The organism is Rhodococcus sp. p52 (assembly GCF_000763325.2).
GTDB lineage: Bacteria > Actinomycetota > Actinomycetes > Mycobacteriales > Mycobacteriaceae > Rhodococcus > Rhodococcus pyridinivorans.
Genome location: NZ_CP016819.1, coordinates 57,672 through 115,342, shown reverse-complemented (window position 1 = coordinate 115,342; position 57,671 = coordinate 57,672). Strand labels below are relative to the sequence as shown.

Sequence of the window (57,671 nt, the reverse complement as noted above, 5' to 3'; positions counted from 1 at the left end):
ATCGCCACCCCCGACGGGCACCGTGATCCCGCCTACCTGTCGGAGGTCATCGCCCGCGAGAAGGTCACCATCACGGACTTCGTTCCGTCGATGCTCACCGTCTTCGCGGCACACGCCGACGCGGACGAGTGCCGCACACTGCGCGACATCTTCGTCATCGGTGAGGCCCTACCGCCGGAGACGATCGACGGGGTGCGCCGGATCAGCTCCGCGGACATCGACAACCTGTACGGGCCGACCGAGGCCGCGGTCTCCGCGACCTACTGGCAGGCGCCGGCGACCGGAGCGGTCGACGTGGTGCCGATCGGTGTGCCCGAGTGGAACGTGCGTGCCTACGTGCTCGACGGGCGTCTGCGGCCGGTTCCGGTGGGTGTCCCGGGTGAGCTGTATCTCGCGGGCGTCCAGCTCGCACGCGGCTACGTCCGTCGCCCCGATCTCACCTCCGACCGGTTCGTCGCGAACCCGTTCGGCGAGGCCGGCGACCGCATGTACCGCACCGGAGACCTGGTCACCTGGAACTCCTCCGGAGAACTCGAATACATCGGACGCACCGACTTCCAGGTCAAGTTCCGTGGCCAGCGCATCGAACTCGGTGAGATCGAAACGGCGCTGCTGGCACACGAATCCGTGAACCAGGCCGCCGTTCTCGTTGCGCAGACCCCGACCGGCGATCAGCTCGCCGGGTATGTGGTCCCGGTGCCGGGACGAGATGTCGACACCGGCGAACTCGTCGAATTCGTCTCGGGGGCGCTGCCGTCGTACATGGTGCCCGCTGCCGTGGTCGTCCTCGACGAGTTCCCTCTCAACACCTCGGGCAAGCTCGACCGCAGGGCACTGCCCACTCCCACCTTCGAGGTACGTGAGTTCCGGGCGCCGAGAACTCCGATCGAGGAGATCGTGGCGTCGACGTTCGCCGACGTCCTCGGCGTCGAGCGGGTGGGTCTCGACGACGACTTCTTCGCACTCGGCGGCAATTCGCTGATCGCGACGCAGCTCGTCTCGCGGCTGGGTTCCGCGCTCGATACCCAGATTCCGGTGCGAGCGCTCTTCGAGGATTCCGGTGTCGAGGCACTGGCCGCGCACGTGGAGCAGCACGCCGGTTCCGGTGGGGCCGTCCCGTTGGTGAAGGTGGAGCGTCCCGGCCGGGTGCCGTTGTCGCTGGCGCAGCAGCGCATGTGGTTCCTGAACCGTTTCGATCCTGAATCGGCCGCCTACAACCTGCCGATGGCGCTGCGGTTGTCGGGCACCCTCGACATCCCGGCATTGCAGGCCGCGATTCGCGACGTCCTCGAACGGCACGAGGTGCTGCGCACCGCGTACCCGGAGACGGAGGACGGTGCCGTTCAGATCGTGCTCCCCACCGCCACTGTGGTGCCCGATCTCGATCCGGTCGTTACTACCTGGGATCGCGTCCCGGACCTCGTGCGCGAACTCGCGTACACGTCGTTCGACGTCACCTCCGAGGCTCCCGTCCGCGTCAGGTTGCTGAGCGTGGGAGACGACGAACTGATCCTCGCGTTCGTGGTGCACCACATCTCGGCGGACGGATCGTCGATGGGGCCGCTCACCCGCGACCTCGTCACCGCCTATGCCGCCCGATCCACGGGACGAGCGCCGGACTGGGCTCCGCTCCCCGTGCAGTACGCCGACTACGCGATCTGGCAGCGCAGGTACCTCGGCGACGAGAACGACCCGGAATCGCTCGCCGCCAAGCAGATCGAGTTCTGGAAGCACACCCTCAGCGGCCTGCCGGACCAGCTCGACCTGCCGAGCGACCGGCCGCGGCCGGCCGTGCAGTCCTACGCGGGCGGCAAGGTCGACTTCAGGATCGACGCAGAGCTGCACCGCGAGCTGGTCGCACTCGCGCGAGGCAGAGGCGCGACGTTGTTCATGGCTGTGCACGCAGCGTTCGCCGTCCTCCTCGCCAGGTTGTCGGGAACGGACGACATCGCCATCGGCACGCCGATCGCCGGGCGAGGTCGTCGCGAACTCGACGACCTCGTCGGCATGTTCGTCAACACGCTGGTGTTCCGCTCGACCGTGGACGGAGACCTGCCCTTCACCGCCCTCGTCGATCAGGCGCGGGAGCGCGACCTGCAGGCGTTCGCGAACGCCGACGTCCCGTTCGAACGGCTCGTCGATGTTCTCGAACCCGAGCGCTCCACGGCGCGGCATCCGCTGTTCCAGGTCGGCCTGTCGTTCCAGAACCTCGCGGCGACCAGCCTGGAACTGCCGGGTCTGACCGTCGCGGGAGTCGATGCAGACCTGCAGACCTCGCAGTTCGATCTGCATCTCGTCGCCACCGACCGGTACGACGAGAGCGGCGCCCCGGCCGGCATCGACAACGTGCTGACCTATGCCACCGATCTGTTCGACGAGGCCACCGTGCAGGGCATCGCACGACGCTTCGTCGGTCTGCTCGAGGCGATCGTCGCCGAGCCTTCACTGCCGGTCGGTGATCTCGAGATCCTGGACGACGCCGAACGGCTCCGGATCGTCGAGGAGTGGAACGACACCCTGCATCCGACGGATACGGCACTCACCCTCGTCGATCTGTTCGACGAACAGGTTCGCCGGGACCCGGCGGCGCCGGCGCTCGTGTCCGAATCCTCGTCGTTGTCCTACGGAGAATTCGACGGACGCGTCAATCGCCTTGCGCGGCACCTCGTTTCGCTGGGCGTCGGCCCCGAGACCACGGTTGCGCTGGCAATGCGCCGATCGGTCGAGTTGCTCATCGGTATGTACGCGGTGGCGAAGGCCGGTGGTGCCTACGTCCCGCTGGACCCGGACCAGCCGGCAGAACGCACCGGGTACATCCTGTCGGTGGCGAAACCGGTCGCGGTACTCGCCACCTCCCGCGACGACGTCGGCTCGGCGTTCGCCCCGTCCTCGACGATCGTCGAGATCGATACCGTCGATCTCGACGGACATGCCGACGCCCCGGTCACGGATGCGGATCGGCTCGCCCCGCTGCGTCCGGAGCACACCGCCTACGTCATCTTCACGTCCGGCTCGACGGGCCGTCCGAAGGGCGTTGCGGTCCCGCACCGGGCGATCGTGAACCAGATGCTCTGGAAGCGGACGGAATACGACCTCGGGCCGGACGACGCGCTGTTGCTGAAGACCGCTGCGACGTTCGACCTGTCGGTGTGGGAATTCTGGTCCGCGCTCGTCTCCGGCGGCCGCGTGGTGATCGCGTCTGCCGACGGTCACCGCGACCCCGAGTACCTGCATCGCCTGATGGTGTCCGAGTCGGTCACCACACTGCATGTGGTGCCGTCGATGCTGGACGCGCTCATGGCCTCGGTCGGAGGTCCTCTGACGGGATCGCTGCGCCGGGTGCTCGCCATCGGTGAAGCGCTGCCGGCCACGACCGCCGCGCGGTTCGCGACGGAGAATCCGGCGCGCCTCGACAACCTGTACGGCCCGACCGAGGCGGCGGTGTCGGTGACCAACCACACCGTCGACGGGGACGACGTCGTGAGCGTGCCCATCGGGTCCCCGCAATGGAACACGCGCGTGTACGTCCTCGACGACCGGTTGCGTGTGGTGCCGGTCGGTGTGCCGGGTGAGCTGTACCTCGCGGGTGAGCAGCTCGCACGGGGCTACCACGAGCGTCCCGATCTGAGCGCCGAGCGGTTCGTCGCCTCCCCGTGGGGCCGGGGCGAACGCCTGTACCGGACCGGTGACCTCGTGAAGTGGTCGGCGGACGGTGAATTGGAGTACCTGGGTCGCACCGACTTCCAGGTGAAGGTGCGCGGGTTCCGCATCGAACTCGGCGAGATCGAAGCGGCCGTGCGACGCCTGAGCGCGGTGCGCGACGCGGCGGTCCTCGTCCGCGAGGATGCGCTCGTCGGTCCGCGCGTGGTCGCGTACGTCGTCGGGCACAAGGATGCCGACGTCGACACCGACGCGATGATCGTCGAACTCGGCCGGACACTTCCGTCGTACATGGTGCCGTCCGCGTTCGTGGTGCTCGACGCGTTGCCGCTCAACGCCAACGGCAAGCTCGATCGCAGGGCTCTGCCCGAACCGGTCTTCGAGGCGACGGAGTTCCGGGCCCCCACCGGTGAGATCGAGCAGATCGTCGCCGACGTGTTCGCGGATGTCCTCGGAGCCGACAAGATCGGTGCCGACGACGACTTCTTCGCGCTCGGTGGTGACAGCATCGTCTCGATCCAGTTGGTGTCGCGGGCGAAGGCCCGGGGCGTCGCGTTCACTCCGCGTGACGTGTTCGAACGCCGCACGGTGGCCGGACTCGCCGAGGTGGCGACGAGGGTCGAGAGCGGTGTGCTGCGGCCTACCGAACTTCCGGGCGGTGGTGTCGGCGAACTCCCGCCGACACCGGTCGTACGGGACGTTCTCGAGCGGTCCGAACCTGCCGAACGTCTCGTGCAGGCCGTCGCCGTGACATTGCCGCGCGACGTCGAACGCGCGGGGCTCGAGCGAGCCGTCGGTGCTGTGATCGACCATCACGACGCGCTACGCATGGTCCTCGACCTCGGTATGGCCGGAGAACCCGTCCTGCGGGTCCGGGCAGCGGGCACCGTCGACCCGGCCGCGATCCTGGAGCGGGTGGAGGTCGCCGGTGAGCTCGCCGAGCCGGAGCAGGCGCGCGTCGTGAAGGACGCCGTCGATGCCGCCCTCGACCGGGTGGACGTGTCGAAGGGCTGCGCGGTCCGGTTCGTCTGGCTCGACTTCGGTACGGCCCGACCGGGTGTGCTCGCGATCCTGGCCCATCGTTTCGCGGTCGACGAGGAATCGTGGCGCATCCTGCTCACCGACCTCGCGCGGGCCTGGAAGCAGATTTCCGCCGGGGAGGCGCCGAGCCTCGAGCCGGTCGGCACGTCGTTGCGGCGGTGGACGCACGGACTCGTCGAGGCCGCTTCCGCGCGGCGCGACGAGCTGCCGATGTGGGAGCGGATGCTCGACGACGCGCTCGCCGAGCCGGCCGTTCTCCCGGCGGAGTCCGTCGTGGGCCCGGCGAGCGCGCGTGACCACGTCCGCATCTCCCTGTCCGCGAATCACACCGACGCGGTACTGAATTCGGTGCCGGCGCTGTTCCGCGGTGAGGTCGAGGACGGTTTGGTCGCCACCCTCGGTCTGGCGCTGGTGCGGTGGCGGCGGGACCGCGGTGTGCAGTCGTCGTCGGCGCTGGTGAGGATCGAGGATCACGGTCGTGAGGAGTCCGTGCTCCCGGGCGCGGATCTGTCACGCACCGTCGGTTGCTTCACCAGTGCCTATCCGGTGCGGCTGGATCTTGCCGGGATCGACGTCGACGAGGCGTTCGCCGGCGGTACTGCGATGGCACGTGCCGTCAAGGCCGTGAAGGAGCAGTTGCTGGCGCTGCCGGACAGCGGCGTGGGCTTCGGTCTGTTGCGTCATCTGGATCCGGAGTCGTCGGTGCGCCTGGGCTCGACGGGGCGAGCGCCGCAGGTCGGCTTCGGCTACCTGGGCCGGACGCCGTCGGATGTTCTCGAAGGTGAAACCGGCTGGACGCCGACCGACGAACTCGGTGACCTCCTTCCGGTAACGGGCTCGCTCACCGGGGCCGATCTCGACCTCCGCGCGTCCGTGTCCGGAGGCGACGATGCAAGGCTGGAGGTGCGCATCGAATTCGCGGCGGACCTGATCGAGCGTGCGGACGCCGACGAATTCGGCCGGCACTGGACCGAGGCTCTCGAGGCGCTCGCGCAGCATGCGGGGTCGTCGGATGCCGGGGGTCTCACCCCGTCCGATCTGCCGCTCGTCGATCTCACCCAGAACGAGATCGAGTCGTGGGAGCAGCGCTATCCGTCGTTGACGGACGTGTGGTCCCTGTCGCCGCTGCAGTCGGGGCTGTTGTTCCACGCGTCGCTGACGATCGACGAGCGGATGGATGTCTACACCATGCAGGCCGTGCTCGACCTCAAAGGCGAGGTCGACCCCGAGCGGTTGCAGGTGGCGGGGCAGGCACTGCTCGACCGGTATCCGAACCTGCGCGCCGCCTTCGTCACCGACGAGGACGGAGATTCGCTCCAGCTCGTCGTCGGCCGGATCGAGCTTCCGTGGCGGACGCTGGATCTGAGCGACGTCGCGGAAGAGCGCAGGGAACGCGAACTCGCCTCGGCGTTCGCCGACGAGCAGTCCCGGCGGTTCGACATGGCCACGGCACCGTTGATGCGGTTCCTGCTGGTGAAGTCGGCGCCGAGCCGGTACCACCTCGCGGTCACCGCGCACCACATCCTGCTGGACGGCTGGTCGATGCCACTGCTCATGCAGGACCTCATGGCCCTGTACGTGCTCCGGGGAGACTTCGCTGCGCTGCCGCCGGTGCGTTCCTACCGGGACTTCCTCGGATGGCTCGCCGAGCAGGACCAGGAACGGTCGCTCGACGTCTGGGCCGGGGCCCTCGAAGGAGTGGGAGATCCGACCGTCGTCGCGCCGACGGTCCGGGATCCGGAGAACGACACGATCTCCAAGGTCTCGGTCCTCGTCGACGCCGATCTCACCGCTCGCCTGAGTGCGCTCGCGGCGCAACTCGGGATCACGGTGAACACCCTCGTCCAGGCGGCGTGGGGCGTTCTCCTCGGGCGGACCGTCGGCAACGACGACGTGGTGTTCGGTGCGACCGTGTCGGGACGTCCGGCCGACCTGGCCGAAGTCGAGTCGATGGTCGGTCTGTTCATCAACACGCTGCCCGTTCGCGTGAAGGTCGATCCGGACGAGCAGGTTTCGGCGCTGCTGCGACGACTGCAGAGCGAGCAGGCAGAACTGCTCGATCACCACTACGTCGGGCTGTCCGACATCGAACGGCGGCTCGGGACCTCGGTCGCATTCGACTCGTTGGTGGTCTTCGAGTCGTACCCCGTCGACCGGGAATCCCTGGCCGAGGCGGCCGGATCGATCGACGGGATGACGATCACCGGAGTGGCAGTGAAGGACGCCACTCACTACCCGATCACCCTCATGACGGTCGCCGACACGCAGATCGACCTGACCTTCAAGTACCTGGAGCGGTTCTTCGCCGAGCCGGAGGTCAGGAACATCTCGGAGCGGCTGGGGCGCGTGCTCGACGCGTTCGCCGCCGATCCGGAGTCGGCGGTCGGCGACATCGACCTCGTCGATGCAGAGGAACTCGCCCGTATCGTCGCCGAGTCCGGACCGTCCACCGCGGCGGTGGACACCGGCGCGCGGACGCTGGCCACTGTCTTCGCCGAGGTGGTCGAGGAGGATCCGGCGGCGCCGGCGCTCTCGCTCCCGGCCGATCCGGAGATCGGCGGTGAGGGGACGGAGATCGCCTACCGGGAACTCGACGCACGGTCGTCCCGCCTGGCTCGGCTGCTCATCGGCCGCGGCCTCGGCACCGGCGATGTGGTCGCGGTCGCGATCCCACGCTCGGTGGAGTCCGTGGTCGCCCAGTGGGCGGTGGTCAAGACCGGTGCCGCGATCGCACCGGTCGATCCCACCCGCGTCGACGGGCAGCTGCCCGCCGGAGCCGCTCTGGGACTGACGGTCGCCGGTACCGCGGCGAACGGTACGGACGGCTGGCTGGTCGTCGACGAGCCCGGTGTGCGGGACGAGCTGGCTGCGCAGACGGCGGATCCGGTGACCTACGCCGACCGGTTGCGTCCGGTCGGCTCGGCGGACCCGGCGCTCGTGCTGCCCTCGCGTACGTTCACGAACGTCGAACTGGTCGAGAGGATCGGCACGCTGCGGGATCGGTACGAACTGACCTACGAGTCGCGCAGCCTCGCGGTGGGCGGTGTCGAGATCGAGGCGGTGGCGCTCGAACCGCTGGTCGTCACGGCGACCGGTGCCGTCGTGGTGGTCGTGCCCGAGGGCGCGTCGTCGGGTACGGCACTGGACAGCGTGCTCTACAACGAGTGGGTCACCCACGTGCACCTGCCCGAGGCGTCGCTGAGCACGCTCGAACCCGGGTCGCTCGAGGACCTCGCGGCCGTCGTCGTGGTGGACGACGCCCCCGACGGGTTGCTCGAGGAGTGGGGCGCGGCACACCGCCTGTACCGGCTCGCTGACCTGGACTGACGACGTGGTGGGGCCGCTTCGGGTGGCCCCACCACCTCGGCGGACGAGTCCCCGCGGGATGCGCCGGTAACGTCGGGAGTGGTCGGAGAGATGAACCCCATGGGGTTACTACCGAGTAAGTTCGCCCGTCTCCGGCGGGTGACTATGCTTGCTCGGTTCGCAGACGCGGCCGTTGGGATCGAAAGCGAAGGGTATGGGCTTTTTCATGCGTTCACGACACGATGGCAGCTCGAACGGGGCCTCTCCGGTGAACGCATCCTCTTCGTCCGATTTCCCTTCGGAGACGCAGCCTCGCGAGACGCAGGACGGTGCCCGCAGCCGGGCACCGCGCCCCGAACGTGCACCCCGTCCCGAACGCGCGCCCCGGCCCGAGCGCGCACCCCGCCCCGAACGTGGCTCACGCCCCGAGCGCGCTGCGCGCCCGGCGCGCGGCGAGCGCGCCCGTGGTCGTCGGGGTGTGTTGTTGCCGCAGTTGTTGGTGTCGGCGGTGGAGTCGGCCGGTGATGCGGTGGCGGTGGTGGAGGGTTCTCGGTCGTTGTCGTATCGGGAGCTCGATGCGGTGTCGTCGCGGTGGGCGCGGTGGTTGATCGGTCGTGGGGTGGGGCCGGGGGATGCGGTGGTGGTGGCGGTGCCGCGGTCGCTCGAGTCGGTGGTGGTGTTGTGGGCGGTGGCGAAGTCGGGGGCGACGTTCGTGCCGGTGGATCCGGGTTATCCGGCCGAGCGGGTGCAGTTCATGGTGGCCGATTCGGGTGCGGTGTTGGCGTTGACGGTGTCGTCGGTGGCGCAGGTGGTGGCCGAGGCGGCGGGGTCGGTGCCGGTGGTGGCGGTCGACGAGGTGTCGGTGGCTGCGCGGGTGGGGCAGTTGTCGTCGCGTCCGGTTTCGTATGCGGATCGGGTGCGTTCGCTCGAGCTGTCGGATGCGGCGTGGATGATCTATACCTCGGGGTCGACGGGGCGGCCGAAGGGTGTGGTGGTTTCGCATGCCGGTATCGGTGGGGTGATGTCGGCCGAGCGTGAGCATTTCGGGGTCGATGGCTCCTCGCGGGTGTTGCATGTGTGTTCGCCGAGTTTCGATGTGTCGTTGCTCGAGTTGGGGGTGGGGTTCTCGGCGGGGGCGACGGTGGTGGTGGCGCCGGCGGGGGTCGGTGGTGGTCCGGATCTGGCGGATGTGATTGCGTCGCAGTCGGTGTCGCATGTGTTCATGACGCCGGGTGCGTTGGGGTCGATGGATCCTGCGGGCTTGGACGATCTGCGTGTGGTGGTCGTGGCGGGTGAGTCGTTCACCCCGGATCTGGTGCGGCGGTGGTCGGTGCCGGGTCGGCGGCGGTTCTTCAATGCCTATGGTCCGACGGAGACGACGATTCTGGCGACCTCGTCGGCGGAGCTGGTGCCCGATGCGCCGGTGGTGATCGGGTCGGCGATCGCGGGGGTGGGCGCGTTCGTGCTCGATGAGCGGTTGCGTCCGGTGCCCGAGGGTGTGGTCGGTGAGTTGTATGTGGCCGGGGCGCAGGTGGCGCGGGGCTATCACGGTCGGTTCGGGTTGACCGCGGCGCGGTTCGTGGCCGATCCGTTCACCCCGGGTGGCCGGATGTATCGGACGGGGGATCTGGTGCGTCGCGGCGGCGATGGGGTGTTCGAGTATGTGGGGCGCAGTGATTTCCAGGTCAAGATCCGGGGGTTCCGGATCGAGCTGGGGGAGATCGATGCGGTGTTGTCGTCGGTGCCGGGGGTCGGTTTCGCGGTGACGGTGGGGGCGGCGTTGGCGTCGGGGGAGTCGGCGTTGGTGTCGTATGTGGTGCCCGAGGCGGGGGCGGTGCTCGATCCGGCGCAGGTGCGGGCGTCGGTGGGGGAGGTGTTGCCCGGTTATATGGTGCCGTCGTCGGTGACGGTGCTCGACGAGGTGCCGCTCACGCCGGTGGGGAAGGTCGATCGGGCGGCGTTGCCGGCGCCGGTGTTCGAGGTGGCCGAGTATCGGGCGCCGCGGACGCCGGTGGAGATCGCGGTGGCCGAGGAGGTCGCGCAGGTTCTGGGGGTCGAGCGGGTCGGGTTGGACGATTCGTTCGTCGATCTCGGTGGTAATTCGTTGGCGGCGACGCGGTTGGTGGCGCGGTTGTCGGCGCGGTTGGGGTATCGGGTGGCGGTGCCGGTGGTGTTCGAGGCGTCGTCGGTGCAGGAGTTGGCGGCCCGTCTCGACACCGACACCGCCGGTGCCGGGTCGGGAGTGTGGTGTTGGCGGCGCGGCAGCGTCCGGATCGGGTGCCGTTGTCGTTGGCGCAGCAACGCATGTGGTTCCTCAACCGGCTCGAACCGCATTCCGCCGTGAACAATATCCCTGTGGCCATTCGTCTTTCGGGACGTCTGGACGTCGATGCGCTGCAGGCAGCAGTCTCCGACGTGGTGGAACGTCACGAATCGCTCCGCACCGTCTACCCCGAGATCGACGGTGTCGGCTACCAGCAGGTGCTGCCCGCCGCGGACGCGGTCGTCGAGGTCCGTCCCGAGACCGTCGGGGCCGACGAGGTCCCGGCCCGGGTCGCCGAAGCGGTCACTACCGGCTTCGATGTGACGCAACAGGTTCCGATCCGAGTGCGCCTGTTCGCCGTGGCCCCGGACGAGCACGTGCTCGTCGTCGTGGTGCACCACATCTCCGCCGACGGCTACTCGATGGGGCCGCTGACCCGCGACGTGGTGACGGCCTACGCCGCGCGTGTCGCGGGCGGGGAACCCGGATGGGCACCGCTCGAGGTGCAGTACGCGGACTACACACTCTGGCAGCGCGAGGTCCTCGGCGAGGAGTCCGACCCCGAGTCGCTCATGGCGCGCGAGACGGACCTCTGGACGCGGACCCTCGCGGATCTGCCCGAAGAGGCGACGCTGCCGTCCGATCGTCCCCGGCCGGCCGTCGCGAGCTATCGGGGTGCCTCGCACCGCCTCACCCTCGACGAGCGGGTCCGCGCAGCGATCGCCGATCTCGCCCGCCGCAGCGGCGCAACGGAATTCATGGTCGTCCACGCCGCGCTCGCCGTGCTTCTCGCCCGGCTCGGCGGTAACGACGACATCACCATCGGTACTCCCGTCGCCGGCCGTGGCGACGCCGCGCTCGACGATCTGGTGGGCATGTTCGTCAACACCCTGGTGCTGCGTACACCCGTCGAACCCCAAGCGTCCTTCGGCGACTTCCTCGACTCGGTGCGCACGACCGACCTCGAGGCGTTCACCCACGCCGACGTGCCGTTCGAGCGGCTCGTCGAGGTGCTCGATCCACCTCGTTCGCAGGCGCGCCACCCACTCTTCCAGGTGATGCTCACCTTCCAGAACATGCCGGTCTCGCAGCTGGAACTGCCCGAGCTGACCGTCTCCGGTATCGACTTCGACGCGCAGGTCGCCAAGTTCGACCTGCAGGTCACCGTCGCGGATGTCGTCGACGCCGCCGGCGATCCCTCCGGTCTCGTGGTGGAATTCAACTACGCCACCGAACTGTTCGACCCGCAGACCGTCGCCGCTGTCGCAGAACGGTTCTCGCGGATCCTCGAGGCGGTCACCACCGATCCGCGCATCCCGGTCGGCGACGTGCCGCTCGTCACCGACGATGAGCTCGACCGCATCCTTACCGAGTGGAACACGCTCGGCGAATCCGTCCCGGTCGTCGAACCGGCCACGCTGTCTGCGCGTTTCGACGCGGCCGTCCGCACCCACACCGCGAATGCCGCGGTGACTCACGGGGAGACGACCCTCACGTACGCCGAACTCGGTGCCCGCGCGAACCGGATCGCACGCCGGCTCGTCGGCGCAGGCGTCGGACCGGGCACTCTCGTCGCGGTGGCCCTGCCGCGGACCGAGAACCTCGTGGTCGCTCTCACCGCGGTCGTGCTCTCCGGCGGCGCCTACCTGCCGATCGACACCGCTCACCCGCAGGACCGTGTGCGGTACATCCTCGACCAGGCACGGCCCCGCGTGATCCTCACCTCGGATGCACTCGGAGACGAGCCCGGAGCGGAGGCGTTGCGCGGCAGCGGAATCGAGATGCTCGATGTCGTCGCCGCACAAGACGACGCCTCGGTCTCGGCCGATCCGCTCACCGACGCCGACCGGATCGCATCGCCGCAGCCGGACGATCTCGCGTATGTCATCTTCACCTCCGGTTCCACCGGCCGCCCCAAGGGCGTCGCCGTCACACACCGGAACGTGCTGACCCTCTTCGCCAACGCCGAACCCCGCTTCGGCTTCGGCCCGGACGACGTGTGGACGCTGTTCCACTCCTACGCCTTCGACTTCTCGGTGTGGGAGCTGTGGGGACCGCTGCTGTACGGGGGCCGGCTCGTCGTCGTCGACTACCTCACCTCCCGGTCACCCGAGCTGTTCGCGCAGCTCGTGCGCCGCGAGGGCGTCACGGTGCTCAACCAGACGCCGTCGGCGTTCTACCAGTTCGACGAGGCCGATCGCACTCTCGCGGCCGACACAGCACCGCTCGCGCTGCGCTACGTCGTCTTCGGCGGTGAGGCACTCGACCCCGCCCGGCTCGCGGACTGGTTCGATCGTCACCCCGCCGGCCCACAACTGGTGAACATGTACGGCATCACCGAGACCACGGTGCACGTGTCGTACCAGCCCATCGACCGCGCCCTCGCGAAGGCCGGTGCCGCCAGCGCGATCGGACGGTCGCTTCCCGGACTGGACGCCTACGTCCTCGACCGGCGCCTGCATCCCGTGCCCGCCGGCGTGCCGGGCGAGCTGTACATCTCCGGCGACCAGCTATCCCGCGGATATCTCGGACGTCCCGACCTGACGGTCGCGCGCTTCGTCGCGAACCCCTTCGGTCGAGGTCGCCTCTACCGCACCGGCGACATCGCGCGGTGGAACGGTGAAGGCATCCTCGAATACGCGGGTCGCAGCGACTCGCAGGTCCAGCTCCGCGGCTTCCGCATCGAACTGGGCGAGATCGAGTCGCAGCTGCTGCAGGCTCCGGGTGTCGCACAGGCCGTCGCCATGGTCCGGGACGACGGACTCGGCGAACGTCTCGTCGGTTACGTCGTCGCCCGCACCGGTGAGACCGTCGACGCGGCCGCGGTGCGCGCGCACGCGTCCGAATTCCTCACGGGGTACATGGTTCCCGATGTGGTGACCGTGCTCGACGAACTCCCGCTCACGGTGAACGGCAAGCTCGACCGTCGCGCTCTCCCCGTGCCCCGCATCGACATCGACGCCGATCGTTTCCGCGAACCCGCCACCGAATCCGAACGGATCGTCGCGCAGGTCTGGAGCGAGGTACTGGGCATCGAACGCGTCGGCGCCGACGACTCGTTCTTCGACCTCGGCGGTAACTCCCTCGTCGCGACGCGGGTCGTCGCGCGCATCAACGAGGCGACCGGAGCGAGCCTGGCCATCCGCGAACTGTTCGAGGATCCCACCGTCGCGGGTCTGGCGGCGCGCGTCGACGCCGGCGGGTCCGATCGGGCCGTGCCGGAGCTCGTCGCACGGCCGCGTCCCGATCGCATCCCCCTCTCGCTCGCGCAGCAGCGCATGTGGGTGCTCAACCAGCTCGACCCGGGCTCCGCGACCTACAACATCCCGCTCGCCATCCGGCTGCGGGGCGCACTCGACATCGATGCGCTGACCGCGGCGGTGCGCGACGTCGTCGAGCGGCACGAGACGTTGCGCACCGTCTACACGCAGGACGAGCAGGGCCCGTTCCAGAAGATCCTGGATGCGGAGTCGATGCCGCCGCTCGAGGTGGTCCGCGTGGCCTCCGAGCAGGAGGCTTTCGAGGCCGTGGTCGAGGTCGCCTCGCAGGGATTCGACGTGTCCTCCGAGCCACCCGTGCGCGGTCGCCTCGTCTCGATCTCCGCCGGCGGTAGTGCAGGTTCGGTCGTCTCCGACGATCATGTCCTCGCGCTCGTGGTGCACCACATCTCGGCCGACGGCGCCTCGCTCGTGCCGTTGGCCCGCGACCTCATGGAGGCCTACGTCGCCCGGCTGTCCGGTTCGCGACCCGACCGCCCGCCGCTCGAGGTGCAGTACGCGGACTTCGCGGCGTGGCAGCAGGAGACCTTCGGCGACGCCGAGAACCCCGATTCGCCGGCGGGCAGGCAGCTCGCCTACTGGAAGCAGCAGCTGGCCGGGGTACCGGACCTGCTCGACCTGCCCACGGACCGGCCGCGCCCCGCGGTACCGAGCCTGCGCGGGGCCACGGTCTTCACCGAGGTCGACGCGTCGACCCGGCAGCGGCTCGAGGCGCTGGCGACCGAGAACCGTGCGTCGTTGTTCATGGTCGTCCACGCCGCGCTCGCCGTGCTGCTCGCGCGGATGAGCGGTTCGCGGGACGTCGTCGTGGGAACCGCCGTCGCGGGACGCGGCTCGCGGGTGCTCGACGACATCGTCGGCATGTTCGTGAACACACTCGCCCTGCGCACGGACGTCGATCCGGGCGCGCATTTCGCCGACATTCTCGAACAGGCACGCACCGCCGATCTCGAAGCGTTCGCGCACGCCGACATCCCGTTCGAGCGCATCGTCGACGAGGTCGTCGCCACCCGGTCGCCGGCACGTCATCCCGTCTTTCAGACGATGCTCTCGTTCCAGAACCTCGAACCCGCCCGGCTCGAACTGCCCGAGCTCACGGTGGAAGCACTCGATTCGGGGGTGCTCGCCGCGAAATTCGACCTGCAGGTGACCGTGGAGCCGCTCGCCGACGACGACGGCATGCGGATCGCGCTCACCTACGCCGTCGATCTCTTCGACGAGACGACGGCGCAGGCACTCGCGCAACGCTTCGTGACGGTCCTCGACGCCGTTGCCGCGGATCCCGGTTCGGTGGTCGGCGACATCGAGGTCCGGACCGAGACCGAGCGCGAGGCGGCAACCACCCCGGTCGCCGCTCCGGTGCGGGAAACCGCTCTCGAGACGGTCGACCGGACCGTCGTCCAGGAGTTGCAGATCGCGGTCGAGTCCGATCCCGAGGCGCCCGCCGTGGTGGTGGGCGACACCGAACTCGGCTTCGTCGACGTCGAGCGCCGGTCGTCGCAGTGGGCCCGGTACCTCATCTCCCGCGGAGCGGGTCCGGGTCGCACCGTCGCCGTCGACCTTCCGGTCGGTCCCGACCTGATCGTTGCGGTGTGGGCCGCCGTCAAGACGGGAGCCGCCGTCACGGTCGACCCCACGGTCACTGCCGACCACGTGCTGACCACCCTCGCACGCAGCGACGATCTGCGGTCGTCGGTCGCGGGGACGTTCGTCGACGATCCGGAGACGCTCGCCCTCGTCGCCGAGCAGCCGACCCGCTCGATCGCGTACACCGACCGTTCCGGTGTCCTCGGCCCCGACGACACGGCCGTCCGGACGAGTGAACTCGATCTCACCCACGGTGCGGTCGTCGCGGCGCTGCGGCGCGGCCGGAAGGACCTCGATCTGACCTACGAGTCGCGGGTCCTTCTCGCCGGTTCCCGCCTCGACCAGTGGACGGTCTTCGCCGTCCTGGCCGCGGCGATCACCGGTGCCGTCGTCGTTCCCGCCGGTCCCGACCATGACCCGGGCATCCTCGTCGACGAGGAGTGGGTGACCCACGGCTTCGTTCCGGCCGACGAACTCGCCGCTCTGCCCGACACCGAGGACCTCGTGGCGGTCGTCGTCACGGACGGGCCTGCGCACGACGGTGCGGAGCTCTCCGCCGGTCTCGCCGGCAAACTTTCCGACCTGCGTTCCCCCTGGGTCCTGCAGGAATGATTGCGGAAAGGTAACTTTACTTACCGGCCGAGTTCGTTCGGGGCGTCCACGGCCGGAAGGAGAGCTGTTCCGTGTTGCACAGAGGTCTTGTCGGGGGCCGAGCACGCTCGGGGACGCGCACACGGATGGGGAACCCGCCCAATGAGGGCACGGAGCCAAGATCGTGCTCGCCGTGGGAAGTCGAGTGAGCGTAGCTCGATGCGGGCCCGGGTGAGTCCGTGGCCGGCTGATGACGACGGAATTAACGTTGACGGTGTCCGCCCTACGGGGCACCCGGTGAGTAGGATGGTTGCCGCAGCGGCGCGCCGGCGTGGTCGCGATCGTCCCGGAACCGAAAGGACCGGAATACCGCTTCCATGGAGCTCGGGACAAGTAGGTGACGAATGATCTGTGCCTGCTTACGGACTTGGGACACCGGCGGGAGGGAAGATCTTGAGTTCGTCTCATTGCTGAGGATCGAATGTGATGAAGACAACCGCTCTCGAAAAGAATAGCGGTCTTCATGGCGAAACATTTGTGATGCAAGTATGCGTCGTCGGCTTGTCCGGGATTTTCCTGTTCTCCGCGGGACAAGTTGCCGCTACGATGGCAAACCATGATCCCATACATGCGTAGAGTGTTATCGGACCGATTTATGCCGCATCGCGAAGGCATCAGGACTTTTTGGTGGCGGCGCATGGGACTTGTTACCGACAGGCCGAATTTTGGTGACGAGCTCACATCCGGAATCGTCCATGGACTCGCCGGAGTTACGTGCACTTGGGCTCACCCCAAACGGAGTGAATTCATCGGTGCCGGGTCCATCCTGGAAATGGTGCAGGGCGCGGGTGCGCCAAGTGGGCTGAAGGTATGGGGTTCGGGATTCATGGCTAGCGGCACTGCGGGGGGGAGAAATTGGGATCATCCCGATTTCGATTTCTATGCGGTTCGGGGAGAACTCACTCTCTCACGTATCCGTCCGGTCCGAGATGTAGCCCTCGGTGACCCTGGCCTACTTGCCAGTAGAGTCTACCCCCGCTCACCGGTAGTGACTGGAAAGGTTGGTCTTGTCTACCATTATGTGGATGAGAAAGACGAGGTTGTACGAGCCCTCGCGCAACAGGGGCGCGTCGCACTTATCGACCCGTCCAGAGAACCCCGCGATGTCATTGCCGACATTACTGAATGTGAGTTCATCTTCTCGACGAGTCTTCACGGCCTTATTGTCGCCGATTCGTTCGGCATCCCGAATGCTTGGATCGCGCTGAGTGGCCGGATCGGTGGTGGTCGGTACAAGTTCGAGGACTACTATTCCGCCTTCGGTGGGACCGCAACACAGTACGATGCTGATCTCGTCTGGGATCCGGAGGCTGTGGAGGACCTGAAAAGGGGATATTGTGCTGTTCCAAATCTGAAAGAAATTCAGAGCAGGCTGATTCGAGCAATACCGTACCTGTAATGTTACATCGTAGAATCTCTATCACCGACGGGCAATGCTCTCGCCCCGCCACCAAGGCCGCGGATGCGTGATATTGACGAATGACTCTTGTACAGCGGAAGAAAAATTGCGTGAACAAGCATGTTCGCGATGAGTAGAAGACGCAAACCCAGATAGTCGTGTCCGTGGCGCACGAAAGTTCTCTTTGTCGCTCTCGTATATGAGAGGTAATCCTTCAAACTGCTATTTCCTCTACGTCCGGAAACCGAAAGGAGCATATCCGCTGCTTGACCGAGCTGAAATCCATGCTTCAAGAGGCAGAGGGAAAGATCGACGTCCTCATGGACGTCCCTAGATACGGCCGTGCTGTTCTCCACGGTCTCCCAAGCGCTTCGACGAATGGCCATATTAGCACCAGACAATACAACGACTGGGCGCGATCCTTTTGAGCGCCAGCGCCTTGAGAAACGATCGAAAATCGTGCGTTGCAAGCCGGCTACGGGCGACTCATATAGATATGATAGTCCTGTCACTGCAGCATACCCTGGTTGTTCCCGGAAGAATTCGTGAATCGCCCTAGCCCACGAATTGCCCACGATCGTATCGGCGTCTACGCGCGCTATTATGTCACCCGAAGTGGCGTTGAATCCCGCATTCCGGGCATGCACCACTCCCGGTGTCTGTTCCGAGATGACAGCAAACTTCTCAAAACGGTCACGGAAGAGCATTGCAATATCGCGCGTGCGATCGGTCGAATTGTTGTCGACAACCACAACTTCGTCAATCCATTCACGGTTGTGCGCGAGGGTCGACAGGCATTTCCGGATATACCGTTCCTCGTTGTAAGCGGGCACTACAACAGAGAGGGTTACTCGGCTCATGGCGATCTACGCTACCCATGAAGCGGAGTCCACGCTGGACAGGTGGAGCTGAGTGTAAGATATGTCACTTTAGAATTCCTTAGGGTGGCTCTGCCGTCGCCGTGCTATAATCCGCTGTTTTCGGGTCATATTCGCGTGTTGACGCTGCGGTCCTGCAGGATCTGTTCTCGGCCGGTAACTTTCTTTGCGACCAGGGACGTCGGGGTGCCTCGGTCGGGAGGAGTTTGATACGTGACGCACGCGAAATCCGACCAGGAAGGACCACGGTTCGGAAGAGTGACAGCGCCCGGTTCAGGCAGGGTTCGACCCCCAGTTTCGAGCCGTTCCAATCGACGTAGTGGTCGTCGGGGTGTGTTGTTGCCGCAGTTGTTGGTGTCGGCGGTGGAGTCGGCCGGTGATGCGGTGGCGGTGGTGGAGGGTTCTCGGTCGTTGTCGTATCGGGAGCTCGATGCGGTGTCGTCGCGGTGGGCGCGGTGGTTGATCGGTCGTGGGGTGGGGCCGGGGGATGCGGTGGTGGTGGCGGTGCCGCGGTCGCTCGAGTCGGTGGTGGTGTTGTGGGCGGTGGCGAAGTCGGGGGCGACGTTCGTGCCGGTGGATCCGGGTTATCCGGCCGAGCGGGTGCAGTTCATGGTGGCCGATTCGGGTGCGGTGTTGGCGTTGACGGTGTCGTCGGTGGCGCAGGTGGTGGCCGAGGCGGCGGGGTCGGTGCCGGTGGTGGCGGTCGACGAGGTGTCGGTGGCTGCGCGGGTGGGGCAGTTGTCGTCGCGTCCGGTTTCGTATGCGGATCGGGTGCGTTCGCTCGAGCTGTCGGATGCGGCGTGGATGATCTATACCTCGGGGTCGACGGGCGGCCGAAGGGTGTGGTGGTTTCGCATGCCGGTATCGGTGGGGTGATGTCGGCCGAGCGTGAGCATTTCGGGGTCGATGGCTCCTCGCGGGTGTTGCATGTGTGTTCGCCGAGTTTCGATGTGTCGTTGCTCGAGTTGGGGGTGGGGTTCTCGGCGGGGGCGACGGTGGTGGTGGCGCCGGCGGGGGTCGGTGGTGGTCCGGATCTGGCGGATGTGATTGCGTCGCAGTCGGTGTCGCATGTGTTCATGACGCCGGGTGCGTTGGGGTCGATGGATCCTGCGGGCTTGGACGATCTGCGTGTGGTGGTCGTGGCGGGTGAGTCGTTCACCCCGGATCTGGTGCGGCGGTGGTCGGTGCCGGGTCGGCGGCGGTTCTTCAATGCCTATGGTCCGACGGAGACGACGATTCTGGCGACCTCGTCGGCGGAGCTGGTGCCCGATGCGCCGGTGGTGATCGGGTCGGCGATCGGGGGTGGGCGCGTTCGTGCTCGATGAGCGGTTGCGTCCGGTGCCCGAGGGTGTGGTCGGTGAGTTGTATGTGGCCGGGGCGCAGGTGGCGCGGGGCTATCACGGTCGGTTCGGGTTGACCGCGGCGCGGTTCGTGGCCGATCCGTTCACCCCGGGTGGCCGGATGTATCGGACGGGGGATCTGGTGCGTCGCGGCGGCGATGGGGTGTTCGAGTATGTGGGGCGCAGTGATTTCCAGGTCAAGATCCGGGGGTTCCGGATCGAGCTGGGGGAGATCGATGCGGTGTTGTCGTCGGTGCCGGGGGTCGGTTTCGCGGTGACGGTGGGGGCGGCGTTGGCGTCGGGGGAGTCGGCGTTGGTGTCGTATGTGGTGCCCGAGGCGGGGGCGGTGCTCGATCCGGCGCAGGTGCGGGCGTCGGTGGGGAGGTGTTGCCCGGTTATATGGTGCCGTCGTCGGTGACGGTGCTCGACGAGGTGCCGCTCACGCCGGTGGGGAAGGTCGATCGGGCGGCGTTGCCGGCGCCGGTGTTCGAGGTGGCCGAGTATCGGGCGCCGCGGACGCCGGTGGAGATCGCGGTGGCCGAGGAGGTCGCGCAGGTTCTGGGGGTCGAGCGGGTCGGGTTGGACGATTCGTTCGTCGATCTCGGTGGTAATTCGTTGGCGGCGACGCGGTTGGTGGCGCGGTTGTCGGCGCGGTTGGGGTATCGGGTGGCGGTGCCGGTGGTGTTCGAGGCGTCGTCGGTGCAGGAGTTGGCGGCCCGTCTCGACACCGACACCGCCGGTGCCGGGGTCGGGAGTGTGGTGTTGGCGGCGCGGCAGCGTCCGGATCGGGTGCCGTTGTCGTTGGCGCAGCAACGCATGTGGTTCCTCGGACGATTCGATTCCTCTGCGGCATACAACATTCCGATCGTCGTCCGGCTGACCGGAGATCTCGACGCCGCGGCGATGCAGGCGGCGGTCCGCGATCTCGTCGCTCGGCACGAGACACTCCGCACCGTCTACCCCGAGATCGACGGTGTCCCGGTGCAGGAGGTCCTCCCGATCGAGGCGTTCCTGCCGGATCTCCTGCCGGTCGAAGTCGATCCCGACGCCGTGCGGTCCGAGGTCGACGCCGTCCTTTCGACCCGATTCGACGTCACCCGTGAGGTTCCGGTCCTGGCCCGACTGCTGCGGTGCAGTAGCAGTATCGAAAACGACAGTGATGCAACGGAACACGTGCTCGTCGTGGTCGTCCACCACATCGCCGCCGACGGAGCGTCGCTCGCGCCGCTGACCCGCGACCTCGCCGCCTTCTACGCCGCCCGCGCGACCGGGACCACGGCCGAGTTGCCGCCGCTGGCCGTCCAGTACGCGGATTACGCACTGTGGCAACGGGATGCGCTCGGTGATGCATCCGACCCGGAATCGGTCGCCGCGCGGCAACTCGACTACTGGCGGCGCGCCCTCGACGGGTTGCCCGACCAGCTCGATCTGCCCACCGACCGTCCCCGGCCGACCGTGCAGTCGCACCGCGGGGGCAGTGTCGACGTCGAGGTCGACGCCCACGTCCACGAGCAGTTGCGCGAACTCGCCGCGCGTCACGGTGCGACCCCGTTCATGGTCGCCCAGGCCGCCTTCGCGGTGATGCTCGCCCGGTTGTCGGCGACGCGCGACATCGCCATCGGCACCCCCGTCGCCGGGCGCACCGATCCGCTGCTCGACGACCTCATCGGCATGTTCGTCAACACCCTCGTCTTCCGGACCGTCGTGGACCCCGCCGAATCCTTCGACGAACTCCTCGACCGCAGTCGCGCGACGGTGCTGGAGGCCTTCGACCACGCCGACCTGCCGTTCGAGCGGCTCGTCGAAGCGCTCGATCCGGCCCGATCCCTGGCACGGCACCCGCTCTTCCAGGTGGGCCTGTCGTTCCAGAACCTCGCACCGTCCCGGCTCGACCTTCCCGGTCTGTCCGTCGAGAGTCTGGTCCCCGACACTCGTATCTCGCAGTTCGACCTGCATCTGCTCGTCGGCGAACGCGTCGACCAGGACGGGCGGTGCGGCGGGCTGGCGGGTCGGCTCACGTATGCGGCCGACCTGTTCGACGAGGAGACCGCCCGCTCGTTCTCGTCCATGTTCACGCGCGTGCTCGCCGCACTCGTGGACTGCCCGTCACGTCCCGTCGGCGATGCCGACATGATCGGAGAGGACGAGCGGACCAGGCTGCTCGACATCGGCAGGGGAAAGTACCGCCGGTCGGACGCATCCGTCCTTCCCGATCCGTTCCGGGCGCACGCCGATCGTCGCCCCGATGCGATCGCCCTCGTTCACGAGGGAACGTCGGTGTCCTACAGGGAATTCGACGAGCGTGTGAACCGGTGTGCGCGTGCGCTGATCGCGGCCGGTGTCGGCCCCGAGACCCGGGTCGGCCTCATGATCGGACAATCCGTCGAGTTGGTCGTCGCGATGTACGCGGTGTCCGTCGCCGGCGGAGCTTACGTTCCGCTCGACCCCTCCCTGCCACCCGGACGCATCGCGCAGATCGTCGCGGCCGCCGAACCCGCCGTCGTCGTACGTGTGGGTGGGGCGTCCGCAGCCGTCGATCTCGGCGGTGCCGCGGTGATCGACGTCGACGATCCGGCCCATGCCGGACTGTCCGCAGCGCCGGTGACCGATGCCGAACGGCTCGCCCGGCTGCGACCGGAGAACATCGCGTACGTCCTGTTCACCTCCGGTTCGACGGGGGTCCCCAAGGGTGTTGCGGTCACCCATCGTGCGGTCACCAATCAGATGTGTTGGCTGCGAGAGCGATTCGACCTCGGACCCGACGACGTGTCGGTCCTGCACACCCCGGCGACCTTCGACCTGTCGGTCTGGGAGTTCTGGGGCTGGTCGACGTGCGGTGGCCGGCTGGTGATCGCCGACCGGGGACGCCACCCCGACCCCCGCGCCATGATCGCCCTGCTCGAGCGTGAACGGGTCACCACCTTCCACGGGGTTCCGACCATGCTCGGCATGTTCCTGTCGGGGGTCGAGAAGCGACTTCCGTCGACGTTGCGGCGTGTGCTGTCCATCGGTGAGTCCCTGCCCGCCGCGACCGCGCGGGAGTTCGCCGCCCGCAGCGACGCCGAACTGGTGAATCTCTACGGGCCGACGGAAGCGGCCGTCTCGGTGACCGATCACCCGGTGACCGACGCCGACGTCCACGGCGTGCCGATCGGGACACCGGTGTGGAACACGGGCGTCCACGTGCTCGACGACCGCCTCGGTGCGGTCCCGCTCGGCGCGGTCGGGGAGTTGTACCTGTCCGGCGAGCAACTCGCGCGCGGTTACGTCGCGCGGGCGGGTGAGACCGCCGGCAGGTTCGTCGCCGACCCCTTCGGCAGCGGAGGGCGTCTCTACCGGACCGGGGACCTGGTGCGCTGGGTCACGAGCGCACGCGGACCCGAACTCGACTACATCGGTCGCCGGGATCTCCAGGTGAAGATCCGCGGGTTCCGGATCGAGCTCGGTGAGATCGAGGACGCACTCCGGGCATGCCCCGGCGTCGCTGCCGCGGCGGCAACGGTGCAGCAGGATGCACATCGTGGCGACCGCGTGGTGGCCTTCGTGGTCGTCTCGGACGGCACCGAACCGGACACCGCCGCCCTGCGGACCTCGCTCGGCGAACGGTTACCGAACTACATGGTCCCGGCCGACATCCGCGCGATCGACTGCCTGCCGAAGGGGAGCACCGGCAAACTCGATCGGAACGCCCTCCCACTCGTCCCGGCCGCGCCGGCCGAGCACCGTCCGCCCGCCACCGCCGTCGAATCCGCCGTTGCGAAGGTGTTCGGGAAGGTCCTCGGCATCGAGTCGGTCGGACGTGACGACGACTTCTTCCGCTCGGGCGGTACCTCGCTGGTCGCGGTCCGGGCGGTCAGCGAACTCGCGGCGGCGCTGGAGCGTCCCGTGCCCCTCGAGTGGCTGTTCGCCCACCCCGTCGTCGCCGAACTGGCGGAGCGGATCGAACGCAGCGAGCGCGACGGTGAGGAGTCGGCGTCCACGGCGTTCGACGTCGTGTTCCCCCTGCGCACGGGACCCGCCTCCGGTGAGCCGGTCTTCTTCGTCCACCCCGTCGTCGGCCTCGCCTGGGGATTCTCGCGGCTCGCGGAGTTCATCGACGCCGGTCGTCCGGTCTACGGACTGCAGTCGCCCGCGCTGTCGGGCACCGAGGAGCTTCCCGGATCGATCCGGGAATGGGCTGCCCTGTACGTGGACGAGATCCGGCGCGCGCACCCCGACGGGCCCTACCACCTCGTCGGGTGGTCTATGGGCGGAGTGATCGCGCACGAGATGGCCGTGCAACTGCAACGACACGGGAGCTCCGTGGACTCCCTCGTCCTGCTCGATGCGCACGTCCCGGCCCCGCTACCGGAGTCCGTCGATCCGCAGTCGGTGGCCCTCGCGGCCCTGAACGGTCTCGACAACGGTGACCGCGCCACGCCGAACGTCGGGGATATCACATCGATTCTCGGGCGTGGCGAATTCGACAGCGACGTCTTCCCGTCCATGGAGTCGTTTCTCGGCGGCATCAGTCATTCGTTCGACGTTCTCGAGCGGCACTACCCGGGACGCTTCGACGGCGACCTGCTCTTCGTGGGGTCGCGGAGTTCGGCGTCGCCGGAAGACGATTCCCGGAGGGACTGGACCGAGTTCGTCACCGGACGGGTGCACCGCCACGACATCGACGTGTCCCACTGGGCGATGACGGGCGAGCACGCGTGTCGCACCGTCGGCCCGCTCCTCGCCGCCTGGTGCAACCGCCGTGTATGTCCGAATTGCGAAGTCCGCAAGCGCGACTCGACACTCCGTGTCGGGCACTGATGTGGCAGCGTTCGTACTCCTGTGCGAGACTCGTGTAGTTCGGCGTACGTGATCCGGCTGTCGGGGGCCTGATCGCGTCGATACGCCAGGGCGCGTGCCTGTTTCGGCGTGCGTTCATCAGCCGTACCGTCCCCCGGCGCGAAGCGGGGAGTGGTATGACGACGAATGCGATGGACTTCGACTCGGCCCACTCGGACGAGGGATCCGTTTCCGGGATCCGTACGTCGGGCAGCCCTCGGAGATTGCGCCGCAGCGCACCGACCGCATCGTTGCCCCATCTGCTCGCCGTCGCCGTCGAACGGAATCCGGACGGCATCGCCGTCGTCTCCGAATCCGGCGCTCTCACCTACCGCGAACTCGACGCGGGATCGTCACGCCTTGCCCGTCTTCTGATCTCGCGCGGAATCGGTCCCGAGGACTGCGTGGCGCAGTTCCTCACGCGCTCGCTCGAATCCGTCCTCGCGACATGGGCGGTGGCGAAGACCGGCGCGGCGTTCGTGCCCGTCGACCCCACCTATCCCGCCGATCGCATCGCCTACATGCTGGACGATTCGGGGGCCGGGCTCGTCCTGACCACCGAGGAACACGCCGGCACGCTGCCCGGTGAGGTACCCGCACTCGTGCTCGACACGGCCGAGGTGCGCGACGAATCGGCCGGGATGTCCTCGGAGCCCGTCTTCTTCGACGAGCGACGCGGTGTCGTCCGTGCGGAGAACGCGGCGTACGTCATCTACACCTCCGGCTCCACCGGTCGCCCCAAGGGCGTCGTGGTGACGCATTCGGGGCTCGCCAACTTCTGCGCCGAACAGGTGGAGCGCTACGGACTCTCGTCGCAGTCGCGCACATTGCATTTCGCGTCACCGAGTTTCGACGCCTCCGTGCTGGAACTCCTGCTGGCGGTGGGTGCGTCGTCGACGATGGTCGTCGCCCCGCTGACCGTCTTCGGCGGGTCGGAGTTCGCGGATGTCGTGCGGAAGCACGGGGTCACACACGCATTCGTCACACCCGCTGCGCTGGCCTCGGTGGACCCGGCCGGTCTCGAGGTACTCGGCACCGTCGCGGTGGGCGGCGAGGCGTGCCCGCCCGAACTCGTGACGCGATGGGCGCCGGGCCGCCGCTTCCACAACGTCTACGGACCCACCGAGACGACCATCGTCTCGAACATCTCCGAACCCCTCACCCCGGGCGACCGGGTGACGATCGGACCTCCGATCGGCAATGTCACGGAGACCGTGCTCGATTCGCGACTCCACCTCGTCCCCGTCGGTGTCGCGGGCGAACTCTACACAGCAGGGCCGGGGGTGGCCCGCGGGGATCTCGGTCGCCCAGGGCTCACCGCAGCGCGATTCGTCGCAGCGCCGGGAGGTGCGCGGATGTACCGCACCGGCGACGTCGTGCGCGGACCCGAGACGCCCTCGTCGGGCATCGTCTACGTGGGCCGTAACGACTTCCAGGTCAAGGTCCGCGGATTCCGCATCGAACTCGGGGAGATCGACGCCGCACTCGCGTCGCACCCAGGGGTCGACTTCGCCCTCACCGTCGGCCGCGAGACCCCTGCCGGCGAGACCCAACTCGTCTCCTACGTGCACGGCACCGACGACCCGCTCGATCCGGGCAGCCTCGTCGAACACGTCGCCGGCGTGCTCCCGACGTACATGGTCCCCGCCGCGGTCGTGCCCCTCGACCGCATCCCGCTGACCCCCTCCGGCAAGGTCGACCGCGCGGCGCTTCCCGAGGTGGGAACGACCGTCGCCGAATTCCGCGCTCCCGTCACCGCTTCCGAGAAGGCCGTCGCCGATGTCTTCGCCGATGTCCTCGGTGTGGACCGGGTCGGACTCGACGACGACTTCTTCGATCTCGGCGGCAACTCGCTCCTCGCGACGTCCGTCGTCGGCCGCCTCCGCGCGCGTCTCGGCGTCACAGTCCGCGCGGCCGCGCTGTTCGACGAGCCGACCGTCGCGGCACTCGCCCGGCACCTCGACGCGGCCGGCTCCGATCGCGCGGTACCGCTCGTCGCCGGCCCGCGACCCGCACCCCTGCCGCTGTCCTACGCGCAGCAGCGCATGTGGTTCCTCAACCGCCTCGATCCCGAATCCGCCCTGTACAACATCCCTCTCGCGGTGCGTCTGACCGGTGGGCTCGACGTCGACGCGATGCGCGCGGCGTTCGCCGACCTCGTCGAGCGTCACGAGACCCTCCGTACCGTCTACCCCGAGATCGACGGTGTGGGTGAGCAGCGCATCCTCGAACCGGGAGCACGCGTCGTCGACGTTCCGGTCGAGCAGGTGCCCGCCGGCGAGTTGCCGGAGCATCTCGCGCGCGTCGCGGGCCGCGGATTCGACGTCACGGCCGAGGTTCCGGTGCGTGCGCACCTGTTCGCGACCGCACCCGACGAGCACGTGCTCGTCCTCGTCCTGCACCACATCGCCGGCGACGGCACCTCGCTCGCGCCGCTCGTGCGCGACCTCGTCACCGCGTACACCGCACGTGTCGGTGGGCACGCGCCCGACTGGGTGCCCCTGCCGGTGCAGTACGCCGACTACACGCTGTGGCAACGGGAGGTCCTCGGCACCGACGACGACCCCGAATCGATCGCGGGCCGTCAGCTCGCGTACTGGACGGGCGCGCTCGCCGGTGTCCCCGAGCATCTCGATCTCGCCACCGACCACGTGCGACCTGCGATCCTCGGCGCGGGCGGCGGTGCCGTGCGCGTCGAACTCGAGGACGACGTCCACGAGGCGATCACCGGCCTCGCCCGCCGGGCGGGAACCACCCCGTTCATGGTCGTGCACGCCGCACTCGCCGCACTCCTCGCGCGCCTGTCGAACACCCACGACGTCGTGATCGGGACCCCCGTCGCCGGTCGCTCGGCGCCCGAACTCGACGGTGTCGTGGGCATGTTCGTCAACATGCTCGCGCTGCGCACCGAGGTCGATCTCGGCGGCACCTTCGCCGATCTGCTCGAGCAGGCCCGCACGGTCGACATCGATGCCTTCGACCACGCCGACATCCCGTTCGAACGGCTCGTCGAGGGGCTCGACCCCGTCCGGTCGCCGTCCCGGCACCCCCTCTTCCAGGTCGGGTTGTCGTATCACAACTTCACCATCGACGCGCTCGAGCTGCCGGGCCTGCGAGTGGAGGCGCTCGACGCGTCGTCCTCGTCGGTCCGCTTCGACCTGCACGTGACGATCGTCGACAAAGGCGTCGACGGCGGACCGGGTGGATTCGACATCGAATTCGGTTACGCTACCGACCTGTTCGAGGAACCCTCGATCCGGCGCATGGTCGACCGCTACCTGCGCATCCTGCGCTCCGTCGCCGAGGACGCCGACGTCGTGGTCGGCGACATCGACCTGCACGAGCCCGACCAGCTCGCCGCGATGCTCGAAGCCTGGGAGGCCGAACAGCTCGCGGTGGGCCCCGGCCGGACCCTCGCCGACCTGTTCGACGATCAGGCCCGCACGACGCCCACGGCGTGCGCGCTCGTCGACGCGAACAGCGAACTCACCTACGGGGACTTCGCCGACCGGGTGCGACGCCTCGCACGGATGCTGATCGAACACGGCGTCGGTCCCGAGACGGTCGTCGCGCTCCCGATCCGACGTTCGATCGACCTCGTCGTCGCGATGTACGCGGTCGTCGAGGCCGGCGGTGCATATCTGCCGCTCGACCCCGACCACCCGCGCGAACGCGTCGAGTACATCCTCGGATCCGCCGCCCCCGCCTGCATTCTCACCACGAGCCGCGACCGCCTCGACCTGCCCGGCGACCGGCCGACCATCGAGGTCGACACCGTCGACCTCGCTGCCTACAGCGGCAAGGAGATCCGCAACGCCGACCGCCTCGCCCCGCTGCGCGCGAGCAACGCCGCCTACGTGATCTATACGTCCGGATCGACGGGACGGCCGAAGGGCGTCGTCGTGCCGCACGAGGCGATCGTCAACCAGCTCGTCTGGAAGCGGAAGGAATACCGCCTCGGCGTGGGCGACGCCGTCCTGCTCAAGACTGCAGCGACCTTCGACCTGTCGGTGTGGGAGTTCTGGTCGTCGCTGACCTCCGGCGCGAAACTCGTCGTCGCCGCACCCGACGGCCACCGCGACCCGGCCTACCTCAACGACCTGATCCGCCGCGAGCACGTGACGACCCTGCACGTCGTGCCCTCGATGCTCGACGCGCTGCTCGACGACGCCGACGGCGAACTGCCCGACTCGCTGCGACGAGTGCTCGCGATCGGTGAGGTGCTTCCCGTCGACACGGCCGAACGCACCCTCGAGCGGTCGCACACCGATCTCGTCAACCTGTACGGGCCGACGGAGGCGGCGGTCTCGGTGACCGCGCACCGCGTCACCGAGACGGGGGAGAGCTCGATTCCGATCGGCGGCCCGATCCCCAACACGCAGGTCTTCGTCCTCGACGAGCGGCTGCACCCGGTGCCCCCGGGAGTGGCCGGAGAGCTCTACCTCGCAGGAACCCAGCTCGCGCGCGGCTACTCCGGCCGACCGGAGCTGACCGCCGAGCGGTTCGTCGCAAACCCGTTCGGCGACCCCGGCACACGCCTGTACCGCACCGGCGACCTCGTGCGCTGGCGGTTCGACGACGATCAGCTGTCGGGCACGCTCGAATACCTCGACCGGGCCGACTTCCAGGTGAAGGTGCGTGGTTTCCGCATCGAGCTCGGGGAGATCGAGTCCGCGCTGCGGGCGCTGCCGCAGATCCGCGACGCGGTGGTGACGGTGCAGCACGGCGACCGGATCGTCGCGTTCGTCGTCCCCACCGGCGGAGCCCCCGACATCACCGCGATCCGCGGCGCGCTGGCGCGGACGCTGCCGTCCTACATGGTCCCGCAGGGCTTCGTCACCCTCGACGCCCTCCCGCTTAACGTCAACGGCAAGGTCGACCGCAAGGCCCTCCCGGAGGCGGAGGTCGTCACGGCGCCCTACCGCGCCCCGCGCACCGGCACGGAGGCGACGGTCGCGTCGGTCTACGCCGAAGTGCTCGGCAGCGACGACCCGGTCGGTCTCGACGACGACTTCTTCGGTATCGGCGGCAACTCGCTCAGCGCGGTCAAGGTCGCCGCGCGCCTGCGCGACCGCCTCGACGCCCACGTCGAGCTGCCGTGGTTGTTCCTGCACCCGGGTGTGGAGGAACTCGCCGCCCGGATCGACTCGCACAGCACGTCCGAGACGGACACGCTCGGCACTGCCGGGCTCGACCCGCTGCTGCCGCTGCGTTCCGGTGGGGACGGTGCACCGGTGTTCTGCATCCACCCCGTCACCGGCCTCGCATGGGGCTTCGCCGGCCTCGTGCCGTACCTCGGCGACCGTCCCGTCTACGGTCTGCAGTCGCCCGCGCTCGGCGAGGCGGACGACCTGCCCGGCGACATCGACGCCTGGGCGGACGAGTACGTCCGGCTCATCCGGCAGGCGCACCCGCACGGCCCCTACCATCTCGTCGGATGGTCCATGGGCGGCATCCTCGCCCACGCCGTCGCGGTCCGGCTGCGACGGGCGGGGGAGCAGGTCCCGACCCTCGCGATCCTCGACGCCTACCCCGAGACCGGGGCCGCGCGGGCCGACGCGCAGCCCACCGCGGCCACCGCCCCGACGGTCGCGAACGTGCTCGGCATCCCGGCCGAGGGCCCGGCTGCGGAGATCCCCCTCACCGAGCTCACCGCCGAGAGCGCGCAGCAGGTGGTGCAGGCTCTGCCGGCTCCGTTCGACAGCCTGTCCCCGGAACGGATCACCCGGATCGTCGAGGGCGTCCGGCACTCGTACTCGGTCCTCGCGACGCATCGTCCCGAGGTCTACGACGGTGACCTGACGGTCTTCATCGCCGAGACCGATCGTCCGATGTCCTCCACCGAGGCCTGGTATCCCTACGTGAACGGGCTGGTGACCACGCGTGAGGTGCCGGTCTCGCATTGGGACATGGCCACCAGGAAGGCGTGGGCGGTCATCGGACCCGCCATCGGTCGCCGTCTCGACGAGAGGCGCTGACCGGCCACAACTCGACATCCCGCCACGGTGGGGCGGCCCGCACGGGTCGTCCCACCGTGGCGTGCGCGCCCACGGCCGTAACATGGCTTCTCGGCCACCGATGCTCTAATGGGCACATGACTGCCCGGTAACAACCGGGTGGCCGCGGCCGGAACGGGACGTACGAGGGATCGGGACCAGTGGTGAGTGAAGCCTTGCGTAAGGTCGGCGAGCAGGGGGCCGAGGGGAACGGTGGAGCCTCTGGCGATGCTCGACCTGCGGCAGCAGAGCGGCGGCGGCCACGCAGGCGTCCCGAGCGTCGCGGAGCCAGGGCCGCGCTGCTTCCCCAGCTGATTGCGGCGGCGGTCGAACGCGACCCCTCCGCGACGGCAGTGGTCGAGGATGACCGTTCGCTCACCTACGCCGAGCTCGACGAGGCGTCCTCGCGACTCGCGCGGTACCTGATCGGCCTCGGTGTCGGTCCCGAGGACGTCGTCGCGCTCGCGATCGCCCGGTCGATCGACTCGGTGCTCGCCACCTGGGCGGTCGCGAAGACCGGTGCCGCCTTCGTGCCCGTCGACCCGAACTATCCCGCCGACCGGGTCGAGCACATGACGGTCGACTCCGGCGCGGCGCTCGGCCTGACCCTCGCCGAGAACGAACCCGCCCTGCCCTCCGCGACCCGGTGGATCGCACTCGACGATCCCGCGATCGCGCAGCAGCTCGCGGCTCTTCCGTCCGAGCCCGTCTCGTTCGACGAACGGGTCCGAACCCTGCGGGTCGAGAACACGGCCTACATCATCTACACCTCGGGGTCGACCGGACGGCCGAAGGGCGTCGTCGTGACCCATTCGGGTCTGGGGAACTTCTGCACCGAGCAGGTGGAGCGGTATGCCCTGACCTCCGACTCGCGCACGCTGCACTTCGCGTCCCCGAGCTTCGACGCCTCGATCCTCGAACTGCTGCTGGCGATCGGCGCGTCGTCGACGATGGTGATCGCCCCGACCTCCGTGTACGGCGGCGAGGAGTTCGCCGAACTCGTTGTGCAACAGCAGGTCACGCACGCCTTCGTCACCCCGGCCGCGCTGGCCTCGGTCGACCCGACGGGCCTGGGCGTGCTCGATTGCATCGTCGTCGGCGGTGAGGCGTGCCCTCCGGACCTGGTGGAGCGGTGGGCGCCGGGACGGCGATTCTTCAACGGCTACGGTCCGACCGAGACGACCATCATGACCAACATCTCGGATCCGCTGGCTCCGGGTGAGCAGATCACGATCGGTGCGCCCATCCGGAACACCACCGCGCACGTGCTGGACACACGGTTGCACGCCGTTCCGGCCGGGGTGACGGGCGAGCTCTACCTGTCGGGTCCGGGCGTGGCCCGCGGATACCACCGTCGGCCGGAGCTGACCGCCGCCCGGTTCGTCGCGGCCCCCGGCGGCACGCGCATGTACCGTTCCGGCGACCTCGTCCGCGGACCCCGGGACGCCGCATCCCCCATCGTCTACATCGGTCGGAACGACTTCCAGGTCAAGGTTCGCGGCTTCCGCATCGAACTCGGCGAGATCGACGCCGTGCTGGCCTCCTCGCCGGCAGTGGACTTCGCGGCGACGCTCGCGCGGACGGGCCCGTCCGGGCAGGCACAGCTTGTCGCGTACGTGCACGCGGCCCCCGACGCAACCGTCGACCTGCAGGAACTGTCGGCCCTGGCCGCCGAGCGGCTCCCTGCCCACATGGTGCCTTCGGCGATCGTGCCGATCGACGAGATCCCGCTCTCGCCCACCGGCAAGCTCGACCGCGACGCACTGCCCGATCCGGGGCCGATCGTCACCGAGTTCCGGGCCCCGGAAACCGGCACCGAGATCGACATCGCCGCGGTGTTCGCCGACGTGCTGGGACTCGACTCCACGCGGGTCGGCCTCGACGACGACTTCTTCGATCTCGGGGGTAACTCGCTGATCGCCACGCGAGTGGCGGCACGGCTGAGTGAGCGTCTAGGGGTACGGGTGCCTGCCCGCCTGCTGTTTGAGGGTTCGACGGTCGCCGCCCTCGCTGTCATGGTCGAACCTCTTGCCGGTGACGACCGAGCTCCGCTCGTGGCGCAGGAGCGTCCCGAGCGGGTGCCGTTGTCGCTCGCGCAGCAGCGGATGTGGTTCCTCAACCGCTTCGAACCGGAATCGGCCGTCAACAACATCCCCGGGGCGATCCGGTTGACCGGCGTCCTGGACGTCGAGGCGCTGCGCTCCGCGGTGGTCGACGTGCTCGGCCGGCACGAGTCGCTGCGGACGATCTACCCGGACGTCGACGGTGTGGGCTACCAGCAGGTGCTGCCGGTGGACGAGGTGGTGCCCGACCTGACGCCGGTCCCGGTGGCCGAGTCCGATCTGATCGCCCGGGCCACCGAGATCGTCGGCACCGGCTTCGACGTGACGACGCAGGTCCCCTTCCGGACCCGGCTGTTCGCCGTCACCGAGACCGGGACCGCGGCCGAGCACGTGCTGGTGCTGGTCGTGCACCACATCGCCGCCGACGGTTTCTCGATGGGCCCGCTCACTCGCGACATCGTCTCGGCCTACGCGGCCCGCGCCGCCGGCGGCGAGCCGGGATGGGAGCCGCTGCCGGTCCAGTACGCCGACTTCGCGATCTGGCAGCGGGAGGTGCTCGGCTCGGAGGACGATCCGGAGTCGGTCATCTCCTCGCAGGTCGGTTTCTGGCGGGACACGCTTGAGGGTCTGCCCGAGCAGCTCGACCTGCCGGCCGACCGCCCGCGCCCCGCCGTCGCCACCAATCGTGGTGCCCTGCACGAGTTCACCATCGACGAGACGCTGCACGACCGCATCGTCACGCTCGCCCGCGAACGCAACGCGACCCCGTTCATGGTGGTGCACGCCGCGCTGGCGGTGCTGCTGGCGCGTCTGTCGGGCACCGACGACATCGCGATCGGTACTCCGGTGGCCGGTCGTGGCGACGCGGCGCTCGACGATCTGGTGGGCATGTTCGTCAACACCCTCGTGCTGCGCACCCGGGTCGAGGGCGGCGAGTCGTTCGAGCAGGTGCTCGGCCGGGTGCGCGGCGCCGACCTCGAGGCGTTCGGCCACGCCGACCTGCCGTTCGAACGACTCGTCGAGATCATCGACCCCGAGCGCTCCACCGCGCGTCACCCGCTGTTCCAGGTGATGTTGTCGTTCCAGAACCTCGAGACCGGCTCCCTCGAACTTCCGCGGCTGACCGTCGAGGCCGTCGACCTCGACATCGCGACCGCCAAGTTCGACCTCCAGTTCGTCGTCACCGAGACGCCGACCGCGACCGGTGCCGCCGAGTACTCGGTGGGCTTGGCCTACGCCACCGATCTGTTCGACACCCGCACGGTCGAGCGCGTCGCCGAGCGCTTCGTCCGTCTCCTCGATGCGGTCACCGGTGATCTCTCCGTCGCTATCGGTGATGTCGACCTGCTCGACGATGCCGAACGCGTGCAGGTCCTCGAGCAGTGGAACGACACCGGCCGCGCGCTCGACGACACCTCGACCCTCGTGGATCTGTTCGCCGAGCAGGTCCGGCGGTCGCCGGATGCGGTCGCGGTGGAGTTCGAGGGCGAGTCGCTGACCTACGGCGAGTTCTCGGAGCGCGTGAACCGTCTTGCGCGGCATCTGATCTCGCTCGGTGTCGGTCCCGACGCGCGGGTGGGTCTGGCGATGCGCCGCTCGCTGGATCTGCTCGTCGGTATGTACGCGGTCGTTACGGCCGGTGGTGCCTACGTGCCGATCGATCCGGATCAGCCCGAGGATCGCAACGGGTACATCCTCGACATCGCCGCGCCCGTGGTGGTGCTGAGCACCGAACGCGACGGATTCCGCGTACCGGGGAGAGGTCCGTCCCGAGCCTGCTCGTCGACACCCTCGACCTGTCCGCGACGGCGTCCGGGCCGGTCACCGACGCCGAGCGGACGTCTCCGCTGCGGGCGTCGAACACCGCCTACGTCATCTTCACGTCCGGGTCCACCGGGCGCCCGAAGGGTGTGGCGGTGCCGCACGGCGCGATCGTCAACCGCCTGCGCTGGATGCAGCACGAATACCCGCTCACCGGCGCCGACGTGGTGCTGCAGAAGACCCCGTTCACCTTCGATGTGTCGGTGTGGGAGTTCTTCTGGCCCTTGCAGATCGGTGCCCGACTGGTGGTCGCCGTGCCGGACGGTCACCGCGATCCGCGGTACCTGGCCTCGGTGATCGAGCGGCGCGGCGTGACCGTCGTGCACTTCGTGCCGTCGATGCTGGCGGTGTTCGTCGCCGAAGCGTCGGCCGACGAACTCACTTCGCTCCGTCACGTCTTCGCCTCCGGTGAGGCGCTCCCGCCCGCACTGGCCGCACGCACGCGGGCACTGTTGTCCGATGCCGGCCTGCACAACCTCTACGGCCCCACCGAGGCAGCCGTGGACGTGACCTACCACGAGGCCACCGACGCCGACACGGTCTCCGTGCCGATCGGCGCCCCCGTGTGGAACACCCGCGTCTACGTCCTCGACGAGCGTCTCGCGCCCGTGCCCGTGGGGGTCGCGGGAGAGCTCTATCTCGCGGGAGCTCAGCTCGCCCGCGGGTACATGCAGCGCCCCGACCTCACGGCCGAACGCTTCGTCGCCTCGCCGTTCGGCGACGGTGAGCGGCTGTACCGCACCGGCGACCTCGTGCGCTGGACGGAGGGCGCCGGCGAGCTCGACTACATCGGCCGCACCGACTTCCAGGTCAAGCTCCGCGGTCTGCGCATCGAACTCGGCGAGATCGAGACCGCGCTGCTCGTCCTCGACGAGGTCGACCAGGCCGTCGTGCTCGTCCGTCAGGACCAGCTCGTCGCCTACGTCGTCCCGCAGGCCGGTGCGACCTTCGATCAGGTGGCGGCTGGTGCGGCACTGTCCGCGCAGTTACCGGCCTACATGGTGCCCGCCACCTACGTGCTCCTCGACGCCATGCCGCTCGGTGCGTCCGGCAAGCTCGACCGCAAGGCACTGCCCGACCCGGTCTTCGAGGTCAAGGAGTTCCGCGCTCCCACCACCTCCACCGAGCAGGTCGTGGCGTCGATCTACTCCGAGGTCCTCGGTGTCGACCGCGTCGGCCTCGACGACGACTTCTTCGCGCTGGGCGGCAACTCGCTCATCGCCACCCAGGTGGTCTCCCGCATCGGTGCCGCGCTGAACGCCACCGTTCCGCTGCGCTTGCTGTTCGAGGCCTCCACCGTGGAAGAGCTTGCAGCACGCCTCGAACGCGGGGTCTCCGGCGGTCCGCGCCGGCCCCTCGTCGCCACCGAACGACCTGACCGGGTGCCGTTGTCGCTCGCGCAGCAGCGGATGTGGTTCCTCAACCGCTTCGAACCGGAATCGGCGGTCAACAACATCCCCGTGGCGATCGGCCTGTCGGGGGCACTCGACGCGGCGGCCCTGCAGGCCGCGGTCACCGACGTGCTCGGCCGGCACGAGTCGTTGCGGACGATCTACCCGGACGTCGACGGTGTGGGCTACCAGCAGGTGCTGCCGGTGGACGAGGTGGTGCCCGACCTGACGCCGGTCCCGGTGGCCGAGTCCGATCTGATCGCCCGGGCCACCGAGATCGTCGGCACCGGCTTCGACGTGACGACGCAGGTCCCCTTCCGGGCCCGGCTGTTCGCCGTCACCGAGACCGGGACCGCGGCCGAGCACGTGCTGGTGCTGGTCGTGCACCACATCGCGTCCGACGGTTTCTCGATGGGTCCGCTGACCCGCGACGTCGTGACGGCCTACGCGGCCCGCGTCTCGGGTGACGCCCCGCAGTGGGAGCCGCTGCCGGTGCAGTACGCCGACTTCGCCATCTGGCAGCGGGAGGTGCTCGGTTCGGAGGACGATCCGGAGTCGATCATCTCCTCGCAGGTCGCGTTCTGGCGGGAGACCCTCGCGGGTCTGCCCGAGCAGCTCGACCTGCCGGCGGACCGTCCGCGACCGGCGGTCGCGAGCTACCGCGGTGCCTCGCACCGGTTCGTCCTGGACTCCGAACTCCGTTCCGCCGTCCGCGATCTCGCCCGGCGCACCTCCACCACCGAGTTCATGGTCGTGCACGCGGCACTGGCGGTGCTGCTGGCGCGTCTGTCGGGCACCGACGACATCGCGATCGGCACCCCGGTGGCCGGTCGTGGCGACGCGGCGCTCGACGATCTGGTGGGCATGTTCGTCAACACCCTCGTGCTGCGCACCCGGGTGGAGGGCGGCGAGTCGTTCGAGCAGGTGCTCGGCCGGGTGCGCGGCGCCGACCTCGAAGCGTTCGGGCACGCCGACCTGCCGTTCGAGCGGCTCGTCGAGATCATCGACCCCGAACGGTCGACGGCACGGCACCCGCTGTTCCAGGTGCTCCTCGCGTTCCAGAACCTCGATGCCGGCTCCCTCGAGCTGCCCGGCCTGACCGTCTCGGCGCTCGATGTCGACGTGGCACTGGCGAAGTTCGACCTGCAGGTCACCGTCTCGGACGACGCCACCGCCGAGGGTTATCTCGTCGAATTGACTTATGCCACCGATCTGTTCGACGCCCGGACGATGGAGTCCTTCGCCGAGCGCCTGGCCCGGATCCTCACCGCGGTCGTGACCGAACCCGCACTCCCGGTCGGTGATGTCGCGCTGCTCGACGATGCCGAGCGCACCGATGTGCTCGCCACGTGGAACGCCACCGAGCACGCACTCGGCGACGCCGGGACCCTCGTCGATCTGTTCGCCGAGCAGGTCCGGCGGTCGCCGGACGCGGTCGCGGTGGAGTTCGAGGGCGAGACGCTGACCTACGGCGAGTTCTCCGAGCGTGTGAACCGTCTTGCACGACACCTGATCTCGCTCGGTGTCGGTCCCGACGCGCGGGTGGGTCTGGCGATGCGCCGCTCGCTGGATCTGCTCGTCGGTATGTACGCGGTCGTTACGGCCGGTGGTGCCTACGTGCCGATCGATCCGGATCAGCCCGAGGATCGCAACGGGTACATCCTCGACATCGCCGCGCCCGTGGTGGTGCTGACCACCGAACGCGACGGATTCTCCGTGCCGGCCACGGCATCGGTGCCGTCGCTCGCGATCGACACCCTCGACCTGTCCGCGACACCGGCCGAGCCGGTCACCGACGCCGACCGCGTCGCGCCGTTGCGGCCGTCGAACACCGCGTACTCGATCTTCACCTCCGGTTCGACGGGACGCCCGAAGGGTGTGGCGGTCGCCCATGCCTCGGTCGTCAACCAGATCCGGTGGATCACCACCGAATACGGGATCGGCCCCGACGATGTGGTGCTGCAGAAGACCCCGTTCACCTTCGACGTGTCGGTGTGGGAACTCTTCGGCACCCTCGCCGTCGGTGCGCGCATGGTGATCGCGGTCCCGGACGGGCACCGCGACCCCGCCTATCTCGGCACCGTCATCCGCGAGCGCGCGGTGACGGCGACCTCCTTCGTCCCGTCGATGCTCGCGGTGTTCGCCGCGTCGGTGTCGCCCGACGACTGCGCGTCGCTGCGCACCGTGCTCGTCGCCGGTGAAGCCTTCCCGCTGTCGGTGGCCGAGCAGTTCTCCCGGAGCAGCGACGCCGAGCTCCACAACCTCTACGGCCCCACCGAGGCCACGGTGCACGCCACCGCCCGCCCGGTCGCAGGAACGACGGGTGGTTCCGTCGCGATGGGCGCTCCGGTGTGGAACACCCGCGCCTACGTGCTCGACTCGCGACTGTCGCCGGTTCCCGCCGGTGTCGTGGGAGAGTTGTATCTCGCGGGCGTGCAGGTGGCGCGCGGTTACGTCGGCCGCCCCGATCTGACCGCCGAGCGTTTCGTCGCCTCGCCCTTCGGCGAGGGTGAACGTCTGTACCGCACGGGCGACCTCGTGCGCTGGAGCAACGACCGCAGCGGAGATCTCGAGTACCTCGGCCGCACCGACTTCCAGGTCAAGCTCCGCGGTCTGCGTATCGAGCTCGGGGAGATCGAGACCGCGCTGCTCGACCACACCGGGGTGTCGCAGGCCGCCGCGCAGGTGCGCCGCGATCAGCTCGTCGCCTACGTGGTCCCGGCCCCGAACACGACCTTCGACCGCGACGCCGCGCAGGCCGCGCTGAGCGCGGTGCTCCCGGCCTACATGGTGCCGTCGCAGTTCGTGGTCCTCGACGAGATGCCGCTCGGCAGCTCGGGCAAGGTCGACCGGAAGGCGCTGCCCGACCCGGTCTTCGAGGCTCGCGGCTTCCGTGCACCCACGACCCCGGTCGAGGAGGTCGTCGCCGGCGTGTTCGCCGACGTCCTCGGTGTCGACCGTGTCGGGCTCGACGACGACTTCTTCGCCCTCGGCGGCAACTCGCTCATCGCGACGCAGGTCGTCGCGCGCCTCGGTTCCGAACTGGGAACCGTTGTGCCCGTTCGTGTCCTGTTCGAGGCGCCCGGCGTAGCCGCTCTCGCCGCCCGCGTCGAGCAGAGCGAGGCCCAGGGCCGCACGCCGCTCGTCGCACAGGAACGTCCCGAGCGGGTCCCACTGTCGCTCGCGCAGCAGCGCATGTGGTTCCTCAACCGCTTCGACACCGAATCGTCGGTCAACAACATCCCGGTCGCGGTCCGCCTGACCGGGGCGCTCGACCTCGACGCGTTGCGGGCAGCGGTCCAGGATCTGCTCGCCCGGCACGAGGTGCTCCGCACGGTCTATCCGGAAGTGGACGGACGTCCCTATCAGCTGATCCTCCCGGTCGCGGAAGCCGCGCCCGACATCGACGTCGAATCGGCCACCGAGGACGACCTGCTGCAGAAGGTGACGGCGGTCGTCTCCCGCGGGTTCGACGTCACCACCGAGATCCCGTTGCGCGCACGATTGTTCGAGCTCTCCGAGCGCGATCACGTGCTCGTGTTCGTCGTCCACCACATCAGCGCCGACGGCTGGTCCATCTCGCCGTTGACCCGCGACGTGATGACGGCCTACATGTCCCGCGCCGAGGGGCAGGTTCCCGGTTGGGCACCGCTGCCCGTGCAGTACGCCGATTTCGCGATCTGGCAGCGCGACGTGCTCGGCGACGAGGACGATGCCGCGAGCCTGCTCGCGGCGCAGGCCGACTTCTGGAAACGCACCCTCGCCGGGCTTCCGGACGAGCTGAACCTGCCGATGGACCGGCCGCGTCCGGCGGTGCAGTCGTTCGCCGGTGGCATGGTCGGATTTACGATCGATGCGGATACGCACCGCGGTCTCGCGGCGCTCGCGCGGCGGACCGGCACGACGATGTTCATGGTCGTGCACACCGCGCTCGCGGTGTTCCTCGCGCGGATGGCCGACACCGACGACGTCGCGATCGGCACGCCTATCGCGGGTCGCGGTGAGGCCGAGGTCGACGACCTGATCGGCATGTTCGTCAACACCCTCGTGCTGCGCAGCCGGGTGGACACGGGTGAGGGCTTCTCCGACCTGCTCGCACGGGTGCGCGAGGCCGACCTCGAGGCGTTCGCTCATGCCGACATCCCGTTCGAGCGGCTCGTGGAGATCATCGACCCCGAACGGTCGACGGCACGCCACCCGCTGTTCCAGGTGGTCCTGTCGTTCCAGAATTTTCGTGAGGCAGCGCTCGAACTTCCGGGCCTGACGGTCTCAGGAGTCCCGTTCGACGTCGACACTGCGAAGTTCGATCTCTCGCTCATACTGCGTGAGCAGTACGACGAGGAGGGCGAGCCCGCCGGCATCGGAGCCGAGTTCTCCTACGCGACGGCCCTGTTCGATCGGCGGACCGTGGAGGAGTTCGCGCGCAGGTTCTCGATGTTGCTCACTGGCGCGTTGGACACTCCGGAGGCGCCCGTCGGCGACCTGGCGATCCTCGACGTGGATGAGTTCGACCGCCTCATCCACGTCCGCGGTGGTCACGTGACCACTGGAGGAAGTTTCAGCGATATCCTCACGCGGGGGGGCGCGATGGATCCCGACGCCGTGGCAGTGCGGTACGAGGGACGGTCGATCACCTACCGCGAACTCGACGAAACCTCGTCGCGACTGGCCCGCTTGCTCATCGAGCGTGGTGCCGGACCGGAGAACTTCGTGGCCGTGTCCTTCCCCCGTTCGTACGAGATGGTGCTCAGCGTGTGGGCGATCGCGAAGACCGGCGCCGCGCACCTGCCCGTCGACCCGACCTATCCGGACGACCGCGTGCGCTACATGCTCGACGACTCCGGGGCCACCCTGGGCATCACGTCGTCCGAGTTCGTCGGCGGACTGCCCGACGACGCGGAATGGCTGCTGATCGACGACCCGGCGTTCGCCGCCGACGTCGAATCCCGCTCCGCCGCACCGATCACCGACGCCGACCGGGTACGCCCGATCCGGGTTCACCACCCGGCCTACCTGATCTACACCTCGGGGTCGACCGGCAAGCCCAAGGGCGTCGTCGTCACCCACGCCGGCCTCGGCGGTGTGGTCGACACTGCTGCCGATCTCTACCATCTCCGTGCAGGGCACCGCTCCCTGCACATCTGTTCGCCGAGCTTCGACCCATCGGTGCTCGAGTGGACAGCCACGTTCTCCAGCGGTGCCACTCTGGTGATCGTGCCGGCAGGGATCATCGGCGGGCCGGATCTCGCCGAGTTACTGCGGGCGGAGGGGGGGACACATGTGACGATCACTCCGGCCGTGCTGGGCACCATGGATCCGACCGGCCTCGACAGTGTGGAAACGATCTGTGTCGGCGGCGACGTCACCACGCCCGAACTGCTCGCGCAATGGGCGGCGGGACGGAGGTACTTCAACGGCTACGGCCCGACCGAGGCGACCATTATGACTACCTTCGGTAGGCTCCAGCCGGGACGGCCGATCACCATCGGTAGTCCTACACACGGAGTGTCGGCCCTGGTGCTCGACTCGCGTCTGCGTCCCGTGGCCGCCGGTATGGCGGGGGAGCTCTACGTGGCCGGCCGGGCACTCGCCCGCGGATACCACCGCCGCAACGCGCTGACCGCCGAGCGGTTCGTCCCCAACCCCTACGGCGAACCCGGCGACCGCATGTACCGCACCGGCGACGTCGTCCGGTGGCGGCCCGTCGAGGACCGGCTCGAGATCGAGTTCGTCGGCCGCAGCGACTTCCAGGTCAAGGTGCGCGGTTTCCGCATCGAACTCGGTGAGATCGACGCGGTCCTCAGCGCACACGAGTCCGTGAACTGGGCGACGACGGTGGGGCGGTCCACCCCGTCCGGTGCGACCGTCCTCGCGTCCTACGTGCTGCCCGTCCGCGGCCGCACGATCGACACCGCGGAGTTGACGGAATTCGTGTCGCGATCGTTGCCGCCGCACATGGTGCCGTCGGCGATCGTGGTGCTCGACGAGGTGCCGCTGACCCCGGTGGGCAAGCTCGATCGTGATGCTCTGCCGGAGCCGGTGATCGAAGAGCGCGAGTACCGAGCTCCCGCTACGCCGTACGAGGAGATCGTGGCACGGACATACGCAGAGGTGTTGGGCGTGCCCCGGGCTGGGGTGGACGACGACTTCTTCACTCTCGGGGGCAACTCGCTGATCGCCACGCGGGTGGCGGCGCGGATTTCCAAAGCGCTCGGTGTGCGGGTCACCGTGCGCGAACTCTTCGAATCCTCCACTGTGGCGGGACTCGCTGCCGTGGTCGAGTCTCTCGCCGGGGGGGATCGCATACCTTTGGTGCCAGGCCCTCGTCCCGAGACGATTCCACTATCCTTCGCGCAACAGCGCATGTGGTTCCTGAATCGCTTCGATTCGGCCTCGGCGGCGAACAACATCCCCGTCGCACTGCGTCTGCGCGGGACACTCGACGCCGATGCGCTCGGTGCCGCGGTCGCGGATCTTGTCGAACGACATGAACCCCTTCGGACGATCTATCCGGACCGCGACGGTGTGGGCAGCCAGTTGGTCCTGCCTGTCTCGAAGGCTATCCCGGTGTTACGAGTCGAGGAGGTCCAGAGCTCGGAGATCGAAAGTCGAGTGATCCATGCAGTGATGACGGGATTCGATATCACCGTCGAAGTGCCCTGGCGACTAGAACTCTTACGGACGGGCGACGAGTACGTTCTGATCATCGTGGTCCATCACATCGCTGCCGACGGTGCGTCGATGGAGCCGTTCGTGCGTGATCTCGTCACCGCCTACCTCGCCCGTAGGGCGGGGGCGGTGCCCGGCTGGGAACCACTCGCCGTGCAGTATGCGGACTTCACCCTGTGGCAGCGGTCCGTCCTGGGCGACGAGGATGATCCGGATTCGACGATCTCGAAAGACATCGCCTACTGGACATCGGTTCTTGCGGATCTACCGGATCGTCTCGAACTGCCCACCGACCGGCCACGCCCGGCCGGGGCGTCGGGCCGCGGGGCGGTCGTCGAGTTCGAGATCGACCCGGCCCTGCACGAGGCCGTCGTCGAACTCGGCCGGGCCGCGGGATGTTCGCCCTTCATGGTCTTCCACGCGGCCTTCGCCGTTCTATTGTCCCGGATCTCGGGTGCGAACGACATCGCGATCGGCACCCCGGTCGCGGGCCGCGGCGAGCAGGCGCTCGACGATCTGATCGGCATGTTCGTCAACACACTCGTGCTGCGGACCACCGTCACTCCCGAGCGGACGTTCGCCGACGTCCTGCGCGAGGTCCGCGCCTCGGACATCGACGCGTTCGCCCACGCCGACCTGCCCTTCGAGCGGCTCGTGGAGGGCCTCGACCCTGTTCGTTCCGCTGGTCACCATCCGCTGTTCCAGGTGGCCCTGTTCTTCCAGAACATGGAGCGACCCGACCTCGCCCTGCCCGGACTGGACGTCGAGCCGGTGGATCTCGGTGGCAGCATCGCCAAGTTCGATCTGCAGCTCACCGTCGGACCGCGAGAGGTCGAGGGACGTCCCGCCGGTATGGATGCCCAGTTCACCTATGCCACGGACCTTTTCGACGAGACGACGGTGCGGTCGCTCGCCGCCCGTCTCGTGACGGTCCTCGAATCGCTCACCGGCGACGTCGAGATGGTCGTCGGTGACGTCGACCTGCTGGCCGCGCCGGAGCGACACGCGCTCACCGTCGAGGTGAACGCCACCGAGCGACCGGTCGATGCGCAGACCCTGCTCTCGCGCTACCGCGCGCAGGTCGCCTCGACCCCGGACTCCACCGCAGTCGTCTTCGGCGACGACGCCCTCACCTATACGGAGTTCGACGCGCGGGTCAACCGCCTCGCCCGTCACCTGATCTCGGTCGGTGTCGGACCCGAATCGCTTGTCGCGCTGGGTATCCGGCGCTCGATCGATCTGGTCGCCGCCATGTACGCGGTCGTCACGGCGGGCGGGGCCTACGTGCCGCTCGACCCCGACCACCCGGCCGACCGGATCAGCCACATCCTCGACACCGCACGACCGGTGTGCGTGCTCAGCACCACCGCCGACGCCGGGGATCTCCCGGCCGGGGTCGAGACGATCCTCGTCGACGACCCGGCTCTGCCCGACCATCCGGCAGAGCCCGTGCGCGAGGACGAACTGCGGGGCACCGTCCAGGCCGCCTCACCGGCCTACGTGATCTTCACGTCCGGATCCACCGGACGTCCGAAGGGTGTGTCCGTCCCCCACGAGGCGATCGTCAATCAGCTCGAGTGGATGGCCGCGGAGTACGACATCTCGCCCGGCGACGTGTACCTCCAGAAGACCGCCACGACCTTCGACGTGTCGCTGTGGGGTTACTTCCTGCCGCTGCGCACCGGCGGTACGCTCGTCGTCGCGACCCACGACGGTCACCGCGACCCGGCCTACGTGGCCGACGCGATCGTCCGGTACGGCGTCACGCTCACCGACTTCGTCCCGTCCATGCTCACCGTCTTCGCCGCCCACGCCCCGGCGGGTAGCTGCGCCGGCCTGCGCCACGTCTTCGTCATCGGCGAGGCCCTCCCGCCGGAGACCGTGACGGCCTTCCGGCGTCTCGGTGACGCGGCGGTCCACAACCTCTACGGCCCCACCGAGGCCGCGGTCTCGGCGACCTACTGGGGCGCCGAGGACGGCGACCATTCCGTGCCGATCGGCGTTCCCGAAGCGAACGTGCAGGTATACGTGCTGGATTCGCGTCTGCGTCCCACCCCGGTGGGAACCCCGGGCGAGCTGTATCTCGGTGGCGTGCAACTCGCGCGCGGCTACGAGAAGCGCCCCGACCTCACGTCCGACCGGTTCGTCGCGAGTCCCCTCGGGGTGCGGGGAAGCAGGATGTACCGCACCGGCGATCTCGTGCGGTGGCGCCGCATCGCCGACGGTGCCCTCGTCCTGGACTATCTCGGCCGCACCGACTTCCAGGTCAAGTTCCGCGGTCAGCGCATCGAACTGGGCGAGATCGAGACGGCGCTGCTCGGCTGCGCCGAGGTGAGCCAGGCCGTCGCGCTCGTCGTGCCGACACCGACCGGTGAGCAGCTGGTCGCCTACGTCGTGCCGGCACCCGGGCACACTGTCGACAAGGCGGTCCTGCTCGACGCCGTGCGTAGCGTCCTGCCGTCGTACATGGTGCCGTCGGCGGTCGTCGTGCTCGATGCGTTCCCGCTCAACACCAGCGGCAAGCTCGACCGCAAGGCCCTGCCGGAGCCCGTCTTCGAGGTCCGCGAATTCCGCGCTCCCCGTAGCCCGATCGAGGAGATCGTCGCGAACGTCTATGCCGAGGTGTTAGGCGTACCCCGCGTCGGTGTCGACGACGACTTCTTTGAGCTGGGCGGAAACTCACTGATCGCAACTCGAGTGGTAAGTCGCCTACGCGAGAAGATCGGTGTCGAGGTTCGAGTCCAATGGCTCTTTGCCGAAACCACCGTCGAGGCGCTGGCACAGCGGATCGCGTTCGATCTCGATAGCGGGGAAGCGTTCGATCCGTCGGACGACAATTCGATGCAGATCCTGTTGCCGCTTCGGACTCGTGGTAGCGGCAAGGCGCTCTTTTGTGTGCATCCTCTGTACGGTTTGGCATGGACGTATTCGGGTCTGACCCATTTTGTGCGCGACCGTCCTGTCTATGGCGTCCAATCCCGGATTCTGTCGGAGGACGGTTACCGACCTAAGTCCCTCGCCGAGATGACCGCCCGCTATGTGGAGGAGATCAGGATTGTGCAACCCGAAGGGCCCTATCATCTGATGGGCTGGTCGCTCGGTGGCGTGCTCGCTCACGAAATGGCTGTCCGTCTTCAGGGGGAGAACGAACAGGTTGGGAGTCTGACAATGCTCGACAGCCGACTGAACCTGAAGGTGGGGGATTTCCGGGACACCATTCGTGACGAGCTCGCCCAGATCGGCGTCGTCCTTGAGGATGGGGACAACGTGATGGCATTGTCCGACGAACACCTGGAAAAGTTGTGGGAGATGATCCCGCAGGAGATGTTCGCCCTCTCTCCCGAGCGGTTTCGAGACCTGTACGAAGGTGCGCTCCATTCCGCCGAGCTCATCGCCTCGCATACTCCGGGTGTTTTCGAGGGGGATCTGCTCTACTTCACCGCTGCGGATCATTCGCCGAACCAGGACGATGTCGAGCAGCAGTGGTCACATCTTGTGACCGGCAGCATCAAGGACGTTCCGGTCGGTTGCGTCCACGGGGCGATGATGACGCCGGAGTCGCTCGCGGCGATCGGCCCTGTACTCGACGAGTACCTGAGAAGGAAGCAGATGTAACGAGTTGCTTCCGCATCCCGACGCATGTAACTGTACGAAACCTGTAATCAGGTAGGTTCCGTTCGTCACCGTCGAACCCGACGCCGACAACCGCTGCCCAACTCGAAAAGGTGAGAGAACCGTATGAAGCATCCGATGCGAGGATCCGGACGACTTCGTGTATTGACCGTTGGCGCGGCATGCGCAGTTTTTTCGGCGGCGTTGTCGTTCGCTCCGGCAATCGCACAGCCGGCGGACCCGGTGGTAGAGAGCCAGCAACCGCTCCAGTCGGTAACCAGTGAAAACGGTTCGAAGATCACTCGTATCGAGAAGTACGATGACCAGCAGCTGCTGGTCTACGTGTACTCCGCTTCAATGGACAAGGAGATCCTGCTCGACGTCTGGCGTCCGGCCGACACGAGCGAGCCGCGCCCGACGCTGTACCTCCTCAACGGCGCCGGCGGCGGCGAGGACAGTGCCACCTGGCGTTTCCGTACCGACGCGATCGAGTTCTTCAAGGACAAGAACGTCAACGTCGTCTCGCCGGTCGGCGGAAAGTGGAGCTACTACACCGACTGGAAGAACGAGGACCCGGAGCTCGGCGTCAACAAGTGGGAGACCTTCCTTACGAAGGAGGTCCCGCCGCTGATCGACGCCGCGCTCGGCACCAACGGCGTCAACGCGATCGCCGGTCTGTCGTCCTCGGGTACGTCCGTCCTGCAGCTGCCCATCGCTGCTCCCGGCCTGTACCAGGGCGTCGCGGCCTACAGCGGGTGCGCGCAGACCTCCGACCCGATCGGTCAGCAGTTCGTCAAGCTCGTCGTCGAGACCTGGGGTGGCGGCGACACCCGCAACATGTGGGGCGAGCTCGACGATCCGGCCTGGGTCGAGAACGATCCCTACGTGCACGCCGAGGAGCTGCGCGGACTCGATCTGTACATCTCCAACGGCACCGGCCTGCCCGGACGTTACGACACCCTGGCCGGCCCCGAAATCGACGGTGAGGTCGACGTGCTCGCCAACCAGATCATCGTCGGCGGTGTCATCGAGGCTGCGACCAACTACTGCACGCACAACCTCCGTGGCCGCCTCGACCAGCTGGGCATCCCCGCCACCTACAACTTCCGCGACTCCGGCACCCACTCGTGGGGTTACTGGCAGGACGACCTCAAGGATTCGTGGCCCGTCCTCGAGAAGGCACTCGGTCTGACTTCGTAAGTCCGGCCGGTCCGTCGCGACCAGGTGTGAGAAGGCCCCTCTTCGCCAGGGGGGTTCACATGATCGTCGCAACACTCTCAACGAGAGGTTGCGACGATCATGTCGTTTACGGAGGACTGCGACCGGTTCGGTGACCAACTGGCACGACTGATCGATGCCGGGATTCCGGTCAAGGAGGCCGCGGCCGCATTCGGGCTGCCCCGACAGCGGTGTTACGCGATTTTGAGGGCGATCGGCCGGCCGGCGGGTAGATCCCGTGGCCGGGCCGGCACCGCCGACCCTGCGCTGATCGTGTCTGTCTACAACGAGACCGGTTCGATCACCCGGGCGGCGAAGGCCTCGAAGGTGGCGCATTCGGTGGCCCGCCGGATCCTGGTCGACGAGGGACTGGTCCGCACAGGGAAGATCTCGCCGAAGGGCAAACCCGAAGCCAAGCGTCGTTGTCTGGAGTTGATCGCAGCCGGGTGGTCGGCCAGACGAGCAGCCCGTGAGGTCGGGGTCAACGAACGCACCGCACGGGACTGGCGGCAGGGGATCCGGCGTTCGAACAGCAAGCGGATTCACCCCGATGGGCGGGTCGTGGATTACCACCACGGAACCGTCTACACACAGTCTGTGACCAGTGCGACCAGAGTGACCTGCGATGACAGCGGACGGCCGGCGATCAGCGACCGGTATCTGTCGACCGAGGACCGGATCGCGATCGCCGACGGCCTGCTCGTCGAGGATTCGTTGCGGGCCATCGCCGCTCGGATCGGCAAGAACGTCTCGACCGTCTCGCGGGAGGGTCGTCGGCACAGCATCGAGGGCAGGTACCTGCCGTATCAGGCCGATCGAGCCGCCGCTGCCGCCCGGGCGCGGCCCAAGCAGTCCAAACTGGTGGTGAACACGGTCCTGCGGGCAGCGGTCGAGGAAGGCCTGTCCCGGAAGTTGTCGCCGGAGCAGATCTCGCACCGTCTGCGCCGGGATCATCCCGACGACGAAAGTATGCGGGTGAGCCACGAAACGATCTATCAAGCCCTCTACTTCCAAGCTCGAGGTGGGCTCAAAAAGCACGTGCAACAGGCACTTCGGACCGGACGGGCGAGACGTAAACCGCACCGCGCGGACGGTCAGCGGTATCAGCGATTCACCGATCCGATGGTGATGATCAGTGACCGGCCCGCCGAGGTCGCCGACCGTGCGGTGCCCGGACACTGGGAGGGCGATTTGATCACCGGTGAGCTGAACAAGACCGCGATCGGCACCCTCGTCGAACGCACCACCCGTTACACGATGTTGCTGCACCTGCCGAACGGGCACGACGCCGAATCCGTGCGGGACGCGCTCATCGCCGCGATGAAAGACCTGCCCGCGCATCTTCGTGGCTCGCTGACCTGGGATCAGGGCGCCGAGATGGCCCGGCACAAACAGTTCGGTATCGCCGCCGATATGGCCGTGTACTTCTGTGACCCGGCCAGCCCCTGGCAACGCGGCACCAACGAGAACACCAACGGACTGCTGCGGCAGTATTTCCCCAAGGGCACCGATCTGAGTGTCTACAGCCCGGCGGACCTCGAGCACGTCGCCCAGGAACTCAACGGCCGGCCACGCAAAACGCTCGGCTGGGATACTCCAGCCGAGCGTCTGCGTGATCTAATCCCCACCAACTAACAGCGGTGTTGCGTCGACCCCTTGAAACCGCCCAGCGGAGAGGGGCCTTCCCCATTCGTGTGGTCGAGTCGGCTCGACGGGTGACGCTCGGATCAATTCTGTTCGGCCGAGCGCCGATATCCGACGACGGCGGGGAGGACGAAGATCGCCACCATCCCGGCCGACCACAGGACCGTCTTCAGGAACGGTTCCGCGATCGGACCGCCCATCGCGAGCGAGCGCATGGTGTCGATCGCGCAGGACATCGGCTGGTTCGCCACCACGGGGTGCAGCCAGCTCGGATACGCCATGACCGGCACGAACCCCGAGTTGAAGAACATGAGCAGCGTGCACAGGATCGAGACGGTCTCGACGAGGGGAGTGCGTCCCGGCAGGGTCGCCAGAGCCGTCACCATCATCGCGAATCCGAGACCGAAGATCAGTGGGACCACGAGGCTGAGCAGGGTGGGGCCGATGCCCTGCGTGAACCGGAAACCCAACGCCATGCCGGCGCCGAAGATCACGAGAGAGGTGACGAACACGCGCACCATCTCCGCCATCAACCGCCCCACCAGACCGGACGAGCGGTGGACGGGCAGCGTGTGGAACCGGCTCAGCAGGCCGGAATCGCGTTCGGTGCGCAGCCCCACCGCGCTGACGACCGAGCCGAACATCGCGCCGACGAGCACGATCATGGGCACGGTGCCGAAGATCGACGAATAGCCGGTCGCGGCGGTGATGCTGTCGCCGAGCACGATGCGGAACATCACCAGGGTGAGCGCCGGATAGATGAGCGCCTGGATCATCGTGGCCGGATCGCGGGCCCAGCGGAGCAGCAGGCGACCGCACTGCAGGCGGCTGTGCTCCCACAGTGCGCCGAGGGAACTCTCGCTGCGGACGCGATCCGGTTCGGGATAGGCGAAGGCGCGACCCGGAGTCCCTGCCCGCTCCCGCGATCGGGCCCGTGCCCGCTGTGTCTCGACGGTCTTGCTCATCGACTCACTCCCGCCTCGTCGCGGCCCACACGGCGCCCGGGATGCAGATCACGGCCAGCCCGATCATCCAGAACAGGCTCGGCCGGAAGACCTCCCAGGTCACGCCGTCCTGGGCCATGTCGCGCATCGCGAAGGAGAACTGTGAGATCGGCTGGTTGCGGACGAACGGTCTGATCCACTCCGGGAATCCCTCCTCGGGCACGAAACCGCACGAGAGCATCCCGAGGATCAGCTGCGGCAGGGTCAGCGCCTGCGCTGTGGCCTCGGGGCTCCGGGACAGACATCCGATCGCGTCGGCGCCCAGGCACAACAACAGGCTGATGATCAGTGCGGTCGCGCAGAACAACGCTGCCTGCCCGGGCCCGGCGGAGAAACGGAAACCGATGAGATAACCGAATCCGATCGCCGCGGCCAAGGAGATGACCGACCGCACCATGCTCGCCGTCATCCGTGACGCCAGGGGCGCCGCCGGGGCGACGGGCATCGTCTGCAGACGCGAGGTCACACCGGTCGTGCCCTCCTGCGCTGCCAGCTGCGCCGCGGAGATGGCGGTGAACGCCATCGACTGCAACACGATGATGGGCATCAGGAACTGCGCGTAGTCGATGCCCTGCAACTGCATCACGAACTTGAGCGGCAGATAGAAGCCGAGACCGAAGACGAACGGTGCCAGGACCGCGAGGACCAACTCGCCGTACCGCGCCATCGTGCGCAACGACCGGAGCGTCAGCACCCACCACTGCTCGACGCCCGACGGCGTGATCCGGCGGTGGACACCTCCCCGACGTGCGGGAAGGGTGGACGAGGAGTCGGTGAACGAGACCGTGGAGGCTTCCGTCCCGCGGACCGTCTCGTCGGTGCGGGCCGTCACGGCCGCTCACCTGCCGGCGCAGGCACCGCTCGTTCCGCCTCGGGCGGCGCTGTCGGGCCGCCGTTCGTAGGGCCACCGTCCGTCGGACCGCCGCCGTCGGAAGCGGAGTGCCCGGTGAGGCGGAGGAAGACGTCGTCGAGCGAGGGACGTCGCAGACCGATGTCGGCGAGTTCGATGCCCAGGGGTTCGATGCGCCGCAGCACCTCGGTGAGGGTCGCGGCGCCGTCCGGTGCCGGGACGGACACCCGATCCGTGTCGGGGACCGTACCCACCAGGACGTCCTGGGGGAGAAGACCGTTCAGGGCGTGCAGGATCTCGGGTATCGCCCGCGGGTCGGCCGGAACGATCTCGCAGTGGGTGCCACCCGCGGAGGACTTCAGCTGGTTCGCGGTGCCTTCCGCGATCACGGTGCCCTTGTCGATGACGATGATGTTGTCGCTCAGCACGTCGGCCTCTTCGAGGTACTGCGTCGTCAGGAGCACCGTGATGCCCTGGTCCTTGAGCGCCCCCACCAGCGACCACACGCCCTGCCGGCTGCGCGGGTCGAGACCGGTGGTCGGCTCGTCGAGGAAGACCACCTTGGGACGGACCACGAGGCCGCACGCGATGTCGACCCGTCGGCGCATACCGCCGGAATAACCCTTCACGGGGCGGCGACCGGCGTCGACGAGATCGAACTCCCGGAGCAGATCGTCGGCGCGCCGGGTGGCCGACTTCTTGTCCAGACCCATCAGGCGGCCGAACAGGATCAGGTTCTCCCGGCCGGTGAGGGTGTCGTCGAGCGCGGCGAACTGGCCGGTCATCATGATCGACCGCCGGACCGCTGCGGCGTCGGCGACCACATCGTGCCCGGCGACCACGGCGCGACCCGAGGTGGGACGCAACAGTGTCGACAGCACCTTGACCATCGTGGTCTTGCCGGCGCCGTTGGGGCCGAGGATGCCGAGGACACGGCCCGGCGGTGCAGAGAAGCTGATCCCGTCGAGTGCGTGGACGTCGCCGAACGACTTGTGGACGTCCTCCACGAGAACTGCCTGGTCGTGATCGCTCACATCACCCCCCGCCGTAGATCTCGGTCCCCGTCGGGGACGGGTCGGTCCGTCACCGTCGGAATCGTACCGGTGCGCACGATCCCGGGAGGGGTGGACGGACATGCGCGTCGGCGCCGACGTCCCTTCCCCTCGGGGTGTTCACGCCGGTCGGTCAGGACCAGACGCCGAGATCTTCGAGGTGTTCGACGAGTCGGTGGGCCCCGTCGGTGAAGTGTTCGCGCGTCTCGCGTCCGGCGGCCTCGACGTCACCGGTGCGCAGCGCCTGCAGCAACCGCTCGTGCGAGGCGACCGCATCCGTCCCCCAGCTGCGCGCCTTCTCCTAGTACATGATCCGCCTTGTCACTTCACGGTCTCGGTAGCATCACAGCCGGAGGTGACATGTGGCACACCTACCGTGCCCTAACCTGGCTCGCAACGCACTGGATGGTTTGGTTGGCGGGTGAGCACCGGAGTATCACGCCGACGGTTACTGGGAGGGGCCGCCGGCGGATTGTTCGCGTGGGGTGCGACCGCGGGGAGCGGTCGTGCGGCTCCGCCACGCAGGCTTCCTCCACCCGACACCGTCACCGATCCCGCGAGGATGAGTGCGGCCGAGGCGGCAGCGCTGCTGCACGCCGGCGAACTGCACCCGCGCGAACTGCTCGATGCCTGTCTGGACCGCACGCGCTCGTACGACGGAGCGATCGGTGCGTGGATCCGGCTCTACCCCGAAGTGGCCTACGCGGCGGCCGAGGCGGCGGGGGAGCGCCTCGCCCGTGCGCGCCGCGATCGGACCCCGGCGCCGCTCGTGTGCGGGCTCCCGATCGCTCTCAAGGACATCTTCGCGGTGTCCGGGCTTCCGCTCACCGCGTCGAGTCGCGTCCTCGAGGGCAACATCGCGGCCGGGCACTCGGGTGTGTGGCGTCGACTCGAGGACGCCGGTGCGGTGCTCATGGGGCACGCGCACACCGACGAGTTCGCGATCGGTGTCGCCACCCCTCAGGTGGGCAATCCGTGGAACACCGAGATGTCGCCCGGCGGATCGTCCGGCGGCAGCGCGGCCGTGCTCGCCGCGCGGTTCGCGCCCCTCGCGATCGGTAGCGACACCGGCGGTTCGGTCCGGTTCCCGGCGAGCGCCTGCGGTGTCTCGTCGATCAAGCCGACCTACGGGCGCATCACCTCGCACGGCATGATCCCGCTGACCTGGACCCGCGACCACGTGGGTCCGATGGGCCGCAGCGTCGCCGACGCGTCCCTGATGATGACCGTGCTCGCGGGCGCGGATCCGGCCGACCCGATCACGGCACTCGGCCCCGACGTTCCCGAGGGCGGTTATCCGGTGACGGCCGCCGGGGGAGCGAGTCCCCTCGCCGGCGTGCGGATCGGACTGCCCGTGAACACGAATCCCGCACCCCCCGAGGCGGTGCAGCGCGTCGTCGACGACGCGGCACGGGTGGCGGAATCGCTCGGTGCGGTCACGGTCCCGGTGACGATGCCGTCCCTGCCGGAATCCCTCGCGACCGGCGACCAGGTCGAGATGGGTGCCTACCACCAGCAGTTCACCGACCGGCTCGGCCTGTATCGCCCCGAGAACGCGGTGGCCGCGGGCACGGCGGTGGCCTCGCTGGCCGTGCCGGTGGGCGACTACCTCACCTTCGAGCGCGACCGTCTGCGGTACCAGAGCGACTACAACCGGATGTTCGTCGACCAGGATCTCGACGCGATCATGCTGCCCGGCGCCTCCGTCGACGGCGCACGACGCCAGGAGTTCCTCGGCATCAGTGTCACGGCCGGAGTGACGGGCCCCGTGCGATGGGCGAACTACTCCGGTGCCCCCGTGGTGACCCTGCCCGCCGGGTACTCCGCCGCGACGGGGATGCCGGTCGGTGTGCAGCTCGGTGCGCGGCCGTGGCAGGACGAACGTCTCATCGGCATCGGGCTCGAACTGCAGGAGGCACTGCCGATCTGGCGCGACGAGCCGCAGCTCGTCGCCGCCGGCGCACGGGTCCCCGAGGTCGCGCAGGTGCAGCCGGGCCCCGGTCCCGACCCGACGAATACGATCGGGGCGGCCGCTCCGGTTCGGACCCTGCCGATGAACCCCATCGGCTAGGTTCGACCACGCGGATCCGACCGCACGGCGTATCGCCGAGGTGTACATCACGCACCGTCGTGAGTTGAACTCTCGGCCGTGCTCCTGCATACTGGTCGGGTTGCCTTGACCGGGCCATGGATGTTTTGCGGCTCGGATCGGGAAAGACGTGACAGTCGCGGATCGAGCCTCACGGCCTGGTCGCGGCCACATGCAAGACGGAAGCAGTACCCCTGTGTGCTCCTGTGGAGCGCAGCCGGTTCCGTTCCTTGCGGTGTCGAAGCCTTCGAGCATCGACGCCGGGGAATGAGCGGCGGGCCGACACGCCCGACCGCGTGGGCCGGAGAACAATGACAGATGAACAGCGGCAAGCGGATCGGATACGTCCGGCTCGCACTGTGTTTCGAGCGCTGTTCTCGGTCGCCGTTCCCCGGGGAACTGTGCAGACGAGGTGGTTTCCGGCTCCGCCGGGGATCACGAAACGCGGCAAGAAAAGGACACTAAGCGTGGCGGGACAGAAGATCCGCATCAGGCTCAAGGCCTATGACCACGAGGCGATCGACGCATCTGCGCGCAAGATCGTCGAGACGGTGACCCGTACGGGTGCCCGCGTGGTCGGCCCGGTGCCGTTGCCCACTGAAAAGAACGTGTACTGCGTCATCCGCTCGCCGCACAAGTACAAGGACTCGCGCGAGCACTTCGAGATGCGGACGCACAAGCGGCTCATCGACATCCTCGACCCGACGCCGAAGACCGTCGACGCGCTCATGCGCATCGATCTCCCGGCGAGTGTCGACGTCAACATTCAGTGACATTCGATTACAGCGAGCTTGTGAAAGACGCAGCGGAGACAACACATGACTAACCAGATCAAGGGAATCCTGGGCACCAAGCTCGGCATGACCCAGGTCTTCGACGAGAACAACCGGGTTGTCCCGGTCACCGTCGTCAAGGCCGGACCGAACGTGGTCACGCAGATCCGCACCGAGGAGCGCGACGGCTACAACGCCGTGCAGCTCGCCTACGGTGCCATCGCGCCGCGCAAGGTCAACAAGCCGGTTCGCGGCCAGTTCGAGAAGGCCGGCGTCACGCCGCGCCGTCACCTGGTCGAGCTCCGGATCGAGGACGCCTCCGAGTACGAGGTCGGCCAGGAACTCACCGCCGAGGTGTTCGAGGACGGCGCCTACGTCGACGTCACCGGCACCTCGAAGGGCAAGGGCTTCGCCGGCACCATGAAGCGTCACGGCTTCGCCGGCCAGGGTGCGTCGCACGGTACGCAGGCCGTGCACCGTCGTCCGGGCTCCATCGGTGGTTGCGCCACCCCGGGCCGCGTGTTCAAGGGCACGCGCATGTCCGGCCGTATGGGCTCCGACCGCATCACGACGCAGAACCTCTCGGTCCACAAGGTGGACGCCGAGAACGGTCTGCTGCTGATCAAGGGCGCGATCCCGGGTCGCAAGGGCGGCCTCGTGATCGTCAAGACCGCAGTGAAGGGTGGTGCACGGGCATGACCAGCACCGAGACCGCAACCAAGCTGACCCTGGACGTCAAGGCCCCCGGTGGCCAGACCTCCGGCTCCGTCGATCTCCCCGCCGAGATCTTCGACGCTCCCGCGAACATCGCGCTGCTGCACCAGGTCGTCACCGCGCAGCTCGCCGCGGCCCGCCAGGGAACGCACGCCACCAAGACCCGCGGCGAGGTCCGCGGCGGTGGCAAGAAGCCGTACCGCCAGAAGGGCACCGGCCGCGCACGTCAGGGCTCGACCCGTGCGCCGCAGTTCGCCGGCGGTGGCACCGTCCACGGCCCGCAGCCGCGCGACTACAGCCAGCGCACCCCCAAGAAGATGAAGGCCGCCGCCCTGCGCGGAGCCCTCTCCGACCGGGCGCGCAACGAGCGCATCCACGTGATCACCGAACTCGTCGCGGGTCAGACCCCGTCGACGAAGAGTGCTCGCACGTTCCTGGGCGAGATCAGCGACCGCAAGAAGGTCCTGCTCGTCGTCGGCCGTGAAGACGTGGCGGCGTGGAAGTCGGTTCAGAACCTTCCCAACGTCCACGCGCTCGCGCCGGATCAGCTGAACACCTACGACGTGCTCTACAGCGATGACGTCGTGTTCAGCGTCGAGGCGCTCAACACGTTCATCCACGGGCCGGCCGAGTCCGGCCAGGAAGTGAAGGAGGAGAGCAAGTGAGCACGATCGCCGATCCTCGCGACATCCTGCTGGCTCCCGTCGTCTCCGAGAAGTCCTACGGGCTGATGGAAGAAGGCACCTACACCTTCCTGGTCCACCCGGACTCGAACAAGACGCAGATCAAGATTGCCGTCGAGAAGGTCTTCGGCGTCAAGGTGAGCAGCGTCAACACCGCCAACCGTCAGGGCAAGCGCAAGCGGACCCGGTTCGGTTACGGCAAGCGCAAGAACACCAAGCGCGCGCTCGTGACCCTCACGGCCGACAGCAAGCCCATCGAGATCTTCGGAGGCCCGGTCGCCTAGCGATCGGAACTCTCGAGAGATAGAGGACGAGAAGACTCATGGCAATCCGTAAGTACAAGCCGACTACGCCGGGCCGCCGTGGCGCCAGCGTGTCGGACTTCGCCGAGATCACTCGGTCGACGCCCGAGAAGTCGCTGATCCGCCCGCTGCACGGTCGCGGTGGACGTAACGCGCACGGCCGCATCACCACCCGTCACAAGGGTGGCGGACACAAGCGCGCCTACCGCCTGATCGATTTCCGTCGCAACGACAAGGACGGCGTGCCGGCCAAGGTCGCTCACATCGAGTACGACCCCAACCGCACCGCGCGCATCGCGCTGCTCCACTACGTGGACGGCGAGAAGCGCTACATCATCGCCCCCAAGGGCCTCGTGCAGGGTGCTCCCGTCGAGTCGGGCCCCAACGCCGACATCAAGCCCGGCAACAACCTGCCGCTGCGCAACATCCCGACGGGTACGACCATCCACGCGGTCGAGCTGCGTCCGGGTGGCGGCGCCAAGATGGCCCGCTCCGCCGGTGCGAGCATCCAGCTCCTCGGTAAGGAAGGCACCTACGCCACGCTGCGTATGCCCTCCGGCGAGATCCGTCGCGTCGACGTGCGCTGCCGCGCCACCGTCGGCGAGGTCGGCAACGCCGAGCAGTCGAACATCAACTGGGGCAAGGCCGGCCGTATGCGCTGGAAGGGCAAGCGCCCGACCGTCCGTGGTGTCGTGATGAACCCGGTCGACCACCCGCACGGTGGTGGCGAGGGCAAGACCTCGGGTGGTCGCCACCCGGTCAGCCCGTGGGGCAAGCCCGAGGGCCGCACCCGCAAGAACAAGGCGTCCGACAAGCTCATCGTCCGTCGTCGCCGTACCGGCAAGAAGCGCTAGTCAAGGAGGGAGTTAGAGAATGCCACGCAGCCTCAAGAAGGGCCCGTTCGTCGACGACCACCTCCTGGCGAAGGTGGACACGCAGAACGAGAAGGGCACCAAGCAGGTCATCAAGACCTGGTCGCGCCGTTCCACGATTCTGCCCGACTTCATCGGTCATACGTTCGCTGTCCACGATGGACGCAAGCACGTGCCGGTGTTCGTCTCGGAGTCCATGGTCGGTCACAAGCTCGGTGAGTTCGCGCCGACCCGTACGTTCAAGGGCCACATCAAGGACGACCGGAAGAGCAAGCGTCGATGAGCACTGAAACCACCACCAACAGCGCTCGGGCTGTTGCGCGCCACGTGCGCGTGACCCCGATGAAGGCGCGCCGCGTCGTCGACATCGTTCGCGGTAAGTCCGTCGAGGAGGCCCTGGCCATCCTCAAGTTCGCGCCGCAGGCCGCGGCGGAGCCGGTCGCCAAGGTGATCGCGTCGGCCGCTGCGAACGCGCAGAACAACTACAACCTCGACCCCAGCACGCTCGTCGTCGCGACTGCGTACGTGGACGAGGGTGCGACCCTGAAGCGGTTCCAGCCGCGTGCCCAGGGCCGTGCGTTCCGCATCCGCAAGCGGTCGAGCCACATCACCGTGATCGTGGAAAGCGTCGGGTCGGCCTCGACTCGTAACCGCCGGAAGGGAGCTCAGTAGTGGGCCAGAAGATCAACCCGCACGG

General features: G+C 68.2%; 23 protein-coding genes and 3 pseudogenes (2 of these 26 cut by a window edge). 21 read left to right on the top strand and 5 right to left on the bottom strand.

Going from position 1 to position 57,671, the window contains the following annotated elements; translation table 11 throughout:
• The 4 genes from IM25_RS00510 to IM25_RS25165 all read left to right on the top strand — a co-directional run.
• A protein-coding gene (locus tag IM25_RS00510; protein ID WP_065995639.1) for a non-ribosomal peptide synthetase crosses the window boundary here: on the top strand, positions 1–8,028 show its final stretch. It extends 21,549 nt beyond the left edge of the window; only the last 8,028 of its 29,577 coding nucleotides appear in the window; its start codon lies beyond the left edge, outside the window; the stop codon is at positions 8,026–8,028.
• Positions 8,029–8,275: 247 nt separating this feature from the next.
• Positions 8,276–10,351 (top strand): non-ribosomal peptide synthetase, encoded by a 2,076-nt coding sequence (locus IM25_RS26615; protein WP_232333370.1) that lies wholly within the window; start codon positions 8,276–8,278, stop codon positions 10,349–10,351.
• Positions 10,312–15,747, top strand: a complete 5,436-nt coding sequence (locus IM25_RS00500) for a non-ribosomal peptide synthetase (protein ID WP_232333477.1) — start codon at positions 10,312–10,314, stop codon at positions 15,745–15,747. The genes IM25_RS26615 and IM25_RS00500 overlap by 40 nt, the downstream gene beginning before the upstream one ends.
• 676 nt (positions 15,748–16,423) lie before the next feature.
• A complete protein-coding gene (locus IM25_RS25165) occupies positions 16,424–17,185 on the top strand; it encodes a polysaccharide pyruvyl transferase family protein (protein WP_157741786.1) in 762 nt (253 codons plus the stop codon).
• Positions 17,186–17,187: 2 nt separating this feature from the next.
• On the opposite strand, the gene IM25_RS25160 is transcribed toward IM25_RS25165, so the two are convergent.
• A complete protein-coding gene (locus IM25_RS25160; protein ID WP_080678480.1) occupies positions 17,188–18,045 on the bottom strand; it encodes a glycosyltransferase in 858 nt (285 codons plus the stop codon).
• Between the two features lie 231 nt (positions 18,046–18,276).
• On the opposite strand from IM25_RS25160, the pseudogene IM25_RS27550 reads away from it, so the two are divergent.
• The 8 genes and pseudogenes from IM25_RS27550 to IM25_RS00455 all read left to right on the top strand — a co-directional run bounded on the left by IM25_RS27550 (position 18,277) and on the right by IM25_RS00455 (position 48,626).
• Positions 18,277–19,388: pseudogene (locus IM25_RS27550) on the top strand (AMP-binding protein).
• On the top strand, positions 19,366–19,821 hold the full coding sequence (locus IM25_RS27320) for an AMP-binding protein (protein ID WP_065995634.1): 456 nt from the start codon (positions 19,366–19,368) through the stop codon (positions 19,819–19,821). The pseudogene IM25_RS27550 and the gene IM25_RS27320 overlap by 23 nt, the downstream one beginning before the upstream one ends.
• Complete coding sequence (locus IM25_RS00475) at positions 19,788–24,203, top strand: amino acid adenylation domain-containing protein (protein ID WP_198162522.1); 4,416 nt, start codon at positions 19,788–19,790, stop codon at positions 24,201–24,203. Before IM25_RS27320 ends, IM25_RS00475 begins: the two co-directional genes overlap by 34 nt.
• Positions 24,204–24,358: 155 nt before the next feature.
• Complete coding sequence (locus IM25_RS00470; RefSeq protein ID WP_065995632.1) at positions 24,359–30,199, top strand: amino acid adenylation domain-containing protein; 5,841 nt, start codon at positions 24,359–24,361, stop codon at positions 30,197–30,199.
• Between the two features lie 194 nt (positions 30,200–30,393).
• Positions 30,394–44,951: pseudogene (locus IM25_RS25905) on the top strand (non-ribosomal peptide synthase/polyketide synthase); the annotation flags it as partial.
• Between the two features lie 51 nt (positions 44,952–45,002).
• Positions 45,003–45,776 (top strand): thioesterase domain-containing protein, encoded by a 774-nt coding sequence (locus IM25_RS27545; protein ID WP_442971922.1) that lies wholly within the window; start codon positions 45,003–45,005, stop codon positions 45,774–45,776.
• A gap of 135 nt (positions 45,777–45,911) precedes the next feature.
• Positions 45,912–46,973: an alpha/beta hydrolase gene (locus IM25_RS00460; RefSeq protein ID WP_033097162.1), complete on the top strand. Its 1,062-nt coding sequence runs from the start codon at positions 45,912–45,914 to the stop codon at positions 46,971–46,973.
• Positions 46,974–47,426: 453 nt separating this feature from the next.
• On the top strand, positions 47,427–48,626 hold the full coding sequence (locus tag IM25_RS00455) for an IS30 family transposase (RefSeq protein WP_198162556.1): 1,200 nt from the start codon (positions 47,427–47,429) through the stop codon (positions 48,624–48,626).
• A gap of 92 nt (positions 48,627–48,718) precedes the next feature.
• Here the strand turns inward: IM25_RS00455 and IM25_RS00450 are convergent, their stop codons facing one another.
• From IM25_RS00450 to IM25_RS00435, 4 genes and pseudogenes are all read right to left on the bottom strand, one after another.
• Positions 48,719–49,600: an ABC transporter permease gene (locus tag IM25_RS00450; protein WP_065995629.1), complete on the bottom strand. Its 882-nt coding sequence runs from the start codon at positions 49,598–49,600 to the stop codon at positions 48,719–48,721.
• A gap of 4 nt (positions 49,601–49,604) precedes the next feature.
• Complete coding sequence (locus tag IM25_RS00445) at positions 49,605–50,471, bottom strand: ABC transporter permease (protein WP_033096988.1); 867 nt, start codon at positions 50,469–50,471, stop codon at positions 49,605–49,607.
• Positions 50,468–51,523: a daunorubicin resistance protein DrrA family ABC transporter ATP-binding protein gene (locus tag IM25_RS00440; protein ID WP_033096989.1), complete on the bottom strand. Its 1,056-nt coding sequence runs from the start codon at positions 51,521–51,523 to the stop codon at positions 50,468–50,470. Before IM25_RS00440 ends, IM25_RS00445 begins: the two co-directional genes overlap by 4 nt.
• 151 nt (positions 51,524–51,674) lie before the next feature.
• Positions 51,675–51,821: pseudogene (locus tag IM25_RS00435) on the bottom strand (GntR family transcriptional regulator); the annotation flags it as partial.
• A gap of 282 nt (positions 51,822–52,103) precedes the next feature.
• Here IM25_RS00435 and IM25_RS00430 point away from each other — a divergent pair.
• The 9 genes from IM25_RS00430 to rpsC all read left to right on the top strand — a co-directional run.
• Positions 52,104–53,612, top strand: a complete 1,509-nt coding sequence (locus IM25_RS00430; RefSeq protein ID WP_033096991.1) for an amidase — start codon at positions 52,104–52,106, stop codon at positions 53,610–53,612.
• A 485-nt stretch (positions 53,613–54,097) separates the two neighbouring features.
• Positions 54,098–54,403 carry a 30S ribosomal protein S10 gene (gene rpsJ, locus IM25_RS00425; protein WP_003938093.1) on the top strand — a complete coding sequence of 102 codons (306 nt, stop codon included), beginning with the start codon at positions 54,098–54,100 and terminating at the stop codon, positions 54,401–54,403.
• Positions 54,404–54,448: 45 nt separating this feature from the next.
• Positions 54,449–55,102, top strand: a complete 654-nt coding sequence (gene rplC, locus IM25_RS00420) for a 50S ribosomal protein L3 (protein WP_006554610.1) — start codon at positions 54,449–54,451, stop codon at positions 55,100–55,102.
• On the top strand, positions 55,099–55,782 hold the full coding sequence (gene rplD / locus IM25_RS00415; protein ID WP_006554609.1) for a 50S ribosomal protein L4: 684 nt from the start codon (positions 55,099–55,101) through the stop codon (positions 55,780–55,782). Before rplC ends, rplD begins: the two co-directional genes overlap by 4 nt.
• Positions 55,779–56,084: a 50S ribosomal protein L23 gene (gene rplW, locus IM25_RS00410; protein WP_006554608.1), complete on the top strand. Its 306-nt coding sequence runs from the start codon at positions 55,779–55,781 to the stop codon at positions 56,082–56,084. The genes rplD and rplW overlap by 4 nt, the downstream gene beginning before the upstream one ends.
• 38 nt (positions 56,085–56,122) lie before the next feature.
• Positions 56,123–56,956, top strand: coding sequence for a 50S ribosomal protein L2 (gene rplB, locus IM25_RS00405; protein ID WP_006554607.1), 834 nt, complete (start codon positions 56,123–56,125; stop codon positions 56,954–56,956).
• 19 nt (positions 56,957–56,975) lie between these two features.
• The gene (gene rpsS, locus IM25_RS00400) at positions 56,976–57,257 is read left to right on the top strand and encodes a 30S ribosomal protein S19 (protein ID WP_003938088.1); all 282 of its coding nucleotides are present in this window, start codon (positions 56,976–56,978) and stop codon (positions 57,255–57,257) included.
• On the top strand, positions 57,254–57,646 hold the full coding sequence (gene rplV / locus IM25_RS00395; RefSeq protein WP_006554606.1) for a 50S ribosomal protein L22: 393 nt from the start codon (positions 57,254–57,256) through the stop codon (positions 57,644–57,646). The genes rpsS and rplV overlap by 4 nt, the downstream gene beginning before the upstream one ends.
• A protein-coding gene (gene rpsC, locus IM25_RS00390; RefSeq protein ID WP_006554605.1) for a 30S ribosomal protein S3 crosses the window boundary here: on the top strand, positions 57,646–57,671 show its start. 772 nt of this gene lie beyond the right edge of the window; the window shows 26 of its 798 coding nt (coding positions 1–26); it begins with the start codon at positions 57,646–57,648; its stop codon lies off the right edge, out of view. The genes rplV and rpsC overlap by 1 nt, the downstream gene beginning before the upstream one ends.

Excerpts from the sequence above, each read along its gene's own strand:
- IM25_RS00500 (WP_232333477.1), top strand. The coding sequence starts at position 10,312 with ATGTGGTTCCTCAACCGGCTCGAACCGCATTCCGCCGTGAACAATATC.
- IM25_RS25165 (WP_157741786.1), top strand. The coding sequence starts at position 16,424 with ATGGGACTTGTTACCGACAGGCCGAATTTTGGTGACGAGCTCACATCC.
- IM25_RS25160 (WP_080678480.1), bottom strand. The coding sequence starts at position 18,045 with ATGAGCCGAGTAACCCTCTCTGTTGTAGTGCCCGCTTACAACGAGGAA.
- IM25_RS00470 (WP_065995632.1), top strand. The coding sequence starts at position 24,359 with ATGACGACGAATGCGATGGACTTCGACTCGGCCCACTCGGACGAGGGA.
- IM25_RS27545 (WP_442971922.1), top strand. The coding sequence starts at position 45,003 with ATGCAGATCCTGTTGCCGCTTCGGACTCGTGGTAGCGGCAAGGCGCTC.
- IM25_RS00460 (WP_033097162.1), top strand. The coding sequence starts at position 45,912 with ATGCGAGGATCCGGACGACTTCGTGTATTGACCGTTGGCGCGGCATGC.
- IM25_RS00450 (WP_065995629.1), bottom strand. The coding sequence starts at position 49,600 with ATGAGCAAGACCGTCGAGACACAGCGGGCACGGGCCCGATCGCGGGAG.
- IM25_RS00430 (WP_033096991.1), top strand. The coding sequence starts at position 52,104 with ATGAGTGCGGCCGAGGCGGCAGCGCTGCTGCACGCCGGCGAACTGCAC.
- rplC (WP_006554610.1), top strand. The coding sequence starts at position 54,449 with ATGACTAACCAGATCAAGGGAATCCTGGGCACCAAGCTCGGCATGACC.
- rplD (WP_006554609.1), top strand. The coding sequence starts at position 55,099 with ATGACCAGCACCGAGACCGCAACCAAGCTGACCCTGGACGTCAAGGCC.
- rplB (WP_006554607.1), top strand. The coding sequence starts at position 56,123 with ATGGCAATCCGTAAGTACAAGCCGACTACGCCGGGCCGCCGTGGCGCC.
- rpsS (WP_003938088.1), top strand. The coding sequence starts at position 56,976 with ATGCCACGCAGCCTCAAGAAGGGCCCGTTCGTCGACGACCACCTCCTG.
- rplV (WP_006554606.1), top strand. The coding sequence starts at position 57,254 with ATGAGCACTGAAACCACCACCAACAGCGCTCGGGCTGTTGCGCGCCAC.